Genomic DNA, 56,347 nt, shown 5'->3' with positions numbered 1-56,347 from the left:
CGGCTCCCGGAACACCGCCCGTCCGCCGGCGTACCGCTCGTTGAACCGCCGCGCCACCAGTCGGGTCTGCTCGACGTGCGGCAGCTGGTCGTCGCCGACGGGGACCAGGTTGCCGTGGCAGAACAGGATGTCCGCCGCCTGGTGCACGGGGTACGTCAGCAGCAGCCCGCTGATCGACGCCAGGCCGGACGCCGCCGCCTCCTCCTTCACGGTCGGGTTGCGTTGCAGTTCGGCGACCGTCGTCAGAGACAGGAACGGCAGCAGCAGCTGGTTGAGCGCCGGCACGGTGCTGTGCGCGAACACCGTCGTCCGCTCCGGGTCGATGCCGGCGGCGAGGTTGTCCAGGACCACCTCACGCACGTTCGCGGCGATCTCGCCGGGCGCCAGCCGGTCGGTGATCACCTGGTAGTCGGCGACGACGAGGAAGGTCTCGACGCCCTGGCGCTGCAGCCGGACGCGGTTGAGCAGCGTCCCGAAGTAGTGCCCGAGGTGCAGCGGGCCGGTCGGCCGATCGCCGGTGAGGACGCGGTACCGCGACGGCGCCGCCGCCACCTGGTCCGGATCGGCCAGCAGCGGGCTGTCGAGAGTGGTGGTGAGGGTCATGACGCTCTCCGTCTCGGTGGCAGGGCCACCGCGAGAGCTGTCACCTGATCGGCCGCCGTCGCGGCGGCCGATGAACATGCTGAAGTGGGCCGCCTACGAAGGCAGCCACCACACCAGCACGAGGGACTTCACCCCTCCACCTTACCGCGCCGACGTCAGCCGATCGGCGCGCAGTTCACCCCGAGCTGGGTCATGCCGGCGACGAAGCCGGCCGTCAGTTCCGCGGCCTGGGCAACCTGCTCCGGGGGCGCCTCGGCAGTGCTGTCCGTCAGCGCCGTCCACGCCTGCGCGGCCTGGTCGCCGGCGGCGACGGTGGCGCTCGCCTGCGCCTGCTCGGCCTCCTCAGCCGGCAGCGGCACGTCGTGCACGGCCGCGACCAGCGCGCTCGTGCCCGCTTGGACGGCGCCGAGGTTGGCGACGTCCAGCCGCGCCTCGGGGCCTTCCGCCATGATCGGCTGTTCCGCTGCCACGGTCGTGCACACGTCGGTGATCGCGGTGGTCCAGTCGGCGAGCGTCCCGGACGGACGCGGATCGCGGTCCGCCGCGGTGTCCCCCGCTCCGCCGCTGGACGCGACCAGTACCACGCCCAAAACGGCCGCCACCAGCAGGAACACTGCCGCCACCCCGAGGGTGAGCCTGGTGCGACGCGGCGGTGGGCGGTGGGCGACAGCCGAGGGGACATCCTCGAGCAGTTTCACGACTCTCACCTTTCGAGCCTGACTTGGTTCCGGTCTCCTCTCCGTGCCGGAACCCGTGCCCCCCGTGGACCGGCGCCACTCTAGGCCATGGCACCGGCCGGCATGGCATGTACCCGCTCCCGTGAGGATATCCGTCCGGGACAAACCGGACAGCCTGCGGTTAAACCTTTGCGCACGTGTTCGGCTTGCCTCCACACATGCGCGGGCTCGGCGAACTAGCCTCCGGGGTGTGAGGCATCCGGTACCCCAGCTCCCGATCACGTGAGCGCGATGCGCAGCGACGCCGTCGCCGGCCCCGTTCCGACCCGTGCGGAACTGGTCGCGCACGCCGTCGAACGGTGGAGTGGCGAGCTCGCCGCGCTCGGCGGGCGGGACCCGCTGCTGTCCTATCGCGACCTCAAGGTGGGGACGCTCGACCTCGCGGCGGCCGAGCCGGAGGCGCGCAAGCTGCTGCTCGAGGGCGAGCCGGTCCTCGTCTCCAAGCTGTTCCCGTACGAGCCACTGCGGACGTCCGCGCTGCGGTCGGTGCGGGCCATCCGCGACAAGTCCCGCGAGCTGGCCGAAGAGCGCGGCATCGCCGTCTCCTACCTTGCCGTCGGCATCGCGACCTGGGCGAACCCGTTCGCCGCGCGCCGTCCGACGGCGCCGGTCATGCTCCGCTCGGCGATCGTCGAGGCGCGCGACCCGGCCGAGACCGACTTCACCATCACCATCGCCGACGACCCGTTCGTCAACCCGGTGCTGCTGTGGGCGCTGGACTCCCAGCTCGGGCTGCGGTTCGCCACCGACGACCTGCGCGACCCGGCCGGCCGGCTGCGGTACGCGACGGTGGTCGAGCGGCTGCGCGAGTTCGCTCCGCCGCACGTGGTCGACGGGTTCGCCATCGCCCACCGAGCGGTGCTCGCGACGTTCACGACGGTTCCGCTGGCGCTCAGCCGCGACCTCGCCGCGCTCGGCGTCGACCTGCAGGGCAACGACGTCGTCGCCGCGCTGGCCGGCGACTCCGCCGCACTGTCCGCCGTCGCCCGCACCGGCAGCCCGGCCGAGCTGCGCTATCGGGTCCTCGACGCCGACAGCGAGCAGGACGAGGTCGTCGCTGCCGCCGCCGGCGACGGTCACCTGCGGGTCGCGGCCGCGCCCGGCACGGGCCGCACCCAGACCGTCGCGGCACTGGTGTCGGAGCTGGTCGGACGGGGCCAGCGGGTGCTCGTCGTGGGCGAGAAGCGCATCGTCCTCGACGACCTCGTCGCCCGGCTCGACTCCGTCGGCCTGCGCGACGTCGTCCTCGACGCGGGGCGCACGGCCCCCGCTGCCGCCGCTCAGCAGATCGCCGAGACCGCCCGCCGGCTGCGGCAGGCCCGGCCCGGCGAGTTCGAGCACATCACGCCGGGAACCGCCGCCACGCTGGGGACGGAGCTCGACGGCTACCGCGACGCGATCCACGCGATCCGCCAGCCGTGGGGCTCCACGGCGCACGAGGCGATGGTGCTGGTCGCGACGGCGCAGGAGTTCGCCCGCACGTCCGCGCGGGTGAACCCGGACGTTCTCGCACGGGCCGGCAGCACGGCGCACGTCCGGCTGCAGCTACGCGACTTCGCGAACATCGAGGGCCTGACGCTGACGGAGTCCGGGTCGCCGTGGTTCGGCTCCGACGTCCCCGACATCCGGGCCGCCGACGCGCTGCTCGGCACCGTCACGGAGCTGCGCGAACGGGCACTGCCACGGCTGAAGAACGCCTCCACACGGGCCGCCGTCGAGGTCGGGCTGGCCGGGCCGAGCAGCGTGGCGGAGTGCCTCGAGACCGTCGACCTGCTGGCGTCGGTCGGACGCACCATCGAGACGCTCGGCGCGCAGATCTGGGACGAGCCGCTCGCCGAGCTGGCCGCCGCCACCGGCGACCGCGCCTACCGCACGGCGCAGGGCGCCGAGCCCGGCTTCTTCGCCCGGCGCAAGCTGCGTAAACGGCTCGCCGACCTCACCGGCAAGGGGAGCCGGCAGCACCGTCCGCTGCTGCACGAGGGCCTGATCGCCGCGCAGCAGCAATTGGCGACGTGGCGCGAGCGGTCGCGCGACGGCAAGCCGCCGCGCACCGGTCCGCACCTGGCCAACGCCGTCGACGCCGCCAAGGGCGTCCGGCACGCGCTCGCGACGCTGGCCGACGGCAACCCGCGCACCGCCGACTTCGAGCACCTGTCCTTCGCCGACGTCGCGAAACGCCTCGACGAGCTGATCGCCGACGCCGGTCACCTGCGGTCGCTGCCGCGGCTGTACGAGCTGCAGGCCGAGCTGTCCGCCGCCGGGCTGGACGACCTCATCGCCGAGCTGCGGCGCCGCGGGATGAGCGCCGACCAGGTCGAGGCGGTCTTCGACTACGCGTGGTACTCCTCGCTGCTGGATCTGTGGCGCTCCACCGACCCCGCGCTCGGCCGGTTCGACCGCTACGCGCACGAGCGGCGGCTGGAGGAGTTCCGCGCCGCCGACATGGTCGAGGTGCGCGCCGCCGCCGGCCGCGTGCTGGAGGCGCGGCGGGGCCGGTTCGCCGACGTCGCGTCCGAGCACGAGGGCCAGGCCGCGGTGCTGACGGAATCGCCCGACGGCGCACTACCTGCGACGCCGCGCGCGCTCGTCGAGGAGGCACCGGACCTTGCGCTGGCAACGGTGCCGTGCTGGGTCACGTCGCCGCTGGCGGTCGCCGAGTTGCTGCCCCCGCGGCCGCTGTTCGACGTGGTCGTGGTCGAGGACGCCGGACGGCTCGCCGTCGCCGAGGCCGTCCCGGCGCTGGCCCGTGGCGCCCGCATCGTGCTCGTCGGCGACGACGACGTCGCGCGGCCGCCGTTCACCACCGCCGTCGAGCCCGCGCCGGACCCCGACGAGCAGGAGGGGCCGTGGGCGCAAGACCCGCCCGCCTCCGTCGTCGACCTGCTCCGCGATGCGCTGCCCGAGCGGCTGCTCACCGGGCAGCACCGGGTCCGCGACGACCGCCTCGTCGGCTTCGCCGCCCGAACGACGCATGCCGACCGCCTGACGCCCGTCCCCGGCGTCGGCGGCACCGACCGCGTGACCATGGAGACGGTTGACTCCGACCCGATCGCCGAAGACCCCGTCGACAGCTCGTCCGACGAGGTCAGCCGGGTCGTCGAGCTGGTCCTCGACCACGTCCGCAAGCGCCCGCACGAGAGCCTCGGCGTCGTGACGCTCGGGCCGCGGCACGCCGAGCGGCTGGACGCGGCGCTGCGGCACGCGCTGATCCGGGCGCCCGAGGTCGCGCCGCACCTTCGTGGCGACCGCGCCGAGCCGTTCTTCATCAAGGACGTCGAGCGGGTCTCCGGCGACGTGCGCGACGCGATCATCCTGACGCTCGGGTACGGGCGGTCGGTCGACGGCCGCATCCTGTACCGCTTCGGCGCCCTGGGCCGGCCCGGCGGCGAACGGCGCCTCAGCGCGGCGACGCTGTGCTCGCGCGAGCGGCTCACCGTCGTCGCGACCTTCGGCGCCGAGGACCTCAGCCCGCGGCGGCTGACCACGCCCGGTGCACAGGCGCTCGGGCAGTTCCTGGCGTACGTGCAGCAGGGCCCGCAGCCCGACTGGGTCGAGGGTGCGACGGCGGCGCCCGGCCGCTCCGGCGTGCTCGCCGAGACCGTCGCCGAGCGCCTCCAGGAGGCCGGCGTCGAGGCGGAGATCGTGCTCGGCCACGGCGGGCCCGGCGGTGTCGCCATCGCGGTCCGCCACCCCACGCGGCGGTCGCGGTTCGTGCTGGCGATCGAGACCGACGGCGAGACGTATGCGGCGAGGCGCAGCGCGCGCGAGCGGGAGCGGCTGCGGCAGGAGCAGCTGACACGGCTCGGCTGGGCAGTGCACCGCATCTGGTCGGCGGCCTGGGCGGCCGACCCGGACGCCGAGACCGAGCGGTTGCTGGCGACGTACGAGCAGGCCGTCAAGGATGCCGACGCCTACGACTGGGCGGTCGCGGCGGCCGAGGCGGACATCGTGGCAGGGATGCCGGAGGACGAGCCGGTGCCCGCGCGGGGTGCGGTCGGAGCGCAGCGGCCGCCGATCGGGCAGCGGTCGCTGGCCGGCAACGGGCCGAAGGGTTCGGAGGCGCAGGCCGAAGGGGCGCAGTCCACGGGGGTGGCCGACGCCGAGGGCACGGGTGAGCAGGCCGCGGGCGCACCCGACACGGGTGCGTCGGAGCCTGCCGCATCCTCGGGCGGCGGCTCGTCGGGCGGCGGCTCGCCGGCCGGATCCGCCGCGTCGCCGGCCAAGTCGGGCGGGACTGGCGAGACGGCCGAGAGCGGCAAGCCTGCCAGCGGATCGGCCGCGGCCTCGGCTGCGCCCGCCGCGGCCGCAGCCGAGGCGGAGCCGGAGCCGGTGCGTCAGGGCAACCGTCCGCTCATCGTCAGCGGCCGTTCGGTCAGCGACTACACCGGTCGCGAACTGGCCGCGCTGGCCCGCTGGACCGAGTCCGACGGCCTCGCCCGCCGAGTGGACGACGTGGTCGGGCTGCTCGCTGCCGACCTCACCCTCGACATCGACGACGCTCGCACAGCCGACGTCCTGCGTCACGCGGTGCGGGTCGCTCGGGCCGGGTCGCCAGCCGCATAAGCCCGCTCCCTCGCCCCATGATCACGGGGACGGCCTGCGTTGCCGAAGGCGAATCGCCCAGCCGGCTCCGTCCGCTGTTTGGACGTCGTCCGGTCATACGAGGACGGCGGGGACCCGGGCAGCCGCAGAAGGCGACCGAGCGCTGATCTCACGGATCCGGAAATCCGTCGCCGGTCTCACAGGAACCTGTTCTACGCTGGTGATCTTCCAGCAGATGAGTCGTTCAGGGGGAGCAGAGAACCGTGCGCGTCGACGAGATCATGACCAGTGCCACCATCACCGACTCCACCACGGGGACGCTGCGTAGCGCGGCGGAGCAGATGTGGAAGCAGCAGACCGGGTCGGTGGTCATCGTCGACGGCGAGGCGATCGTGGGCATCGTCACCGAGCGCGACGTCATGCGGGCGGTCGGCCGGGGCGCCGACCCCGACAAGGCGCCCATCGAGGACGTCATGACCCGCGACGTCGTCACCGCCGAGCCCGACACACACGTGCGCGAGGCGGCCCGGCTGATGGCGCAGCACTGGATCCGCCACCTCCCGATCGTCGACGACGGCAAGCTGGCCGGCATCCTGAGCCAGCGCGACGTCATCGGCGTCTTCGCGGCACTCTGGTACGAGACCGGCGTGCCGGAGATCGACGTCGACAACCTGGTCCGGCAGCGCCGGCTGGCCCGCGTCGAGGCGGGCGACCTGGACTGAACCGGCCGATCGAACGGCCGGCAGCGGCGCCGGCTGGGGGCTCGAGCAACGAGAGGAACCACGGGCATGAGCAGCGCATCCGGCTGGGAGGACGACCTCGAGGTCCTGCCCGACACCACCACCGACGAACGTCCCACCGGCTGGGGCGACGACGACGCCTCCAACGACGCGCGACTGCTCGAGGAGCGTCCGCCGCACTGGTGACCCGCCGACGGGCCCAGATCGTGGCGACCGGCCGACTTCGATAGCCGTCGTCGCGTTTCGCGGGCTTTTTTGGATGTGAAGCGGACGTCCCGCTATCGAGGTCGGACGAGCCTCGCCGACATCGTCAGGGGCGCCGCCCGCTCGGGACGGCGACCCCCGGCCGATCGGTGGTCAGACGCGGTCGCGCAGCGAGTCGCGGATCTCGCGGAGCAGCAGGATCTCCTCGGCGGGCACGTCCTCCTCCGACTCCGGGTCGTTGGCCCGCAGCTCGCGCATCTTGTTGATCGGCACGACGATGAAGAAGTAGACGGCCGCCGCGACGCAGAGGAAGTTGAAGACCGCGGCGAGAATCACACCGATCGAGAAGTCGGCGTCGTTGATCGTGAAGTTGCCGACGGCCGCGAGGTTCGGCTGGCCGAAGATTGCCGCGATCAGCGGGTTGATGAAGCCGTCCACCAGTGCGTTGACGATGCCCGTGAACGCGGCGCCGATGACGACCGCGACCGCCAGTTCGACGACGCTGCCCCTGCTGATGAAGTCCCTGAAACCCTTGAGCATCCGCTATCTCCTTCTCCCGTGCGAGGACGCTTGGCCGGGCACACCTTAGCCGCTGAAGGCCCGTGATCAGGGGAGATCACGACACACCGACGGTGAACGAGAGCCGCGAGGTGACGGCCGCGGCGGCGAGGTCGGCGGCCTCGGCGGGCGTGGCCGCGACGAGGACCAGCGCGCCCTCGGCGAGCACTGCGTCGCCCGCCGGGGGAACCGTCAGCACCGGCACGTCCGCTGCGACGACGTCAGTGCGCGCCGCGCCGTCCAGCGCCGTCGCCAGCAGGTCGATGTGGTCGCCGGGACGCAGGTATCCCGCGGCCCCGGCGTCGGCCACCCGCACGGGTGCCGCGACGACGTCCGCACCCCAGCCGTCGAGCAGCCCGGGTCCGAGCAACCGCCGGTCGGTGATCGGCTCGCCGGCCCGGACGGGCGCCGCGAGCAACGCACCCGCCGCCTCGGCCCGCGCAACGACCTCGTCGGGGACGGCATCAGGAGGCAACGCCGCGACGGCCAGATCGCCGTCAGCGAGGACGGCGCCGCCCGGCAGATCGCGGGCGGCGACCACCACGTCGACGGTCGGCGGCGCGGCGGGCGACGCGGCCTGGATGGCGAACGCGACGGCGGCCGCGGCCAGCCCGGCGGCGAGCAACCGGCGATGCCAGCCGGCCGCGCGGCTGAGGCGCTGCAGGGCGGAGCGGGGGTCGTCCATGCCGACGACGCTAGGTGCTGCGGAGATCGCCGAACCGGTTGTCCACAAGCCGAGTTCGGGCGAACCCTGCCTGTGGACGGATCAGGCGGCGGGGGAGGACGCCTTCGAGCCGGAGGAGGAGTCCTTCGAGGTCTTCGTGGACGAGTCGCTGCTGCTCTTGGCGGAGTCGCTCGATGACGACGAGGAGTCTTTGCCGTTGCTGGTGCTGCTGCTCGCCGGCGTGCTGGACGTCGTGGTGGAGCGGCTGTCGTTGCGGTAGAAGCCCGAGCCCTTGAACACGACACCGACGGCGGAGAACACCTTGCGCAGGCGGCCACCGCAGGCCGGGCACTCGGTGAGGGCGTCGTCGCTGAACTTCTGGACGGCCTCCAAGGGCTCGCCGCAGTCAGTGCAGACGTACTGGTAGGTGGGCACGCGTGGATCCTCCCGGGTCACCGTCGAAGGTCGACGGCTCTTAGCACTCTCAACCCTCGACTGCCAAGAATAATGCCCGCTCCGACACGACATTGTCCACGCGGGCACCCACGGCCCGTTCACGCGGGCACCTACTGCTGGTTCGCGCGGGCACCTACTGCTGGTTCGCGCGGGCACCTACTGCTGGTTCGCGCGGGCACCTACTGCCGGTTCGCGCGGCGGACCCGCGGCCCGCTCCCGCGGGAGTTCCATGGCCCGCTCCCGTGCGGATTCACGGCCTCGCTCGCACGGGCGTCCAACGACCGATCCGAGCGCGGACCCACGACGCGCCCAGCGAACTCAGCCAGTGGTAGACCCCTCCCCGCTCGGGTGGGACCCCAACCCTACGGGTGGGTACGGACAGCCGCGCGTCACAGCTGCACCGCGACGACCACTCCGACCGCGGCGACGGCCCAGAGCACGCTGGCCAGCGTGCCGATGATGAACCGCTCCGCCGCCGCCGGCCGGCGCAGCTCCGGGTAGCGGCCGAGCCCTTTGACGCCCAGAACCAGCGCGAGTCCTTCGGGCCAGCCGGCCAGGAGGGTGACGGCGACGGCGACCCGTTCGAGCGCCCCGATGGACGTGCCGCCGCGCAGCGTCTGCGGGTCGGACACGTTCGCTGTCGCGTCGCCACCCGGGCCGTCCTCATCGGAGGCGGCCCTGACGCCGCTGGTACCCCGGTCCGCGACCCGCAGCAGCGCCGTCGCGATCACGCTGCCACCGGTGACGGCGGCGACCACCGCGGCCGCTCGGGCGACCCCCAGAAGTCCGTCGCCGGCCGGGTCGCCACCGAGTCCGAACAACGCCGCCGCGACGACCAGCACGATCGGCACCGCGGCCGCGGCCAGCCAGGTTCCCGTCCCCGCCGTCGGCCGGCGATGCTCGACGGCGTACCAGACGACGGCTCCGGCCACGGCCGCGACGGTGAGCAGGACCACCGCCACCACGGTCATGCGGCCTCCCGGAGCAGCCGCGCCACGACCGGCCGGGCGTCGCGTTCCTGCTGCCAGAGCGCGACCGAGAGCCGCTGTCCGACTGCCTGCCGGCTGACGCCCAGGATGTCGGCGGCCTCGGCGAACGTGTGCCCGGCCTCGACGAGGTCGATGGCGGCCCAGCCTGCGGTGCTGCGCCGCGTGATGACGGCCGCGATGAGGGTGAGGACGGCGTCGGCCTCCTGCGCGCGCCCGGCCTCGGGTCCGGCGACGGCGACGTGCTGCGGGCGCAGCTTGGCGGCGTCGAGCGCCTCGCGCGCGTAGATGAAGGCGGGGCCGCGCGCCGATCGCGTGCTGCCGGGCAGCGGCTCCTCGACCGGCCCCGCGCCGATGCCGATGCTCCACGCGTCGACCCGCATCAGCAGCCGCGCCGCGTCGACGGCCGCCTCGGGCTCGGCCAGCACCCCCTGGAACTCGTCGCCTGCCGTGCGCTCGAACGGCAGCAGCGGCTCGTGGACCAGCTGCTTCACCGTGGACAGGGCGTCCTCGACCAGGTCGCGGCTGCGGCGGCTGCCGCGCTGGTCGACGGTCAGGACGAAAGGCACAGTGCAAGGCTAAGACCTGGCGTCCACCTCCGCAAGGCTGAAACCTTGCTTCTGGCAATGAAAGGCCCAAAGCTTGCCGCCCATCACGGCTGCCGGGACGTCCGGAGGGAACGGGACGACGGCGGTCAGGCGGCTGTGACCGGTCGCCTACTCTGTCCCGGTGACTCGTCGCCGCATCGCCGCCGGGCTCGCCGTCCTGGCGGGTCTGGTCGTGCTGGCGCTCGTCGCCACGGCCTCCGTCGGCGTCTGGTCCGTCCGCCGTGCCTACCCCGAGTACGAGGGCACCGCCGAGATCCCGCGCCTGACGGCCGACGTCGAGGTCATCCGGGACGAGAACGGCATCCCGCACATCTACGCCGACACTCCGGAGGACCTGTTCCGGGCGCAGGCGTACGTGCACTCGCAGGACCGCTTCTGGCAGATGGACTTCCGCCGCCACGTCACGTCGGGCCGGCTCTCGGAGCTGTTCGGCGAGGACCAGGTCGACACCGACGCCTTCGTCCGGACGCTCGGCTGGACGAACGTCGCGCGGGCCGAGCTGCCGCTGCTCAGCCCGGAGAGCCGGCGCTACTTCGACGCGTACGCCGACGGCGTCAACGCCTGGCTCGACCACACCGACGGCGGCGAGCGCGGTCTCGCCTACACGCTGCTCGGCCTGACCGGCGGTGACGACGCGCCGAGCCGCTGGACTCCGGTCGACTCCCTGAGCTGGCTGAAAGCCATGGCGTGGGACCTGCGCGGCAACATGCAGGACGAGCTGAGCCGGTCGCTGGTCGCGGCCGGCGGACTCTCGGCCGACCAGGTCGAGCAGCTCTGGCCCGACTCGCCGAGCGACCTCACACCGCCGATCGTCCCCGACGAGTACGTGTCGCCGCGGCTGCCCGACGCGCTCGTCGGGACGGACGGCGCGGCGGCGCCGCTGCTGCCGGCCGCCGCCGAGGCGATCCAGCGCGCCGCCGACGGCCTCGACGCCGCACCGGTCACGTTCGGCGACGGTGACGGCGTCGGCTCGAACTCGTGGGTGGTCGCCGGCGACCACACCGAGTCCGGCGCGCCGCTGCTGGCCAACGACCCGCACCTGGCGCCGTCGATGCCGTCGATCTGGTACCAGGTCGGCCTGCACTGCCGCGACGTCGGCCCGGCCTGCCCGTTCGACGTCGTCGGCTACTCGTTCGCCGGCCTGCCCGGCGTGATCATCGGCCACAACCAGGACGTCGCGTGGGGGTTCACCAACCTCAGCCCCGACGTCACCGACCTCTACCTCGAGCAGGTCCGCGGCGACTCCTACCGTGTCGGCGACGACTGGGTGCCGATGGAGGTCCGCGAGGAGACCATCCGCGTGGCCGGCGGCGACGACGTCACCATCACGGTCCGCGGCACGCGGCACGGACCGCTGCTGTCCGACCGCGACGACGACATCGAGGACGTCGGCGAGCAGGCCCGGGTCGAGGGGGAGCCGCCGCCGGGTGACGGCTACGAGGTCGCCCTGCGCTGGACGGCGCTCGACCCCGGCCGCACGGCTGACGCGATCTTCGCGCTGAACCGCGCCACCGACTGGGCGTCGTTCCGGGCGGCCGCGTCGCTGTTCGACGTCCCGTCGCAGAACCTCGTCTACGCCGACACCGACGGCAACATCGGCTACCAGGCGCCCGGGCGCATCCCCGTCCGCACCACGTACGACGGCCGCTACCCGGTGCCGGGCTGGACCGGCACCTACGAGTGGGCCGGCTACATCCCGTTCGCCAGCCTGCCCAGCGTCCTCAACCCGGCGCAGGGGTACGTCGTCACGGCGAACCAGCCGGTCACCAGCGACCGCTATCCGTTCCTGCTCACCGGCGACTTCGACCCCGGACACCGGGCCGGCCGCATCAACGAGCTGCTGGGCGAGCGGGTCGACAGCGGCGAGCCGCTCGACGCCGCCGACATGGCCGCGATCCAGGTCGACGCGCACAGCGACGCCGCCGACATCCTGGTGCCGTACCTGCTGGAGCTCGAGGCGCCCGAGGGCTACTACGGCGACGGCCTGCGGCTGCTGCGCGACTGGGACCGGTCGATGACGGCGGACTCCGCGGCGGCCGCCTACTTCAACGCCGTCTGGCGCAACCTGCTCGAGCTGACCTTCCACGACGACCTGCCCGAGGACGAGTGGCCCGACGGCGGCGGCCGCTGGTTCGAGGTCGTGCGCAACCTGCTGGAGGCCCCCGGCGACCCGTTCTGGGACGACGTCGACAGCGAGAACGTCACCGAGACGCGCGACATCATCCTGGTCGAGGCGGCCCGCGACGCGCGCGACGAGATGACCAGGGAGCAGGGCAAGGACTCGTCGACGTGGGAGTGGGGCCGGCTGCACGCGCTGGAGCTCACCGAGCCGACGTTCGGCACGTCGGGCATCGGGCTGGTCGAGTGGATGTTCAACCGCGGGCCGGTCGAGGTCGGCGGCGGCGGATCCATCGTGCTGGCCAACGCGTGGGACGCCGCCGAGGGCTACGAGACGGTGTGGTCGCCGTCCATGCGGATGATCGTCGACCTGGACGACCTCGACGCGTCGCGCTGGATCGACCTCACCGGCATCAGCGGGCACCCGTTCCACGACAACTACTGGGACCAGACCGAGCTCTGGCGCGACGGCGAGACGCTGCCGATGCGCTGGGACGAGGACTCCGTCCGCGACGCCGGCGAGTTCACGTTCACCTTCCAGCCGCCCGAGCCGTCGGCGTCGCCCTGACCCCCGTGCCCATGATCATCAACCTTCTGTGTCGTCAGAGCAGCACAAAAAGTTGATGATCATGCGAGTCAGCGCAGCCGGTGCAGCCTGGACGGGGTCGCGGCGGCGTCGACGGGGACGTCGTGCGGCTCGCGGGGGACCGGCATGTCCAGCACCTCGCCGTCGTGCAGCAGCACGCAGGTGAACGCCGGCGGCGACACCGCGAGCAGCCGGGCCAGGACGCGGTCGTACGAGCCGCCGCCGCGGCCCAGCCGATGACCGCGCCGGTCGACGGCCAGCCCGGGCACCAGCAGCACCGGCGCCGTCGTCACCGCCGCCGGGCCGAGCCGCTCGCCGTCCGGCTCCAGCAGCCCGCGCGCGGCCGGCGCCAGGTGCTGTGGTCCGGTGTACCGGGCCCAGTCGAGGTCGCCGTCGGGCAGCAGCACCGGCAGCAGGACGTCGACGCCGTCGTCGCTGAGCGCCTCGACCAGCGGGCCGGTGCCGGGTTCGCGGCCCACCGACACGTACGCGGCGACGGTGCCCGCGGCGGCCACCTCGGGCAGGCCGCGGACGACGTCGCTCAACCGGCCCGCGGCCCGGGCGAGCGCCGTCGCGTCGAGTTCGCGGCGCCGGGCCAGGACGCGCTCGCGCAGAGCCCGCTTGGCCTCGCGCACCGTCGTCGTCACCCTTTTACCGTAGGCCGACCGCACGTCGCCCTTCTGACTGTCCGGCGGTCTTTGTAGGGTGACGCCCATGACTGCAGCGCGAACGGGACAGCAGGGTTCGGCCGGCGCGGTGACGAAGGTGGTCATTCCGGTCGCGGGTCTCGGAACGAGGTTCCTGCCGGCCACCAAGGCGACGCCGAAGGAGATGCTGCCGGTCGTCGACAAACCGGCCATCCAGTACGTCGTCGAAGAGGCGGTCGCGGCGGGGCTGTCCGACGTGCTGCTGGTCACCGGGCGCAACAAGGACGCCATCGAGAACCACTTCGACCGCGCCTGGGAGCTCGAGAAGGCGCTCGAGGCCAAGGGCGACCAGGAGCGGCTGCGGCGGGTCATGAAGTCGCAGGTCCTCGGCGACATCCACTACGTCCGCCAGGGCGACCCACGCGGCCTCGGCCACGCCGTCCTCTGCGGTGCGCTGCACGTCGGCGACGAGCCGTTCGCCGTCATGCTCGGCGACGACCTCATCGACCCACGCGACCCCCTGCTGCCCCACATGCTCGATGTCCAGAAGCGCTACGGCGGCAGCGTCATCGCGCTCATCGAGGTCCCGCCGGAGCTGGCGCACCTCTACGGCTGCGCGTCCGTCGAGCCGGCCGAGGACGACGTCATGCGGGTCACCGACCTCGTCGAGAAGCCCGAACCCGGCACCGCGCCGAGCAACCTCGCCGTCATCGGCCGCTACGTGCTGAACCCCGCCGTCTTCGACGTGCTGCGCCAGACCGAGCCCGGCCGTGGTGGCGAGATCCAGCTGACCGACGCGCTCAAGACGCTGGCCGGCATGCCCGCCGAGCAGGGCGGCGGCGTGCACGCGGTCGTGTTCCACGGCCGCCGCTACGACACCGGCGACCGTCTCGACTACCTCCGCACCATCGTCAGCCTGGCCAGCGAGCGCAGCGACCTCGGCGGCGACTTCCGGGCCTTCCTGCGCGAGTTCGTTGCGCAGCTTCCGCCCGAGGTTGAGGATGACTGAGTGAAGCGTGTCGCCGATCATCTCTCGGACATCCTCGCGGCGGTCCGGCCGCTGAGCGAGCTGGACTTCCAGCTGCTCGACGCCCACGGCTGCGTTCTCACCGAAGACGTCATCGCGCCGTGGTCGTTGCCACAGTTCGACAACACCGCCATGGACGGCTATGCGGTCCAGGCCGGCGACGTCGTCGCGGCGAGCGCCGACGAGCCGGTCGAGCTCCCCGTCGTCGCCGACATCCCGGCCGGTGACACCCGCGTCAACGCCATCGGCCCGGGCCTGGCCGCGCGCATCATGACCGGCGCGCCCGTGCCGTCCGGTGCCGACGCCATCGTGCCGGTCGAAGACACCGACGCCGGCGCCGTGCGGGTCCGCATCACCGCGCCCGCCAAACCCGGCGCGCACATCCGGCGGGCCGGTGGCGACGTCCAGGAGGGCGACGTCGTGCTGGGCGCCGGGACGTACCTCGGCGCCGCGCAGATCGGGCTGCTGGCCGCCGTCGGGCGCGACCGCGTCGTGGTCCGGCCGCGCCCGCGCGTCGTCGTCATCTCCACCGGCAGTGAGCTGGTCGAGCCCGGGTACCCGCTGACCACCGGGCAGATCTCCGAGTCCAACTCGTTTACGCTGACCGCCGCCGCGCGCGAGGCCGGCGCCGTCGCCTACCGCGTCCCGCCGGTCCCCGACGACAAGGACCGCCTGCTCGGACTCATCGAGGACCAGCTGATCCGCGCCGACATGGTCATCACGACCGGCGGCGTCAGCGCCGGCGCCTACGACATCGTCAAAGAGGTGCTCTCCGGCCTGGGCACCGTGAAGTTCGACAGCGTCGCCATGCAGCCGGGCAAGCCGCAGGGCTTCGGCACCATCGGCGACGACCAGACGCCGATCTTCGCGCTCCCCGGCAACCCGGTCAGCGCGTTCGTCTCGTTCGAGGTGTTCGTGCGGCCGGCCATCCGCAAGATGCTCGGCTCGCCGCGGCTGCACCGTCCCAGCGTCAAGGCCGTGCTGCAGGAGCGGCTGCGCTCGCCCCAGGGCCGGCGGCAGTTCGCCCGCGCCCGCGTGCAGACCGCGCAGGACGGCTCGCACCAGGTGCGGCCCATCGGCGCGCAGCAGTCGCACCTCATGGGCGACCTCGCCTACGCCAACGCGCTGATCGTCGTGCCCGAGCACGTCACCGAGGTCGCGGCCGGCCAGGTCGTCGACACCGTCCTGCTGGAACGGCGACGCGAATGAGCTCGTCCGGCTTCACGCACCTGGACGACCAGGGGGCGGCGCGCATGGTGGACGTCTCCGCCAAGGACGTGACGGTCCGGACGGCGACAGCGTCGGGGCGCGTGCTGGTCTCGTCGGCCGTGGTGGCGGCCTTGCGGTCCGGCGACGTCCCCAAGGGCGACGCCCTCGCCGTCGCGCGGCTGGCCGGCATCATGGGCGCGAAGAAGACGCCCGACCTGATCCCCCTGTGCCATCCGCTCGCCCTGCACGGCGTCGACGTCACACTGACCGTGGCCGACGACGCCGTCGTGGTCTCGGCGACCGTGCGGACGGCCGACCGCACCGGCGTCGAGATGGAGGCGCTCACGGCCGTCGCGACAGCCGCGCTCACCGTCGTCGACATGGTGAAGTCCATCGACAAGGGCGCCGTCATCTCCGACGTCCGGCTCGAGGAGAAGACCGGCGGTAAATCCGGGACCTGGCGGCGAGCATGAGAGCACTGGTCGTGACGGTCTCGACGCGCGCGGCCACAGGTGTGTACGAAGATCGCGGCGGCCCGCTGATCGTGGCCGGGCTGGCCGCGGCCGGCTTCTCGGTGTCCGGGCCGGTGGTCGTGCCCGACGGCGACGAGGTCGAGGCCGCGCTGCGCTCCGGGGTCGCCGACGGCTACGACGTCGTCGTCACCACAGGCGGCACGGGGCTCAGCCCCACCGACCACACGCCTGAGCAGACCCGCCGCGTCCTCGACGCCGAGGTCCCCGGGCTGGCCGAGGCGATCCGCTCCTACGGGGTCGCGCAGGGCGTGCCGACCGCCGCCCTGTCGCGCGGCGTGGCCGGACGGGCTGGCCGCACGCTGATCGTCAACCTCCCGGGCTCGCCGGGCGGCGTGCGCGACGGTCTCGCCGTCCTCGCGCCGGTCCTTCCGCACGCCGTCGACCAGCTCCGCGGCGGTGACCATCGTCCTGGAGGTGCGGGGTGAGGTCGCGGTCGACCCGGCTCGGCTGGCCGGTCGAGTTACACGAGGGCCCGGTCGGGTTGCGGCCGCTTCACGCCCGTGACCTGCGGGTATGGACGGAGATCCGGCAGCGCAGCGAGTCGTGGCTGCGGCCGTGGGAGGCGACGCCCCCGCCGCCGGCCGAGCCGTACATGATGAGCTTCCGGCAGATGGTCCGGCTGCACGCCGCCCAGGGTCGCGCCGACGAGTCGCTGCCCTGGGCCGTCACGTACAACGGGCGGCTGGCGGGGCAGCTCAACGTCTCGAACATCATCTGGGGCTCGGCCCGCATGGGCACCATCGGCTACTGGCTCGACGTCGACCTCGCCGGCCACGGCATCATGCCCACCGCCGTCGCCATGGCCGTCGACTACTGCTTCTTCGTGTGCGGGCTGCACCGGCTCGAGGTGAACATCCGGCCCGAGAACCGCGCGTCGCTGCGCGTCGTCGAGAAGCTCGGCTTCCGCGAGGAGGGGCTGCGGCCGAAGCTGCTGCACATCGACGGCGAGTGGCGCGACCACCGCTCGTTCGCACTGACTGCCGAGGACGTCCCCGAGGGCCTGCTGCGACGGTGGCGTTCGTCGCGTCTCGCTCCCTGAGTCCCTGACCGGGGCCGCCGCTGAGCTGCGGCGATGACGCGGGGTGACCGTTTCGACGGGTTATGTCACTATCTGCGGTCCTTTGACTGTGCGATTATTGCTCGGTACCGCAATGTGGCGATGTCGAATCGATGCTCTCGGGGGATTGCATGAACGACTCTGCTGGCGTGCGGCTCTGGAACGGAGCGATGCTTCCGACTCCCGGGGTCTTCCAGATCGATCCCGCGCACACCACAGCCGGTTTCGTCGCCAGGCATCTCATGGTCACGCAGGTGCGGGGCCGATTCGAGAAGGTCGAGGGCACGGTGCACATCGCCGAGGACCCGCTGGACTCGTCCGCGAACGCCGTCATCGACACGGGGTCGATCACCACCGGCGCCGCCGAGCGTGACGCGCACCTGCGCAGCGCCGACTTCCTGGACGTCGAGGCGTTCCCGAAGATGAGCTTCATCTCCCGCCAGGTGCATGGTGGCGCGACCGGGCCGAAGTGGGCGCTCGTCAACGGCCAGATGGTCCGCCGCCGCCGCGGCGGCTCGGGCAAGTTCGTGTGTGTCGGTGAGCTGACGATCAAGGGCGTGACGCGGCCCATCGAACTGGACGTCTCCATCGACGGCGTGAAGGGTGACCCGTGGGGTGGCGAGCGGCTCGCGCTGTCGGCGACGGGCGAGATCGATCGCGAGGCGTACGGCATGACCTGGAACGTCGCGCTCGAGGCCGGCGGCTGGCTGGTGTCGCAGAAGGTGCAGATCGAGATCCGGGCACAAGCGATCAGAATGACCTGACGCCCCTCTGGTCACATCCGTCACGTGCGTTGCGGACGACACACCGGGGCAGGTCCAACGAGTGAGTTGCCTTGCACCGTAGCGTTTTGTGGCATGGGGTACAGCGGTCTCATCTATGCGGCGATCGTCGCAGCGTGGGCCGCCTTTCTCGTGCCCCGCTGGGTTCGCCGCAACGAAGAGGTCGAGCGGGCGCGTGAAGCAGACGTCGAGCGTGGGGTCCGCGTGTTGTCGCGTCGGGCGGGTCCGCCGCAGGCCCCCCATGGCGCTGTGACGCTGCCGGCTCCGGCTCCGGTCGCCGGGTCGCAGGCCGCGGGTGCGCCTGCTCCTTCTGCGGCCTCGGTGGTTGCGCCGCCCGATGACGTCTTCGCGGTGGCCGCCCGGCGGCGCCGCCGCATGCTGGGGATGCTCCTGGCCCTCCTCGTCGCCTCACTTGTCCTCGTCGTCCTCGGCCGAGTGCCCGCATGGGCGCCGTTCGGGCCCGGCGCGCTCCTGGTCCTCTTCCTTGTCGTCGCCCGCCGCGCCGCTGTCGTGCAGTCCCGCCGGCGCCGCACCCAGGCCCGCCGGGCGGCCGCTCAGCGCCGTTCAGACGCCCGCGAAGCCGCCGTCGTGTGGGCCACGCCCGCTGAGGCCGAAGAGGGCGCCACTCGTCGCCTGGTCCTCCCCGACGAGGTGGTGGCCGAGGTCGCCTCGCCTGGCGAAGGTGAGGAGTGGTCGCCCGTCCCGGTGCCGCTGCCGACCTACCTCACCAAGCCCAAGGCCACCCGCGCGGCCGCCCGCAAGATCGACCTCAGCCAGCCGGGCGCCTGGACCTCCGGCCGCCTCGACCCCGCGTCGTCCATCCAGCTGCCCCACCGTGCCCCCGACGAGCGCCCCGCGGCGTCGTCCGAGCCCTCCGAAGCCGCCGGCTCGGCGGAGGTCATCGAGGAGCGCCGCCGCGCCGTCGGCGACTGACGCCCGATTGGGTCTCGGGCCGGTCCTGATGGTAAAGTCGCGGAGGTTCCAGGGGCTGTGGCGCAGCTGGTAGCGCACCTCGTTCGCAACGAGGGGGTCAGGGGTTCGAGTCCCCTCAGCTCCACAATCTGATGAGTCGGGACATCGGTCTGGGATGTCTCAGATCATCGTTCATATCGGCGGGAGTTCGGCAAGCGGCCGGGCTCCCGTTGTTGGTTTCGCCAGTAGGTGCGGGTCGGGTGGATGGTGTGGGTGGCGAGGATTTCGCCGGTGGCTCGCTCGACGACGGTGACCTGATGTTCGGTGATCAGGATGGTGACGGCCTTGCGGGCGTGGGTGATGCCGAGGTGGTGCATGTGTCCGGCACGGCGTAGGGAGAGCTTGCCGAAGCTATCGACATGGTCGAACCGGACGCGGTAGAACCCGGCGATCGTGGTGTTGTCGGGTCGGGGCCTTCGGTCGTGCGGTGTGAACCGGCCTGGGTCAGGTGGAAGCACGATCTAACCACCGAGAGGGAGCAGTGCCTTCACCGAAGAAGTAGGGTCTGCTGTACGAGTAGGTGACAGCGGTTCTCAGGCGCCGATTGCGGCCTGGGCGGTGTTGATTGTCTCGTATTCGATGGGCGTGAGGCGTCCGAAGCGGGCTTGGCGGCGCCGGCGGTGGTACGTGCGTTCGATCCAGGTGATTATCGCGCGGCACTGGTGCACGAATCGGTGGCAGGCGTGGGGTCATGCGGCCCGATTTCGAACTGGCCGTCCTTCCGTCGCCAGCGTAGGAACGCCCGCCGATTGGCCTGATCCTCGTGACCTGATTGAGTTTCGAAACCAACACTAGATCTACTCGGCTAAGAACATGGGCAGCTCAGCAGCGAAAGCCCGGGCGGCTTCGCCGTTGTTCTTGACCCAGAGCGCGGCCAATGTGGCGAGGGTTTGGCTTCGACCGGAACTGAGACGCCAAGCCGTTGGATCATTCGTGTGCGTCCGATCTTTCTAGTCCGCTAAACGCCCGGTCCACCTCAGCAACATCGCGGCCGAGTGCATCAGCAAGATCCTGTGGTGCGCCACGCGCCTCGCGGAGCATCACATCCGGCCGGTTACACCTGGCAGGAGATGAGCTGGGTGCGCAGCCTCGCCCGCCTGGTCGCGTTGGTCCCCGTCATATACGAGCGCGTGTCGAATTCGCGCTGCCCTGGAGTCCGGTAGGTGCTTGCTAAGTCCGCTCAGGTACCCGCTGCCACCGCCCCAAAGGACTTGGCTCCGCTGAAGCAGCCGAGGATCGTGCTCGCCGAGGATTGCACGGACCAAGTGGTGCGCGGTCTTGTCCTCGCTATAGACGACTGTGTCGACTATAGACGGCGGCATCAAGCCCTTCCAGATCGACCCATTGTCGCGGGAGTGGACGACACGCGTCTCGCCGTCAGACCCCAGTTCTACCCAGGGCGAACAACTTTGCTTCGACGGCCAAGCGAATCAGTTCCTCGGAGTGAGACGCGATGATCCGTCGCCACCTGCGGGGTGGGGCGAGCCGCCCCGGCCTCATAGAGGCTGGTCGCCTTCTCGGTCTCGGTCTGGGTGAGCCTCTGTCTCGCGGAGCCGGACGGCGTGGCGCCGGAGATGTGCCAGCACTAATGCGACTGTGGATCGCGAAGCGCTCGCCCACTCTTTGGTCGTCGCGCCGGCCTCGTGGGCGCAATCCAGCTCGCTCGCCTGCGCTTGGCTCGGAAGGGGCGGTACCTTGCCAACTGCATCCGCGACGGGCTCTCGTGAGTCGCGAATTGAGGGACTGAGGCTCTCAGGGATATTGTAGTGGCCCTTTGGTCAGAAGAAATGAATCGCCTTGCGGGCTTGGTGCAGATCCTCAACGTCTTTGCGGAGGTTCGCCATTGAGATCCAGGCCGGCGCGCCGCCACTTATTCATGCGTGTGGCGAAACGCGTCCAGATCAAGCAGCATTCCTTCGCTCGTTTGGATGAGGTCGACCTTGTACGCAAGGGGTACGACGGCACTGTCGATGATCGACCAGGGGTGCGCGAACCGTACCCGACCTCCCGTGGCGACGGGTTGGTTCCCAGTGCGATCGAGCTCGATGGAATGTACGACAACAAGCGCGTTATCGGGATGCATTCGTTGATGTAGCTCTAGTTCCGCTCGAGTGATCAAGATCGCCTCGCCATGTGACGTCGTGCCCTTAACTTCCACGGAGATCTCCTTACCACCTTCATCAATACAAATGAAGTCGCAGGATTCCGTGGAGTGGACGTCGTGATATTGCCAGCCGCGGCTCCTGAACAATTCCTCGGCTACCGCCATGGCACGCATCTCAATGGCACGTCGGTCAGCAGCAGACTGGTGGAATCCCTGGCCGCGCTGCTGTTGCGTCAACGAGCCCGTGCCGATCGCCACGGCATGAGCGGCGTCTAGCAACTCAGGGGGATCTTCAATGCGCTCGACCGCGCCTTGGTGATCCTCCGCCTCGTACAACGTGTTGAGCAAGTTCAGAAAGATGTCCAGATCGCGCGCCAGAATGGGCTCGTCCGGAACCGCTCCTTGGGAGTATTCGACGGCAAGAACGTTGCCTAGCTCGTATGATCGCCCAAGATCGCGTCCGCGGGAATCCAGGTTGATGTGCCACGTGAAGGGTCGATCGATAGTCGTTGCATGACCGATCGTGCGGTGTGCCCAAGCAACGCGCTCCTTTATTTCCTCATCGGGCCTCGGGTTCAGAGCGCCGGGCAATCGCGTGCCTTGATTGAGAGAAAGGAAGACGCGCCCGCCCCCGGCTGCAAAGAGGTAGACCACGTACCAGCCCTTGGTCGCTCTCGGCGCGAGGGCCGGATCGAAGACCCGAAACCACGGTACTGCGGACTTCGAGCCCGAACCGTCGCTGCCGTTCGCCGCCAGGGCGCGGCCGAACCGACCGACGAGCCTGGACCGGAGCCACGCAGGTGCAGCTTGACGAACCAGCTTACCGCGCCGCTCCATAGCTGGAGTGCTCTTGCTTGACCACTCCCGTTGCAGGAGGAGGACTTCTTCCAGCAATGCACGCATACTGCGAAAGCCTAGCTGTGCGGCATGCAACGGCAAACTATTCTCCACCAAATCATCATGCAAGCAATCGAGTCCGCGAGGTCGTCGTTCTCGCTAGCTGTCGACCGCCCAGCTCCGTGGGACCTGCTATTGCTCGGGGTGACGACGAGCTGTGGGCGGCCGGCGGTGGGCCTGGGTAGTGCCGGCGCCGTTGCCGTGACGACCCACGCGGCTGATGACGCGCAGGTGCATGTGCGATGCGGCGGGGCCACGATCTGGGCACCAGACGCGCCAGAGGGTTCACGCAGAGCACGCTATTCGCGCGATGCAACTCCGGCCAAGATCAAATCTCAGGTGTTGACAGATACGGCACAGTCTGTTGAATCGTCGGCGACATCGCGAGACGATGGCGTGTGCTTTCGCCCAACGCGATGTGGCTGCTGGTTGATGCGGCGTCGTTCGCCATCGCCCGGGGGAGCGTCCCATGACCGCGTATACGACGGACCTCGTCGTGCCGGCGCAGTGGACGACCGCCATGTCCCGGGAGTGGCGAACCGCGGTCCCGCCGCTCGACGCGGCTGCCATGGTCGTCGACCAGTTGTGGTGCGGCGCCCAGGTCCTGCCGATGGCACGGTTCCTCCGCGCTCAAGTGTTTCCCGTAGTCAGCTGGGACATGGCGGCGCTCATGCAACGGACGACATCGTCACCCGCGCCACTTCTGCAGCCGAAGGCCGTGGGTGACGTGTTGGCCGATACCGAGCGATTGGCGCAGACGCCATCCGTGCTGCGGATCATGGGATTCCTCGGCGTTTCCCCATTGCCGGAGGCGACCAAAAGGCAGACGGTGCTGCGATGCCTGGCGAGGACCGTCGTGATGCTGTCGCCGAACGCGAGGCCGCACCGGATAACCCTGGCGCAGTGCGACGTCCAGGGCGTGACGGTCGTGGTGCCGACGGCGGACGGCGTGAACGTCGTGGTGCCTGGCAACCCGGGCCCGCGTGCTGGTCGCGCCATGTCCCCGATCTGGCTGCGGGTGTACGAGGAACACATGCTCGGGTGGGCGTTGTCCAACGGGCAGGTGCCAGCTACACCAGGTGTGATGTCCAAGCCGTGAGAAATCGGGGGCGGCTCCAGCTCTTGCCGGTGGCGTACGCGATCTCGCTGTGAATGTGCTTGGCCTGTTCACACAGCGCCCTCCACGAGGCCAGACTTTGTGCGCGGTCACCACCGTCCATGACGTGGCGCGCGATCTCGGTGATGGCATGAACGTTGTGGGCGAACGCGTCGTCTGGATCGAGGATGTCGTCGAGGCGGCTGTACTGACAATGCGCACAGGGACACCACCAGTAGGTTTCCTCGGGCATCGAATTGATCGTGGCGGCGAGAATGTCCGCACCGTGATGGCTCAGGGTCTGCGGAACGAGGACGGAGAACACACGCGGTCGAGGTCCCCCGGGGCGTGGCGGGAAGATGTGCCGGAGCGCGGAGCTGGTTCCCATCGCGCTCATCGAGGCGCCTGCGGCGAGTGCGCCGATCGCTGACTGGTCCGTGCGCAGGAGGACGCTCGGCACGGGCGACTCGAGCAGGAGGAGGAGACCTTCGACGGCGGCCCTGGTCGCCAGCGGGTCCCTGTCGGCACCCAACATGTACGCCACGGGCAGGCCATGGTCCTCGACCAGGCGGCGGACGTCAGGTGCGTGCTCGCTGACCCAGTGTGTGTCCATCGGCAGCGCAAGCATGAAATCTGCGGCGGCGGGGAGGACCGCGGCGTTCCGGAACAGAGCACGGAGGCCGTCGATCTCGTCGCGGTCGACGTAGCCGCTGTCGGTGAGCGCCCAGCGGATCCCCTGGGCCCACTGCGCCTCGAGCCACGCTGTGCTCAACGGGGCAGTTGCCGGGACACGATTCGTGCCGGCATACCGGCCTGCGTCGGCCATGACGCTCGCCTCGTCGCCCGCGATCGCGCGATGGGTCGCCACCGTGCGAGCGAGCGCCTCGAGGCGCTTGGCGCCGGAAGGCAACGTGTAGACGGCGCCAATCGCGTCCTCGGCGCACAGTTGTGCGACCTTGTCCACGTTGGAGTGCTTCGCGTGGACGAAGAAGGACTCGCGTACACCGCGGAGGGGACGCAGAGACGTCGGGACTGGGTGGCGGAGGGGAGCTGGATCACTCATCTGATGCCCATCAGAGCGGCGCGCAGCGAAAGACGATGGTCAGCTATGTCATGACGCCGGAGGCGTTCGTCAGCATGCCTGTCAGGTCGCAGGCAGGGATTCGTCTTCTCCGCACGCCTTGTGCGGCTATTCGATGATCATCGCGAATTGCACTGCCTGTCAACACCGTGCCGGCGAGCCGGCGATCGGCAGGAGTCTGCGGATGCCCAACGAGGCGGTGACGGAGGCATGCGGCCACGCCGGTCTCGGGCCGTCGATGGCATCAGTGAAGGGCTCACGCATGCGATCGTGTGCGACGCCAAGTCAAGGACGGCTATTCCGGTCCACGCCCGTGACGGCTAAGATCATTCCGCGCCGGCCGAGCCACCGGACCTAGTCTGGCGCTGCTCGGACCAGCATGCGGAGGCTGGCGCCGTTGATCGACCCACGCCGAGAGGCCGTTCTCGTCCGGCCCAAAGACAGTCCGGAATTCAGCGACGACACCTGGAAGATTCTCAGCTACCGCGAAGAGTCGGCCCGTGTGTGGGTCACCTATCGCGGCGGCAGGGAGTACCCGTACTCACGCGACCGTGCGGTCGTCCTGCGCAACCCGAAGCGCCATCCGCTCGCTGACCACGAGCGTGTAGAGGTCGACGGCGAGGTGTGGGCGAACGTGACCGACGTCCTGCGGTTCGACGGGCCGGGCGGGCCATGGTGGCGCATCTTTTATCGCAAGACGTCCGGCGAGGCCAACCGAACCTATCGACGAGTTCGCATCATCGGCGACGCAAGGCGTTCCGACCCGGCGGCAGGCGTCTTCGACTACTGGCGCGGCATCGTCTCGCGGCTCTCGGACGACGATCCGCTGCAGCGGCCGTACGGCGACCTTCGATTCGTCCACCCCGAGAGCGTGCTGGGACGGTATCTCCACGGTGAGCTGCCGGGGTGTACCGGAGATGTCATGCCGCGGATCTTCCCGTTCTCGTCCAACGCCAGTCAGCGCGAGGCCGTCAGGAAAGCGTTGAACCATCCGATCTCGGTCATCGACGGCCCGCCCGGCACCGGAAAGACGCAGACCATCCTCAACCTGATCGCCACCATCCTCCTCGATCCGGGAAAGACCGTCGGCGTCGTCTCGTACAGCAACTCGGCCGTCGACAACGTCCGCGACAAGCTCGTGGCGCTCGGATTCGGCCACATCGTGGCCAGCCTCGGAAACGCGAGCAAGAAGGAGGCCTTCTTCGAGCTGCAGCCGAAGCGCAACGCCGAGGTGACGGCGTTCGTCAGCCAGGAGAGCCCGACGCCATCGGTCACCGAACTCGACGACGTCGGTCGGCAGCTCTACCGCCTGCAAGAGGACGAGCAGCGTCTGGCGCAGTGGCGTGAAGAGCTCGCCGCCTATCGACTGGAACGACGTCACTTCGCCCGGTACTTCGACCGCCAGGAGCTGCCGGAACTCGAGCGGCTGCCGTTGTTGAGGCGATCCGCCGAGACCATTCTCGACTACCTCGCCGACACCGAGTTGTCACGCTACGACGGCCCGGTCGGAAAGCTGGTCCGCCGCATCAAGGGGTACTTCAAGTACGGCCCTACCGGGCAGCTCGACCCGAGCGACACCGACGTCGTCCTGCAACTCCAGCGCGCCTACTACGACCGGAAGATCGTCGAGCTCGAGCGGTTGGTCGAGCAGACCACCCGAGCGCTGGAGCGCGCCGACATCTCCGGCCTGTCCGAGCGGCATCGTCTGCTGTCGGTGCGGGCGCTGAGGGCGGCGCTTCACCAGCGCTATGGGGCCTCGACGCGGGTGGACTACAAGGCCGACGACTACCGGCTGGCGTTCGGCGCGTTCGCCCACGACTACCCGGTGATCCTGAGCACCTGTCATTCGTTGCGGACCAGCATCCCGAGCGGCCACCTGCTCGACTACCTGATCATCGACGAGGCGTCCCAGGTCGATCTGCTCGCGGGCGGCCTCGCCCTGGCCTCGAGCCGCAACGTGGTGATCGTGGGTGACGTCAGGCAGCTGCCGCACATTCCGGCCGAGGAGGCCGGCGGCGCCGAAGCACCACCGTCAGCTGCCTACGACTACGTGCGCCACAACCTGCTGTCGTCGGTGATCGAGCTGTACGGCGACTCCCTGCCCAGGACTCTCCTCCGGGAGCACTACCGAAGCGACCCCGCGATCATCGGCTTCTGCAACCGGAAGTTCTACAGCGACCAGTTGATCCCGTACACCGAAGGCTCGCCGGACGCGCAGCCCCTGGTGCTCTACCGCACCCCCAAGGGCAACCACATGCGTCAGCACCGTGGCGGTGGACGATCGAACCAGCGAGAGGTCGACGTCATCCGCGACGAGGTCATCTCGAAGTACTGCGCGGGAACCCAGGACGCCGACATCGGCGTCACGACGCCGTATCGACACCAGGTCGACAAGATCGCCGACGCGTTGATCAAGAGCATCCAGGCGGACACCGTGCACAAGTTCCAGGGGCGCGAGAAGGACGTGGTCATCATGACCACGGTGCTGGACGAGACCTGGCGCGGGCGCACGGGGACGAGGTTCGTCGACGAGCCGCGCCTGGTGAACGTCGCGGTGTCGAGGGCGAAGAAGCGGTTCGTCCTGGTCACCAACTACGACCTGCTGCCGAAGAGTCGCAACCTGCGCGACCTGATCGATTACATCCGCTACCGCAACCTCGACCACGAGCTTGTCGAGAGCGAGGTCGTCTCGGTCTTCGACCTGTTGTACCGGGACTACTCGGCTCGGCTGCAGCCACTGGCCCGGCGCCTGCGGCGGGAGATGGCGTACAAGTCCGAGGACATCGTCTGGACGGTCGTGCGCGAGATCCTCGACGAGCCGCCCTACGCCGGCCTCGATGCCGTCCCGCAGGTCCTGCTGCGCAATCTGCTGCTCGACCTCACCAGGCTCACTCCTGAGCAGGCCGCTTATGTGAAGCACCGCGCGTCGGTCGACTTCGTCGTCTACAACCGGGTCACCAATCGGCCGCTCCTCGCCATCGAGGTCGACGGATTCCAGTACCACGAGAACAACCCGCGGCAGCTGGCCCGGGATGCGCTCAAGGACCAGATCTGTGCGTCCTACGACATCCCGTTGCTGCGGCTGCCCACGACCGGCAGCGGCGAGGAGGAGCTGATCCGGCGTCGTTTGGACGTACTGCTGAACGGCACGCCGCCTCCGCCACCCGAGGTTGTCGGCACCGGCGGCTAGCGTTCGGGTCATGTGGCCGGGTATCCAAGCGAACGACGAGGCGGGTCTGCTGAAGGTGGTGGACCCGTCCACGTTCGTGCGCGGCCTGATGTACGCCCAGCACGGCGCGGTGGTCGACGTCGAGGGGGCGGTGGGTGAGGGGACCGTCACCGGGCGGGTCATCGGCAGCGCTCGCCACCCGTACACGACACTCGCGATCCTGAAGCCGGCCGGTCGCGGCCGGTACACGTTCGTCGAGGGGCGGTGCACCTGCCCGGTCGGGTTCGACTGCAAGCACGTCGTCGCGCTGGTGATGACGGCGTTGAGCGGCGGCGGGCCGGGGCGAGGCCCGGCCGCGGAGCCCGAGCCCGACTGGCGGCGCTCGCTCGACTCACTCCTCGGTGACGGGCGATCGAGCCGCGACGCGGCGGTCGAGATCGCCGTCGAGCTGACGTTGTCGAGCCGGCCGCGGGCGACGGGGCGATGGGAGGACGCGGCGGGGTCGCGGCCGCGGGTGCTGGCGAGACTGGTGCGGCCCGGGCGCGGCGGCTGGGTCGCCGGCGAGCTCAGCTGGTCGCGGCTGCGGCTGCGCCCCGAGCTCGTCGCCGGCCCGATCGCGCAGCTGCGCTGGCTGCGTCAGTTCTTCCTGCTCTACGAGTCCGGCCGCAGCGACACCACCTACTCGCCGTACGGGCGCGACGAGAAGCACCTCGACCTGACGGCGTTCGAGTCCAGCCAGCTGTGGGCGCTGCTCGACGAGGCCGCACAGCTGGGCATCCGGTTCGTCCACGGCAAGAAGCGGGCCGGTGACGTCGACGGCTATCGCGCGGCGCGGCTGAGCCTGGACGTCATAGCGAGTCGCGACACCGGCGACCTCGTGGTGGTTCCGCTGCTGACCGTCGACGGGGTGAGCGACGGCGTCGCTCCGGTGCGCTTCATCGGCGACGACGGACACGGCGTGGTCTATGCGCCGCGAGCCGACGTCGACGGCACAGCGAACGTGCAGAGCTGGCGCTTCGGCCTCGCCAAGCTCGAACGTCCGGCGAGCCGCGAGCTGCAGGAGCTGGTCCTGGACGACGTCCGGCTCACGGTGCCGAGAGCGGACGCGGGCCGGTTCCGCGACGAGTACGTGCCGCGGCTGCAACGACTCGCGACGGTCGAGTCGTCGGACGGGTCGTTCACGCCGCCGGAGATCTCCGGGCCGACACTCATCGCCAAGGCGGTGTACGACGACGGCCACGGGCTGGAGCTGGACTGGGAGTGGCACTACCAGGTCGGCGACGCGACTCGGCGGGTGCCGGTGGACGATCCGTTCCCCGACGGCGCGGACGGCGGCATCCGCGACGCCGCGGCGGAGCGAGCGTTGCTGGCCAGCCTCGACCCGGGACTGCTCGGATCCGGACGCTTCAGCAACGGAAGTCGAAACAGCCAGCGACCGATCGGCCGCGCACCTGTCGAACGCCGCACGTTCTACGGGTTGGACACCATGCGGTTCAGCACCGAGGCGATGCCCCGGCTGCGCGACCTGGACGACGTCGAGGTCGAGGTGACGGGTGAGCCGGCCGACTACCGCGAAGTCGGCGACTCGCTGGTCATCGGCGTCTCGGCGGACGAGAGCCAGGGCGAGACCGACTGGTTCGACCTCGGCGTCAGTATCACCGCCGACGGGCAGGACGTCCCGTTCACCGACGTCTTCACGGCGCTCGCGCGCGACGAGCCGTACCTCCTGCTTCCCGACGGCGGCTACTTCTCGCTCGAGAAGCCCGAGCTGCGGTCGTTGCGCCGCCTGATGGACGAGGCGCGGGCGCTCGGCGACGCCGCCGGCGACGGCACCAGGATCAGCCGGTTCCAAGCCGGCCTCTGGGAGGAGCTGGCGGCGCTGGGCGTCGTGACGCGCCAGGCCGACACCTGGCAGCGCCAAGTGCAGGGACTCCTGACGCTCGGCGAACTCGACGACACCACCGTGCCGCCCAGCACCCTGCGGGCACAGTTGCGTCCCTACCAGCTCGACGGCTTCCGCTGGCTGAGGTTCCTGTGGGAGAACGGGCTCGGCGGCATCCTCGCCGACGACATGGGGCTGGGCAAGACGCTGCAGGCGTTGGCGCTGATGTGCCACGCCAAGCAGGCCGACCCCGCGATGCCGCCGTTCCTGGTGGTCGCGCCGACCAGCGTGGTGTCGAACTGGGTGTCGGAGGCGGCCCGCTTCGCCCCCGAGCTGAGCGTCGTGCCGGTCACCGACACCCTCAAGCGCCGCGGCCGGCCGATCGAGGACGTCGTGGCCGGCGCGGACGTCGTCGTCACCACGTACACGTTGCTACGCCTCGACGCCGACGCGTACGCCCAGGTCGCATGGTCGGGGCTCATGCTCGACGAGGCGCAGCACGTGAAGAACCACCAGTCCAAGACGTACCAGGCGGCGCGGCGGCTGCCGGCGCCGGTCAAGCTGGCCATCACCGGAACGCCGGTCGAGAACAACCTCATGGAGCTGTGGTCGCAGCTGTCCATCGCTGCGCCCGGCCTGTTCCCGCACCCGGGCCGGTTCGAGGAGTACTACGGCAAACCCATCGAGCGGCAGGGCGACGCCGAGCGGTTGGCGCAGTTCCGGCGGCGCATCAGGCCGTTGGTGCTGCGGCGGACGAAGGAGCAGGTCGTCGCCGACCTCCCCGCCAAGCAGGAGCAGGTGCTCGAGGTCGACCTGCATCCGAAGCACCGCAAGGTCTACGACAAGTACCTGCAGCGCGAGCGGCAGCGGGTGCTCGGTCTGCTCGACGACGTCGACAAGAACCGGTTCACCATTCTGCGCTCGCTCACCCTGCTGCGGCAGCTCAGCCTGCACGCCGGCCTGGTCGACGACGAGCACCGGGGCCTCGCGAGCGCCAAGATCGACCTGCTGATGGAGCAGCTCGGCGACGTCGTCGACGGCGGGCACCGGGCGCTGGTGTTCAGCCAGTTCACCGGCTTCCTCGGGCTGGTGCGCGAACGGCTCGAGGCGGCCGGTATCGAGTACTGCTACCTCGACGGAGCCACACGGAAGCGTGAGCAGGTGATCACCCGGTTCAAGGAGGGATCCGCGCCGGTCTTCCTGATCAGCCTGAAGGCCGGCGGGTTCGGGCTCAACCTGACGGAGGCCGACTACTGCTTCATCCTCGACCCCTGGTGGAACCCGGCGACGGAGGCGCAGGCGGTCGACCGCACGCACCGCATCGGGCAGACCCGCAACGTCATGGTCTACCGGCTGATCGCCGGCGACACCATCGAGCAGAAGGTCATGGCGCTCAAGGACCGCAAGGCCAAGCTGTCCGCGAGCGTCATGGACGACGGCGACGCGTTCGGCGGCCGCCTCGACGTCGACGACATCCGGCATCTGCTGCAGTAAGAGCCCTTCGACATCGCGCTTCACGTGACTTGTGAGCGGCCGAAGATGACGAACCCTGGGGATCGGCCGATGGGCGCCCGGTATCGTCGGACATACCTGTGCAGGAGGTATGGCGTGGCGTTGGCTGGGTCGGGTGACCGCGGCGAGCTACGCGCCGCGATCGAGGGCCTGCTGCGCACCTGCGTCGAGTTGGAGCGGCACGCCGCCGAGATGGCGCAGACCTCACGCGATCAAGCCAACCGGGTCGCGCGCGGACTCGTTGGTTTGCGGGCGCCAGGCGTATCGGGACTGGCCGGCGAGATCGCGGACATCGGAACGGCCATGAGCGTCGACCTGTCCAAGGATTTTCTCGAGGCTCGCGCGCCCTACGTGGCGGAGGTTCATCAGTTGCTGGGGCTCCTCGCGCCGCTACACGGAGTGGCGACGGTACCGGCGTTGAGCCCGCCCGCGACGGTGGACGGCTTGGCAGCGGAGTTCCCGGCCGGGTTCGCCCGTAGCTACATCGGTGACCTACTCGTCGGCGCTGACCGAAGCGTGACCCTCGGGATGAGTGAAGCAGGACAGGCAACCGCGCCGGCACCAGACGCAATCGACCAGTCCAAGACGGTGGCTGGGTCGCAACTTTCCGCCGATTTCCACGATGAAGGGGCCAGCATGCTCGAAGACCCCGCCTGCCATGCCGTCGAGCGACATGGCCCACAGATCTCCGACAAGGCACAACTGGCCAGACTCATCTGGCTCAAGGATCCGTCCGGCGCCGACGCGTGGCTGATCGCACCCGACGGGTCGGTGCAGACGAACCACCGTTGCGGCACGTCGGCGGGTGGCTTCACTTCGCCCGAGGCGCTCGCCAAGCCCATCGAGGCGTTCTTGCGCGTGGCGCATTCGCGCGCCAACGACGTGGCTGATTTCATCACCAGGAACGCGCACGGTGCCAACAACCTCGGCGTCCATATCAGTGCGAGTCAGGCTGGTCTGTCCGCCGGAGACGCCTTCGGCTACCGCGGTGCAGGGACAGGCATGCGCGAGACCCGCCGCGACTGGATTGCGGCTCGTCGGCTCGCCATGCGACGTGGCGAGGGGCCTGTGCACGCTGTGCCGTATGACCCGGTCGTGGAAGGGACGGATCCCGGTGTGACGCTGGTGTTCAAACGGTCGGGCACCACCTGGCGGCTGGTGACCTGCTACCCGGTCGAGAAGCCGGGGACGACGAACAGGCGATTGGAGGATCTCGCGTGATCCCGATGAGCGAGCGGTTCAAAGCGTTCTTCAGCGGCGGCTTGGGGATGGCTGACGCCGAGCCGGACCTCTACATCGAGGCATGCGAGGAGGCTCCTGGGTCGCTCGCCGACGTTGAGAACGCCGACCTTCTGCTGTTTCGAGATGAGTTCGCGGCCCACATCCGCGAGTCGTCCTTTCCTCCAGGGTCGGCGGCTGACTCGCAGTGGATGACGGACGAGTGGCTGCGCGACATCTGGTATGACGCGTTCGGACCGGAAGCCGCACCCGGCGATCCGTATCCCGTGGCGCCCGAGGACTGGGGGCGTCGTCGGCTGACGGACTATATGTTGCACGCGGTCAACCGGACGCCCGAACTCAGCTCGCCGGGTGCGCCGGCCTGGCTGGAGAAGCGCGGGCTGACCTTCGACGACATCGAGGCCGCCGTCGAGTCGTCCGAGACGCGTTCCGTTGGTTTTCGCAACGCGCCGGAAGGGTGGCTCCACCGGCTGCACGACCTCGTCGAGCGCGGACTGCGGGAGGAACAGCCCGGCGAACGCTGACGCGGGCACCGGCCAGCACGTCTCCGTACCTACGACACAGAGACGGCCGGTGGTGCCGTCACGTCACTCAGGCGCGACGGTGATGAGGACCTTGCCGGTGGCGCCGTCCTCGACGGCGCGATGGGCGGCGGCGGTCTGGTCGAGTGCGAACTCGTGCAGCGGCAGGCCGGCGTCGTCGCCGATGCGGAGGGCGCCGGCGGCGATTGCGGCGTTGATGTCGTCGCCGGCGGCGCGGAGCTTGTCCCAGCCGACCGTGTAGAGCAGCACGAACTGCAGCCGCGCGTTCAGGCCCATGTACGCGCGCACATCCACGTCGAACGGCTGGTCGCCGTTGTTGGCGTAGATCGCGATCGTCCCGCGCGGCTTCAGCACGGCCGCGTTCGTCGCGGCGTTGGCGCCCGCCGCCACTTCGACGACGAGGTCGACGCCGTCGGGGGCGATCGCGCGGACGGCCGCCGCGACGTCCGCATCGCCGCCGTACCGCACGACGTGGTGGGCGCCGGCGGACGTGGCCAGCGCACCCTTCGCGTCAGAACTGACCGTCGCGATGACGGTCGCGCCGGCCCAGCGGGCCAGCTGGATCGCCGCATTGCCGACGGCGCCGGCTCCGCCCGCGACCAGGACCACCCGGCCGGCCAGCGCACCGGGACTCAGCCGCGCCGGCCCGTCCTCGGCGACCGTCAGCGCCCGATGCGCCGTCCCCGCCGGGATACCGACCGCGGCGCCCAACGCGAAGCTCCCGCCGTCGGGCAGCACGAACACCCGCTCGACCGGCACGACGGTGTACTCCTGCGCCGTCCCACTGTCGGGACGCTGATAGGCCGCCTGCGTCACCCACACGCGGTCGCCCGCGGCCAGCCCGCCGACACCGTCGCCGACCGCGTCGATGACGCCGGAGCCGTCGTGGTTGGGCACCGCCTCGGTCCCGGGCACCGCGCCGAAGCCCCCGCGGCGCGTCTTCCAGTCGGTCGGATTCACCCCGGACGCGACGACCCGGAGGCGCACCTCGCCCGGGCCGGGCTCGGGGACCGGCCGCTCGGTCAGCCTGAGAACGTCGGCGGCGCCGGACTGGTCGTGCACGATCGCCTTCATCGGGGTGTCGCATCCCTTCATCGGGTGGTGTCGTCCCCAGCGGCAACCGGTCCGGCCGTGCCCGCATTCCGTAGCGGCGGTCAAGGCGCAAGAAGCCCCGGCGCGCAGTGAACCGCAAGGCGGAGGACGTGCCGGGGCCAGCCAGGATCGTCGGTGTTAGAGCACCTCCCCTGGCCGTACACAAAGCTACCCCGTTGACGCCGTGGCTGTCTCCCTGTCATCCCGGTCGGCTAACTACATCGGGAATCCGCCCGGCGTAGTCCAGAAATGGGCTACCGGGCGGGCTGTTAGAGCGGTTCACCGGTGCCCGCGACCGCGACAAGGAGCGGCGCGGACGGAAGGAATCGGCATGTCCCGAGCCCGACGGCGACGGCGCGCCGGTCGCTGCGCTGCAACGCGTTCAGGCAAGCGTTGGTTGCGATGGGGCACAGCGCTCAGCGGTACGGCTCCGGCGGCGGCGCCGGCTCGACACCGGGCGGCATGGCCCGGCGGATGGCGGCGGAGAGGTCGGCTGCGTCGGTGGCGCCGCCGTGCACCACCTCGGACCGGTGCGCCGGCCGGACGCGCCGTGGGTCGAACACGCACCAGCCGGACCGCCACCGCCAGGCCAGCCGCCCCTGCGCGTCGGCCTGCCGGTCGGGCCAGACGACCAGCAGGTAGCGCCACCGGTGCTCGCCCCGTCGCCGCCCCCACGCGACCAGCCGCCCCTGGACCCGCCGGCTGGAGCGGTCGCCCATGACGATGGGCACGGCGGTGTAGAGGCCGGACGGCTCGGTGTAGGCCCGGAGCTTGATCTCCAGCCGCCCCGGATCGATCTCGAGGAGGTCGAGCGGAGGATCTTCCAGCCAGCGAGCAGACGTCATGACGCCAGTATCGAACAAGTGTTCGCATGATCGGTAGTTCGTCGCCCTCCGTGAGCGGCCGAACACTGGTAGCTCGACGATGCGCACCGTGTTCGAGTCGCTGCAGAGGGCTGACCCTCGGCCGTCCAGAGAGATGGCGCCAGGCCGGATCGCGTGGCGGCTGCCGGTGCTGGTCTCGGCGATCAGCGGCCGGTCGAGTGTGCGCACCAGCTCAAGGTCACGGCAGCCATCGACCCGGAGGTCAGCGAGTTGCTTGATCAGGGTTTCGCCGTGGATGTGATGGCGCTCAAGGTGATCTACTACTTGGCCGGCAATCTCCCCCGGCGGGAGATCCCCTGCGAGTCTGAGGCCAGGGCAGCGCTCCATGGGGCAGCGTATGGCGACCATATCGAACAGAGTAGAACGCATGTTCGAGTGATCGCCAGTCGTTGCACTCACCCGGCACGGTCGCTCAGCCTGTCAAGGGCGGCCCGGATCAGGGCGCGCGCCTCGTTGCCGTAGACGGCCAGCTCGGCGAACTGGGTGAAGGTGTCGGTGTAGAGGGCGATCTCGCCCGGCTGGGCGATGGTCAGGTAGCCCGACACGAGTTCGACGTTGACCTGTGCGCTGTCGTAGATCCAGAAGTCCTCGACCGGCCAGACGTCACGGTCGGGTCGCGCGGGGACGATACCGAGGCTCACGTTCGGCAGGGAGGCGACCTCGGTCAGGTGCCGGAGCTGGTCGGCCATGACGTCGGGGCCGCCAACCCCGGTGTTGAGCAGTGACTCCTCCACGAGGAACGCGAACACGCGCCCGCCACGATGAAGGAGGCGCTGCCGCTTCACCCGCGCGGCAAGGGCCTGCTCGACGTCGTCGACAAGGCCACGCCGCCGCTGGATCGAGCCGAGGACGTGCTCGGTGTAGGCCGGTGTCTGGATCATGCCGGGCAGCAGGTGCGAGGAGTAGGCGCGGAAGCGTCGCGTGCGCTCGTACAGCGGCGTGCGAGACTCCTGGGCGCGCCGGAGGCCGTTCCGTTTCATCCGTCGCCACTCGATGAACATGCCCTCGACGGCGCGCAGCGACTCGACGAGGTCAGCGGCCAGATCGTCGGCGCCAGTGGTGCGGCACCAGGTCCGGATGTCGTCGGCGGACGGCGCGGTCTTGCCGTTCTCGATCCTCGACGTCTTGGCCCCATGCCAGCCGCAGGCGTGGGCATGGTCGCGGCCCGTCAGCCCTGCCTGCTCGCGGAGTTCGCGGAGCCGATCGGCGAGGAGCTGACGGGCCTGCTGGACGCTCGACGACGGGGAGACCGCCATCAGTGCCTGTGGGTCACGGGTGGTACTCCTCGTGCGGGGTCGCCCGCTCCCAGACCGCCTCGAACGCCGAACCGCAGAGCTTGGCCACGTCGGGATCGGACGTGACTTCCATGTCGGGGTCGGCGCACTGGCCGTCCCCGGTGAAGTGGTTCACGAGGGCCACGCTGTCGTCGAACAGCCAGAAGTCGTTGCCCGGCAGCGCGAGGTTCGTCGCCTGTCTCCTGGGCAGCCAGCGGACTCGCTCGCCGGCTGCCACGTTGGTGAAGGTGATGTCGTACTCGTAGCGGATGTAGTCGCTGATGGGCTCCGAGACGATCCGAGCCCGGCGCATGACCACACCGCGCGCAATGGTCTCGGTGACGATGTCGAGGAAGGGCCGCCACCAGGATTCGCGGTCGGCGGGATCGAGGCGCTTGCCGTTCTGCCAGGCGATGAACTCGGGATCGTCGAGCATGTAACTGTCGCGCATCTCCAGATGCACGGCCGAGTGCTGTGCCTTGGCCAGGGCGTCGATGAAGGCATTCACGTAGTGGTGTCCTCACTCGGGCCGGGGATGAACTGGAGCATGTTCGCGGGGAGCCTGATCACCGTCTCATGCGGTGGCACGTCGGTGCTGTGGTCGGGTATCGAGCCGACGCGCTGGGCCTCCTTCACTGTCTCCTCATCGGCCTTCCATGACTGGATGATCAGGTCTCCGGGCGTATCGTCGAGCCAGATCGTCGGAGAGCCGTTGTCCGGGGTGTCCGGCCAAATGCCGAGGAACTGTAGCGCCATGACGCCGCCCTTTCGTCGTCGTTTGCACGAGCTTGCGTCGAGCCTGACGGGCGGCCGAGTGCCGGGTCAAGCACATGGGCCGGTTCGTGCAGACTCGTGCAAACACCCTTCCCGGCGCTGTCTACGGTGCGATCCACCGGCCGCCGGACGAAGGGGACGCGATGTTCACGGCACGCGTGCATGGGCACGGTCTTGTCGACTGGTCGCCCGAGCGCGTTGACGCGTACGCGGCCGACCTGCTTTCGACCCACCAACCGGCCGGCGGCTGGATCCCGCGCCGCCGCACGCCTTGTCGAAACTGCAGCCAGGAGTGGCCGTGCGTGTGGGCGCCTGGGCCGAGCAGTGGGGACGCGGCCTCGCCAGGGCACTAGCGCGACGCGGCGGCCGGTCGTGAGCGTGGCCGGCGTGGTTGCCATCGCGAGCCTGCCCGCCCTGTGGATCGGCTGCCTGGCCGTCGCTCGACGGCGCAGGTCCGGCGCCGGCCGGTGACCGCTCAAGAACAGGAAACCGCCGAGCGCCGCTGGGCGCCGGCCTACCGGGCACACGACGAGCGCCCGATCTGGCTCGTCGGCCAGGAGTTGCACATGCGCGATGCCGCCGGGTCCTGGACGATGAACCGCCTCTACGTCGACCAGATCCGCTACGTCCACCTGCGACGGCCGACCCGCCAAGACAGCTTCACGAACCTGCACGGACGCAACGAGTACTTCGTTCCCGTCAGCGAGCCTGGCACGCGACGCGGCCGGCGACCGCACGCCAGCCGCGACCCTGACGCGGCGCGCCCGGCCCGTCAGGCCGGGATGCTGCGAGCGATCACCGCGGCCACGACTTCCGTCATGACGTTCTTGCTGACGCCGAGCACCGCGCCCGCAGCGCGCCGCAGCGCGGACTTCTCCTCGGGGTCCGAGGTGGCCTCGGCAGCCTGCTGGAGCGCCTCGACCAGCGCATCGACGTTCTCGCCGCTGGGCCAGACGCCCACCGCTCGCCGCCCGCGCTCGGTGAGCCCAGTAAGGAGCACGTACTGCCCGTCGTACGAGTCTGCCCTCATGCCCGGTCGGCCCGCCGCCGGCGACGATCACGTCGATCATGAGGCTCCATTCCACGAACAGCCGGTCGGCCCGAGATTCTGCGGCACGCCCGGGGTCTTGCCGCAAGACCCCCAACGGGCTGTACGTTGAAGTGGGAGGACGTCACGTCGTCCAGGGCCGCAGCTTCTCCGGGTTGCGCACCGCCCAGACCCGGGTGATCCGGTCGCCGGCCACGTCGAACGCCAGCACCGTCTCGGTCACGCCGTCCTGCTGGAGCACCAGGCCGGGCTGGCCGTTCACCGTCCGTTCCAGGAACGTCAGATCGGGCACGTTCGCCGCGATCTCGACCAGGACGCGGGCGATCGGCTCGCTGCCCTCGAGCGGCTCGAGGTGAGCGGTGGCGAGGCCGCCGCCGTCGGCCACCGCCGTCGCGTGCGGGTCGAGCAGCCCGACGAGCGCCTGGATGTCCTTGGCTGCCCACGCCTGCTTGAACTCGCGGACGAGGTCGGCGCGGCGCGCGGCCGAGGGGGCCGGGGCCGCGGGCACCTGGGCGGCACGGAGCCGGCGGCGGGCCGACGACGCCAGCTGGCGGCAGGCGGCCGGTGTGCGGCCGACGACCTGGGCGACCTCGGCGAACGAGTACCGGAAGACGTCGTGCAGGACGAACGCGACCCGCTCGGCCGGCGTCATCGACTCGAGGACGACGAGGAAGGCCATGCTGATCGACTCGTCGAGCGTGACGCGGTCGGCCGGGTCCGTCGTGGTGGCGGCCGGCGGCGCGCTGATCCACTCGGTGCGGTCCGGCACCGGCTCCGGGATCCACTCGCCGACGTAGCGCTCGCGCCGGCTCCGCGCCGATCGCAGCAGGTCGAGGCAGATCCGGCCGGCGACCGTGGTCAGCCACGCGGCGGGCGACTCGATCGCCTCGCGCTGCTCCGACGGCATCGCGTACCAGCGCGTGTACGTCTCCTGCACGACGTCCTCGGCGTCGGCCAGCGAGCCGAGCAGCCGGTAGGCGAGATTGATCAGCTGCCGGCGCTCGCTCATGATCGCGGTCAGGCCCGGGTCGGTCATGGTCTGCGGCCTCCTCTCACCCTTCGACGAGACAGCGCACCGAAATGTGCGGCCTGACGTTCCGGCGGGCCGCGTCGTCGTACTGCTGGACAGGCATCGCCACCAGAGTGACAGCAGGAGGATCCGATGACGACGCAAGAGACCACGACCGCGGCGCCGGTGCGGCGACGGGCCGCGCTGGCGGTCGCGGGGGCGACGGTGGCGGCGGCCGTGCCGTGGGCCGTCGCGCGGATCGCCGACGTGGACCTCGAGGTGACCACCGCCGACGTGACGATGGACGTCGGGCTGGCGCTGGTGCTGGCCGCCGCGCTGGCGACGTCGCTGGCCGGCTGGGGCCTGCTGGCGTGGCTGGGGCAGCGCTCCGGCGACGCACGGCGGGTGTGGACGGGCATCGCGCTGGCGGTGCTGGTGCTCTCGCTGAGCGGACCGCTGATCACCGAGGCCGGCACCGACGCCAAGGTCTACCTGGCGCTGATGCACCTCGGGGTCGGCGCGGTGCTGATCCCCGGCCTGCGGGCGGCCGTGCGCGAGTGACGCGTCAGGGACGTCGAGCACGGGGGCGGCGCCCAGCTCGTCGGCGAGGGCGGCGGCGGTTGCGTCATGGCCCGACCAGCGGACCGCTGCGCAGCCAGCCGTCCCAGTCGTGGCGTCCGGTCGATCCGCTCCACTCGCCCACGTGCCCGGACATCCAGCCGACGAAGTCGTCGCACCAGGTCGTGGTGTCGCTCGACGAGGTCTCCGCGAGCCAGCCCCGGCAGGTCGCGAGCAGCCGCTGCGGCTCGCCCCACGACATCCAGGGGCTCCGCCCGGTACGGGTCAACGAGTCGCTCAGCCAGCCCGCCAGCGCCGCGCACCGGTCCTCGTCGTCGTCCAGCCCGGTGTCGTCGGGCTGCGGCTCGGCGACGGCCCACTGTTCACAGGCCTCCGCGACGACGGCGATCTGCTCCGCGGGGTCGCTCACCGCCCACTGGGCACGGTCCTCACGGACGGCCCACACGGCAGACGCCACCCCGGCCGAGGCGACCGCGGTGACGAGCACCAGCGCGACCCCCGGCCACGCCGGTCCGGCCCGCGTGCCCCGCGCCACCTTCCCACTCTCGACCCGCCGGCACCGCTCCAGCAGGGCCGAAAGACCCGCGGGCTCGCGTCGTCGTGGCGGCCGGCGGGCCAGGGGTCACGCGTCGAACGCGGCCGGGTCGATGCCGCCCAACCGGTCCGGGTCGTACAGCACGTCGATGGCGGCGATGCGGCCGTCGGTGACGGTGAAGGCCATCACCGCGAACACCCGCCCGCCGATGACGACCACCGCGCCCGCCGCGCCGTTGACCAGCGCCGGCCGCACGTACCGCGCCAGCTGCAGCGCCATCGACGCCTGGCCGGCCACCGTCCGGGCGCCGCGCAGCAGCACCGTCGGCCGGGTCCGCGACGCGCCGCCGTCGGCGCGCAGCACGACCTCGGGGTCGAGCACCGTCACCAGCGCGTCGAAGTCGCCGTCGCGGGCGGCCGCATAGAACGCGTCGACCGCGGCCCGTTGCCGGGCGAGGTCGGCGTCCGGGGCGGGTGCGGTCTCCTGGACCCGGCGCCGGCCGCGGCTGGCCAGCTGCCGGGTCGCGGCCGGGGTCCGCTCGACCAGCGGCGCGATGTCGTCGAACGGGACGGCGAACAGGTCGTGCAGGACGAACGCCAGCCGCTCGGCCGGGGTCAGGGTGTCCAGGACGACCTGCATCGCCAGCCCGACGGAGTCCGCCAGCAGCGCCTGCTGCTCCGGGTCGGGGCCGCTCGGCGGGCTGACCACCGGGTCGGGCAGGTGCACCGCGGGATCGGCCTCGTCCAGCGGCACCTCGCCGCGCGTCGCGCGCGACCGCAGCAGGTTCAGGCACACCCGGCCGGCGACCGTCGTCAGCCAGCCGGCGAGGTTCTCGACGTCCGAGGTGTCGGCGCGCCGGTAGCGCAGCCACGTCTCCTGGACGACGTCGTCGGCGTCGGCCAGCGAGCCGAGCATGCGGTACGCGACGGCGCGCAGGTGCGGCCGGTGGCGCTCGAAAAGATCTTCGCTCATGCGGTCACATATCGCCGTCGCCGCGGGTCAGCGCAGTAGAACCTCATCGGCACAGAACTGGAGCTGACAGTGACCACACCCCTCCTGGTGACCGGCGGCACCGGCACCCTCGGACGTCTCATCGTGCCACGGCTGGTCGCGGACGGGCGGACCGTCCGGGTGCTCGGCCGCACGCCGCGCGAGCCGGGCGACGGTGTCGAGTACGTCGCGGCCGACCTGCGCTCGGACGACGCCGACCGCGCCGTCGCTGGCGCCGTCGACGGCGTCGACACGATCCTGCACCTGGCCGGTGGGCCCAAGGGCGACGCCGAGGCGACACAGCGGCTGGCCAGGGCGGCGGCGCGGGCCGGCGTGAAGCACCTGGTGCACATCTCGGCGATCGGCGCCGATCGGGTCCCGATCGGCTGGTTCCGGATGAAGCTGGCCGCCGAGGAGGCCGTGACCGACTCGGGCGTGCCGTGGACGATCCTGCGCGCCGCCCAGTTCCACGACCTCGTCCTGAAGACCGCGACCGCGATGGCGAAGCTGCCGGTGATCCCGGTCCCCGGCGGCATGCGCTTCCAGCCCGTCGACGCACGCGACGTGGCCGAGCGGCTGACCGAGCTGACTCTCGGCGAGCCGGCCGGGCTGGTCGCCGACCTCGCCGGTCCGCGGGTCGCGCCGATGGGCGAGCTGCTGCGCGCGTACCTGGCGGCGGCCGGCAGACGGCGGGCGCTGCTGCCGGTGCGGATGCCCGGCAAGGCCGGCCGCGCCTACCGCGGCGGCGCCAACCTCACCCTCGACGGCGCCGACCTCGGCACCCGGACCTGGGCGGCCTTCCTCGCCGAACGGCTCGGTTGAGCGCGGCCGTCAGGCTCACCGCCCCGTCGTCTCCCCACCGCCCTGGCTCCCGTTGGTCTGGGAGGAAACTGCGGAATCAACCGGGCATTTCGCTCCGGAGCTCGGCAACTCTCTCCAAGATCAACTCGATGTGGGGTGGGCGGCGCGCAGGTGTTCGGTCCTCCTGTGACACTGCGCGCCTGACGGAGACCCTCGAGCCGGTCCCGCGCAACGGCCGGCAGCTCGGCCTGCCGGTCCGGTCCATCACCCCGGGCCAGGTGGACGGCTATTTCGGCTGGCTGGGCCGGTTCCTGCGGGTCGACGGGCCGGCGTCCAGCGCGCGCACCCGGGACCGGTTCGGCTGGCAGCCGGTGCAGCCCGGCCTGCTCGCCGATCTCGACGCGGGCCACTACGTCCGCGACCGAGCCGACGTCTCCCGGGCGCCTGTCACACTGCGGACATGACGGACCTCCGGGAGGCGCCGCCGAGCGGCGGTCATCGCTGGCCGGCGTGGGCGTTGCCGGTCTCGATCGTCGCCGGTCTGGGCGCCGCCGGCGTCGGCGCCGGCCTGGCCGTGGCCCGCTACGGCGAGGAACCAGGCGTGGTGGCGTTCGGGCTGGGCGTGCTCCTCGTGACGGTCCTCTTCGGCGCCGGCGTGGTGTCGCGGGCGATGCGGCACGAGCGGCGCCGGCACGCCGTCACCGAGATCGCCGTGATCCTGGGCATCGCCCTGCTGTTCTACGCCGGTAGCCCGCCGGGGCGCATCGTGCTCGCCGGGCTGGCCGGCGGCGGCCTGTTCGCGACCGCGCGGACGATCCGCCGCGACCGTCGTCAGGCCACGAAGATGCAGAACGGGTGGCCGGACGGGTCGGCGTAGACGCGCAACGGCTCGCCGGGGTCGTCGATGCGGTCGAAGATCATCCGGCCGCCCAGCTCGAGCACGCGGTCGTGCTGGACCAGCAGCTCGTCCGTCGACGGCACCGTCATGTCGAGGTGCAACTGCTGGGGGATCGCGCCGTCCGGCCATGTCGAGGGCGTCAACTGGTCGACCTGCTGGAAGGCCAGCCGGCGCCCGCCGTCCTGGTCGAGCAGAACCAGCCAGTCGTCGCCGGCGGGGTCGGTGGTCTCGTGGCCGGGCCGGTACACGTACCCGAGCAGCCGCCGGTAGAACTCCGCCAGGCCACGTGTGTCGGTGGTGTCCAGCACGGTCTGCAACACGCTGGGGTAGGTCGTCATGGCGGCGACCGTACTCGCGGGGTCCGACATTCACCTCGAGTCGGCGCCACTGTCTCCGGCGGGCACTACGGTTCGGCCATGAGCAGGCTCACCGGTCTCCTGGCCGCCGGCGCCGTCGCCGCGGTCCTCGTTCCGACGGCGGCCGCAGCCGCCCCGGCCGTCGCTGCCGCGGACAACCCGTGGCTCGAGCGACGCGTTCTCAACATCGCGCACCAGGGCGGCGAGATCGAGGCGCCGTCCGACACCCTCTACGCGTTCCGGACGGCGCTCGACAAGGGCGCCGACGTGCTCGAGCTCGACGTCCACGCGACGGCCGACGGCGAGCTGGTCGTGCTGCACGACACCACCGTCGACCGCACCACGAACAGCACCGGCCGGGTCGACCAGCTGACGCTCGAACAGATCCGCGCGCTCGACGCCGCGCACTGGTTCGTCCCCGAGTGCGGCACCTGCCACGACGGCGCACCCGGCGACTACGTGTTCCGCGGCGTCGCCACGGGCGAGCGGCCGGCGCCCGGCGGCTACACCGCGGCCGACTTCCGCGTCCCGACGCTGCGCGAGGTGCTCGAGGCGTTCCCGGGCGTGCTGCTCAACGTCGAGATCAAGCGGACCCGCCCCGAGACGTCGCCGTACGAGCGGACCATGGCCGACCTGCTGCGCGAGTTCGGCCGCGGCACCGACACCGTCGTCGCGTCGTTCTCCGACAGCGCCGTCACCCGGTTCAAGCTGTACAACCGCGACGTCAGCACATCGCCGGGCACCGCGCAGGTCACGGCGTTCTGGCTGAACACGCTCGGCCCGCTGACCGGCATCACCCTGCACGGCCAGCACGCGCTGCAGGTGCCGCCGTCGCAGTCGGGCGTCCCGGTCGTCACGGCCGACTTCGTCGCCGACGCGCACCGTCGCGGCCTCGCCGTCCACGTCTGGACCATCAACGACCGCGCCGAGATGGAGCGGCTCATCGACCTCGGCGTCGACGGCATCATGACCGACCGGCCGACGCTGCTGCAGCAGGTGTTGGACAAGCGCGCCGCGAGGACCTGACCAGCGGGCATAGTTCGCGTCCGCGGGCGCTTGTAGGAAGTCAGTCGCGACGAGGCGACTGGACGAGAGGACACCGCGCCGATGACCACGCAGGCCCGCCGCATCCAGGGCGTCTACATCACGTTGATGCTCGGCAACACGCTGGCCGCGTCGTTCATCTGGGGCATCAACACGCTGTTCCTGCTCGATGCCGGCCTGAGCAACCTGGAGGCGTTCGCCGCCAACGCGTTCTTCACGGTCGGCATGGTGCTCTTCGAGGTCCCGACCGGGGTGGTCGCCGACACCGTCGGCCGGCGGGCGTCGTATCTGCTCGGCACCCTGACGCTGGCCGTGACGACCGCGCTCTACTACCTGATGTGGCAGATCAGCGCGCCGTTCTGGGCGTGGGCCGTGGTGTCGGCGCTGCTCGGCCTGGGGTTCACGTTCTTCTCCGGCGCGGTCGAGGCGTGGCTGGTCGACGCGCTGCACTTCGCCGGGTACGAGGGCAGCCTCGAGGCGGTGTTCGGCCGCGGCCAGATGGTGTCCGGCGTCGCCATGCTGGGCGGCTCGGTCGCCGGCGGCGTGATCGCGCAGGCGACGACGCTGGGCGTGCCGATGCTGCTGCGAGCCGGCGTGCTCGTGGCGATGTTCGTCGTCGCGTACGTCCTGATGAAGGATCTCGGCTTCACGCCCGACCGGACGACCAGCCCGCTGCGGGTAATGCGGGGCATCTGGTCGGCGTCCATCGAGCACGGGCTGCGCAACCCGCCGGTGCGGTGGGTCATGCTGGCCGCGCCGTTCGCGTCCGGCGTCAGCTTCTACACGTTCTACGCGCTGCAGCCGTACCTGCTGGAGCTGTACGGCGACCCCGACGCCTACTCGGTGGCCGGGCTGGCGGCCGCGGTGATGGCCGGTGCGCAGGTGGTCGGCGGGTACTCCGCTCCACGCGTCCGGCTGCTGTTCCGCAAGCGGACGACGGCGCTGATCGGCGCGACGGTCATCAGCGCCGGCGTGCTGGGGCTGCTCGGCGTGACCGAGGCGTTCTGGGCGGCGCTCGTGCTGCTGGTGGTCTGGGCGCTGCTCGGTGCGGCGCTGATGCCGATCCGGCAGGCCTACCTCAACGACATGATCCCGTCGAAGCAGCGAGCGACGGTGCTGTCGTTCGACTCGCTGATGGGCAACGCGGGCGGCGTGGTCATCCAGCCGGCGCTGGGCCGGGCCGCCGACGTCTACGGTTACGGCACGTCGCTGGCGCTGGGCGGCCTGATCCAGTTGGTCGCCGCGCCGTTCCTCGTCGGCAGCCGCCGGCAGGGTGCGCCGGCCGACGTCGCCGTCACGGTGCCCGGCTCGTCGGTCGAGCCGGACTCGCCGACCTCGCCGGCGGGGGTCGACGCGCCGCCGGACGAAGAATTGCAGCGTTGACTTATATAAGCGAAGGGCGATAGGTTGCGAGTGTGCATGCCTTCGACGTGCTCGGCGACCCGGTTCGTCGCCGCATCCTGGAGCTGCTCGCCGACGGCGAGCTGACCTCCGGTGCCGTCACGTCCGTCATCCAGCAGGAGTTCGGCATCTCGCAGCCGGCGGTGTCGCAGCATCTCAAGGTGCTGCGCGAGTCCGGGTTCGCCACCGTGCGGCCCGAGGGCGCCCGCCGCCTGTACGCCGTCAGCACCGAGCCGCTTCGCGACGTCGACGCGTGGCTCGACCGCTTCCGGCGATTCTGGACCCCTCCTCTGGAGGCGCTGGCCACCGAACTGGCCAGGGGCAAGCGCCAACGCCGGCTGCAGGAGCAGGCCGGCCAGGACTCGGACCAGGAGAACACCTCATGATCGATGTCGTCGAGCAGGTCAACGCCGTGCGCCGCCAGGTCGGCTCCAGCACCATCGAGGCCGGTGAGGCTCGCACGGTCACCATCAGCCAGGTCTACCCCGCCACCGTCGAGGACGTCTGGGACGCCTGCACCAACCCCGAGCGCATCCCGCGCTGGTTCTCGCCGGTGAGCGGTGAGCTGAAGGTCGGCGGTCGCTACCAGGTCGAGGGCAACGCCGGCGGCACCGTCGAGCACTGCGACCCGCCCAAGAGCTTCGCCGCCACCTGGGAGTTCAACGGCGAGGTCAGCTGGATCGAGGTCCGGTTCACCGCAGAGGACGACGAGCGGACCCGGCTCGAGCTCGAGCACATCGCACTGGTCAACAGCGCTTCGCTGGAGTTCTGGGACCTCTACGGCCCGGGCGCGGTCGGCCTCGGCTGGGACCTCGCGTTCATCGGCATGGCCCTCCACCTCGGCTCCGGCGGCGAGCAGGTCGACCCGAAGGCCGTCGAGGCCTGGACCATCTCCGACGACGGCAAGCGGTTCGTCGGCCTGGCCAGCGAGAAGTGGCGCGACGCCAACGTCGAGAGCGGATTCGCCACTCCCGAGGCCGCACAGGGCGCCGCCGACCGGACCACCGCCTTCTACACCGGCACCGAAGCGCCGCAGGGCTGAGCCCGGCGCCCCCGGATGGGCCGACGGGGTGGGCGCTTGCGGGTGACGTCGCGTCAGATGCCGTGCTCGGCTGGCAGCCGTCCGGACTTCACGGCGACGGCGAGAGCGGCGTAGTCGGCCTCGCACTGGTCGGCGTAGCCGCGCGACCACCGGGCGACGGCCCGGTCGAAGGCGTCGGACTGGCCCAGATAGCCGCGGATCACCGCGCCGCCCGGCGACTGGCTGTGTGCTCGCGCGAGCAGCCCGCCGCACAGCACGCCGTAGTCGGTGAACTGCGACGGCGTGAGCGCGGCGAGGTCGACCGATCCCTTCATGTCGCGGAACTGCCGCCAGTAGTAGTCCACGCGCGGCTTGTTCACCGCCTCGCCGGCCCAGCCGGTGATCCAGCCGAGGAACGGGTCGGACTGCGCCTGCAGGATTCGCTGCGCCGCCACCACCCGGTGCCCCTGCGTGTGCGGCTCGCCGGTCCCGGGCACGCCGTCGGGCAGCGCGTCGGGCATGCCGCCGTACGTCGCCAGTACGGACGGCTGGGCCTCTTTGGCCTGCAGGAACAGCGGCTCGCCGTGCGGGCCGACGAACATCAGCACGTAGCAGCGGGTGCCGACACTGCCCACGCCGACCACTCGGAGCACGTAGTCGACCAGCGCGAACTGCGACAGCAACAGCGCGACGTCCTGGCGCAGCGTGGTGCGGTAGCGCTCGAACAGCATCTGCAACTGCTCGACCGTCGCGTGGTCGACGTGGCGGGTGATGGGCGGCTGGTCGGCGATGCGCCGGCGCCCGTCGGCCTCCGTGGTGACGATCTTCGCGAGCACCTGCTCGGAGGTCCGCGACCGCGCCTTCTTCACCGTCTTGCGGACGACGGCGCGGTTGCCGGCGGCGGTGAGACCGGGCAGCTGCTCGGCGTCGACCTGGTAGTAGTACCGCTCCAGTGCCGACAGCTCGTACAGACCGGCCAGCGACTCCCGATACGCGCGGACCGCGGCCTCGGCGGCGTCCGTGCAGGCCGGCTCGCTCATGCCGATGTCGCGGGCGCCCACGTACACGCTCGCCGCGAGCCGCTTGACGTCCCACTCCCACGGGGCGTTGCCGGCCTCGTCGAAGTCGTTGAGGTCGAACAGCAGCCGGCGCTCAGGCGACGCGAACAGCCCGAAGTTGGACACGTGGGCGTCGCCGCAGGAGACCACCTCGACACCGGTCCGGGGGCCGGTCGACAGATCGTGCGCCATGACCGCCGCGGTGCCGCGGTAGTACGCGAACGGCGACTGCAGCATCCGTCCGATGCGCACCGGGATGAGGCCGGCGAGCCGGCTCGAGTGCTGGTCGATGAGGATCGCGACGGGGTCCCGCTCGGCTGATGCCGCCCGTGTGACCTCGGCGTGGCCGGACCGGGCGAGGGTGGTCCGCAACTGCTTGCCCGCGGCGCGGTTCTCCTGGACGGTGCTGATGGTCATGGATCTCCGTTCGTCGGGGCGTCCCGACAGTCTGCCCTGCCCGCCGAGCCGACGCGCGGACCTTGTCGGACCCTCGAACTAGCGTTCGGCCCCATGGTGATCATCACGGAGACCGGCGAGACCGTGCGCTGGCGTGGCGGATACGGGCGGCTGTGGTCGGCCGCCGTGCTGTCGCGCTTCGGCGACGCCGTGCGCAACGTCGCGTTTCCGCTGGTCGCGGCCGGCCTGACGACGTCTCCGTTCCTGCTGTCGGTGGTGTCGGCGGCCGGCTATCTGCCCTGGCTGGTGTTCGGCCTGCTCGGCGGCGCGCTGGCCGATCGCGTCGACCGGCGGCGGGCCATGTGGACGGTCGATCTCGCGCGCGGGCTGCTGGTCGCGGCGTTCGCGGTGGCGCTGGCGCTCGGACACGCGCACCTCGCCGTGCTGGCGGTGCTCGCGTTCGCGCTCACCACGCTGCAGACGCTGTTCGACAACGCGGCCACGGCCATCCTGCCGACTCTGGTGCCCCGGACGGCCCTGCCCTCGGCCAACGCTCGGCTGATGACCGGCCAGGCGCTGGCCGGGACGTTCCTCGGCGCCCCCGCCGCCGGGCTGCTGGTGACGGCCGGGGTGGCGCTGCCGTTCGCGGTCGACGCGGCGACGTACCTGGTGGCGGCCGCGCTGATCGCGTCGCTGCCACGGTCGGGGGTGGCCGTGGCGAGCCGGCCGGGCGGGTCCACGCTGCGGTCCGAGATCGCGGCCGGCGTGCGGCGGCTCTGGCGCGACCGGCTGCTGCGCGGGGGCTGCCTCGCCAACCTGCTCGGCAACATGGTGATCGGTGGGCTCCAGGCGCTGCTGGTGCTGATCATCACCCGCTGGGCCGGTGCTTCCGACGTCGTGTTCGGGCTGGTGCTGGCGGCCTATGGCGCTGGTGGGGTGGTGGGTGGGCTGGTCGCGACGCGGATCGGGCGGTGGGTGGGTGGCGGCGTGACGGCCATGGTGCTGGCGCTCACGGCGCAGACCGGCTGTCTGCTGGTCATCGGCGGCGTCGCTCATCCGGCGGCGACGGCCGTGGCGCTCGCGGTGTTCGGGCTCGCGGGCATGGTGCTCAACGTCCACTTCGTCACGCTGATGCAGCAGCGGACGCCCGACGAACTGCTCGGCCGGGTGTCGTCGGCCCAGCGCACGATCGGCATCGTCGGCGCGCCGGTCGGTGCGCTGCTGTTCGGCGCACTGGCCGAGGTCACGGAGGTCAACATGCCGGCGCTGGCCGGGGCCGCCATCATGGCGCTCGCCGCGATCGTCGTCCACCGCGCCGCCCGCTCCGACTCCGGCATGAGCGACGCGGACGAAGCTCGCGACGTCGCCGTCCCAGGCGAACGGGAGTGATGGACCAGCGCTGGATTGGCAGCTGGGCGGTCAGCGGGCCGGCGGGCAGCGTGGGGCTCGCCGGGCTGGCGGCCGGGTTGGCTGATCGCCGGATGTCCGGGCGGTGAACCGCGGGGTGTGAGTCTGCGCACGTCGGCTGGATTCCTCATCAGTGATCCCGGTAGGCTGCTCGCAGCGAAGGGGAGTAGCCCCCAATGTCGCGGTCGACATACTGACGCTCCGGCGTCCGGCCGCGCGGCCTCTTTCGAGAGGCGGGCGAGACCTTCGACCCATGGCAGCAATGCCGGGTCGGAGTCTCGCGTCTTCCGGTCCCGGCGTGACCGGAAGGGATCCGATGGCCGACCTTTGGGCCGCGTTCCTCTTGAGCTTCGGCGTCATCTTCGTGGCGGAGCTCGGCGACAAGTCTCAGTTGATGGCGTTGACGTTTGCCACCCGCTTCAAGGCGTGGCACGTCATCCTCGGCATCACGATCGCGACCACCGTCGTGCACCTGGCGTCGGTCGCGATCGGCTTCGGACTGGGCGAGGCGCTCCCGACCGGCTGGATCAACGTCATCGCGGCTGTCGCGTTCTTCGGCTTCGCGGCCTGGACGTGGCGCGGCGACAGCCTGACCGACGAGGAGCAGGGGAAGGCCGAACGGGCGACGCGGGCGGCGGTGATCGCTGTCGGGACGGCGTTCTTCCTGGCCGAGCTGGGCGACAAGACCATGCTCGCCACCATCACGCTGGCCGCCGACAACGACTGGGTCGGTGTCTGGATCGGATCGACGGTCGGCATGGTCGCCGCCGACGCGCTGGCGATCGTCGTCGGGCGCTATCTCGGTCAGCGGCTGCCCGAGCGGCTGATCCAGGTCGGTGCCGCCGCGCTGTTCGTCCTGTTCGGCGTCTGGCTGCTGATCGAGGGCATCGCCGAGCTCATCTGACGGGCTAGATCCAGCTGCTGAACCACATGCGCGACCGCCACGCGTCGTACGAGATCAGCTGGTCGACGTGGATCGGGTAGAACCAGGCGGCGACGGCCACGACGATCAGGATGTAGCCGCCGGCGATCGCCACCCCGACGGCGCGCCGTCGGGGTGAGGCGTCCGGTGGCCCGATGATCAGCCCCAGCGCGAACGTCACGGCCAGCACCAGGAACGGCACGATCGCGACCGCGTAGAAGTAGAAGATGGTGCGGTCGGTGAAGAACAGCCACGGCACCCAGGTCGCGATGAACCCGGCCAGGATCGCCCCGGCCCGCCAGTCGCGGCGGAAGAACCACCACCACAGGCACACCAGCAGCGCCGCGCAGGCGCCCCACCACAGCGGCGGCGTCCCCAGCGCGAGGACCGCCTGACTGCACCGTTCCACCTTGCAGCCGGCCTGGCCGAGGTCGTACCCCTCGTAGTCGAACGACACCGGCCGCCCGAGGTAGAGCCACTCCCACGGCTTGGACTGGTAGTCGTGCGGAGTGTTGAGGTCGCGATGGAACCGCCACATCTCCGCGTGGTAGTGCCACAGGCTGCGCGCCCAGCTCGGGAACAGCGTGCCGAACGCGGACGGTGCGTTGTCCGTCGCCCACTGCCGGCTCCACCCGTTCGACGAGAAGATCCAGCCCCACCACGACACCACGTACACGAACGCCGCCGTGACGACCATCGACAGGAACGCCACCGGACCGTCGCGCAGCAGTGAGTTGAGAACGGGGCTGCGCAGCCCGGCCGCACGCCGCGCGCCGATCTCCCACAACACCGTCATCAGGCCGAACACCGCCACGGCGTACAGCCCGCTCCACTTCGTTCCGCAGGCCAGGCCGAGCATGACGCCGGCCGCCAGCCGCCACGGCCGCCACCAGAACAGCGGACCGTCGCCCGGCGCCGTCAGCCCGCGGGCCAGCCGTGACTCGGCCCAGTCGGCGTATTTGGCTCGCATCTGGTCGCGGTCGACGAGCAGACAGCCGAACGCCGCGACGATGAACATCGCCAGGATGCCGTCGAGCACCGCCGTCCGGCTCATCACGATCGACAGGCCGTCGACGGCCAGCAGCAGACCGGCGACGCACCCGAGCAGGGTCGAGCGGAACAGCCGCCGCCCGATGCGGGCGACCATGATCACCGTCGCCACGCCGCACAGCGCGACGGCGATGCGCCAGCCGAACGGGTCCATGCCGAACACCCGGATGCCCTGGCCGATGAGGAACTTGCCGACCGGCGGGTGCACGACGAACGACGGCTCGTTGAGGAAGACATCGAGGTCGCCGCTCAGGATGCGCTCGTTGGCGTCCTCGGTGAACTTGCGCGAGTAGCCGAACAGCAGTTGCGAGTAGGCGTCCTTGGCGTAGTACGTCTCATCGAAGATGATCTTGTTCGGCCGGCCGAGGTCGACCAGTCGCAGCACCGCCGCGACCACTCCGACCAGCAGCGGGCCGAGCCAGCCCCAGACGCGGTCGGCCGGCATCGGCCGGACGAGGCGGGCGCGGATCGCGCCCGCGGCTCTCGCCGGCATGGAGGCCTCGGGGGCGTCAACCGTCTGGGTCACCGGGTCATCCTACGAGTGCTTGCTGTGAAGCCGAGCCCACCGTTGCGCGAGGATGGGCGGGTGGCGAACTCGACGGGTGACGGTGTCCTGGTGCTGGCCGGCACCCCGATCGGCGACGTCGGCGACGCGCCGCCGCGGCTGGCGGCCGAACTGACGACGGCCGACGTGGTGGCTGCCGAGGACACCCGGCGGCTGCTCCGGCTGGCGTCGTCGCTGGGTGTGACCATCGCCGGGCGGCTGGTGTCGTACTTCGAGGGCAACGAGTCCGCGCGGACGCCGGAGCTGCTGACGGCGCTGACCGACGGCGCGCGTGTGGTGCTGGTGACCGACGCCGGCATGCCTTCGGTGTCCGACCCCGGGTATCGGCTGGTGGCGGCGGCCGTCGAGGCGGGCGTGCGGGTGACGTCGGTGCCCGGGCCGTCGGCGGTGCTGACGGCGCTGGCGGTGAGCGGGCTCCCGGTCGACCGGTTCTGCTTCGAGGGCTTCCCGCCGCGGCGGCCCGGGGAACGGTCGCGGACGTTCACGGCACTGGCCGACGAGCAGCGGACGATGGTCTTCTTCGAGTCGCGGCACCGGCTGGCCGACACGCTGACGGCGATGGCGGCGGCGTTCGGCGCGGACCGCCCGGCGGCCGTGTGCCGTGAGCTGACCAAGACCCACGAGGAGGTCCGGCGCGGGCCACTGGGCGAGCTGTCCTCGTGGGCGGCGGTGGACGGGCCGCTCGGCGAGATCACGCTGGTGGTGCAGGGCGCGCCGCCCCGCTCGGCGACCGTCACACCCGCCGACGCGGTGGAGCTGGTGACCGAACGCGAGGCGGCCGGCATCCGTCGCAAGGAGGCCATCGCGGACGTCGCCCGCGAACTGGGGCTGCCCAAGCGCGAGGTGTACGCCGCGGTGGTGGCGGCCAAGGCTGTCGACGATGCCGACGACGACGCCTGAGGCCTGACCGCGCTGGGGCGGCTTGGCTGCGTACGCGCGCGTCGAGTCGGCGGGTACTCACCGATCGGCAGACGCTGGCGAGGCGGCTGGCCGCCGGGCTCACGAGCTCTGACGCCGCCGTGGAGTCGGCGGAGGTTGGCGCGGTGGGCGGTTGCTCGTCGGCCGGTGGGTGCTGGCGAACGCGGTGCGGCTCGGCGGGTCAGGCCTGGCCGGTCGCGAGGAGGCTGATCTTCCCGTCGGCGACGGTGAAGGACCAGGAGGTGCGCATCTGGCCCCACGTGTCGTTGCGGTAGGCCGCGACCAGCGATCGGCCGTCCGCCGACTGGGACTCGACGTCCAGGTGACCGTTGACGGTGAAGATCTCGCGGTCGATCCAGTCCTCGAGGTCGCGCTCTGAGCCGTCGTCGGTGAGGACGGCGTCGGGGGTGAGCAGGCCGAGGAAGGCGGCGCGGTCGCCGCCGTTGATGGCGTGGACGAGAGAACGGACGGTGGGGTCGGTGAGCTCCGCGGCAGGGATCATCGCAGCTTCCTTCGGTCTCGGTTGACGCCGTCACGACTCAACCTACGCGGCCCGTCCGAGGCGTTCTCCCGGTTCGGCCGGTCTGCCCGAGGCGGCGCCGGGCGGCCGTCAGGGGGTGAGGGCGCGCGACAACGCCGTCAGCCAGGGCGCGGCCACCGCGATCGTCGGCACGACGACCAGCGCGGCGGCGACCGTGTAGGCCACCGACGCGACCAGCCACGCCGGCAGGCCGCGCCCGCCCCGCGCACTCAGCACGCCTCGCACACCACGCGGGCCGGCCGCACCCCAGCCGCCCCGCACGTCCGGCTCGGCGGCCAGGCGGCGGATCCGTACCGCGGGGCTCACGGAACCGGAGCCCAGCGCGCCCGCCGGGACCGGTGCGTCCGCCATGCGGGCCAGCGCCCGCGCCAGCGGTACCGGGCCGCTGCGTCGCCGGGCGGCGTCGTCGGCGAGCATCTCGACGAGGCCGGCGGCCGACTCCAGCGCGACCGAGCTGCGCACCAGGCGGGGGAACGCGTCGTGGAGGACGCCGAAGCCTTCGAGGACGAGGTCGTGCCGGGCCCGGGCGTGCGCCCGCTCGTGCGCCAGCACCGCGGCGGTCTCGTCCGAGCCCAGGGCATCGAGCGCCGGCGCCGACACCACGACCCGCGGCCGTACGCCGGGAATGCAGTACGCCACCGGCCGCGCGACGTCGACGACCAGGGCGCCGGGCGCGCGGCCGTCGGAACGACCGACGAGGTCGACGACGTGACGCTGGCGGCGCCGCCGGGACCGCAGCGCCATGCCGAGCGTGTGTGCCGACCACAGCAACCGTGCCGTCACCACCACCGTCAGCAGCAGCGCCACCACGTGCAGCACCACCAGCCAGGTGGACGGCGACGCATGCGTCATGACCAGCGTCCCCGCCGACGCGCCCGCGCCGAGTGCGGACAGCACGGCCGCCAGCGCGACCGCCTGCCAGAGCACCAGTGCCGCGCGCGGCACCCGCAGCGGCCACGACGCCCGGGCCAGCAGCGCCGGCACCGGACCGGTGAGCAGCAACGCGAGGGCGAGCAGGACAACGGGCGTCGTCTCCGTCACGACGACGACCCCTCGACCGCCTCCAGCGCTTCGCGCAGCGCCCGCGCGTCGTCCTCGGAGACGGAGCCGATGAACCGCAGCAGCGCCGCCGTGCGGTCGGTGCCGTCGACGGTGTCGAGCGCCTCGTGCATGAGCTCGGCGGTCAGTTCGTCGCGGGTGACGGCGGGGCGGTAGCGGTAGGCGCGGCCGTCGCGGATCTGCTCGGCGGACCCCTTGCGGGCCAGCCGGTCGAGCACCGTCATGACCGTTGTGTACGCGATGTCGCGCGACCCGGCCAGCGCCTCGTGCACCTGGCGGACGGTGGCCGGCGCGCCGAGCGCCCACAACTGCTCCATGACGGCGCGTTCGAGTTCACCGAGTCGGGCACGTCCTGGCACATCTCCCAGTCTACCGACCGCTCGTAGTACTACAGTATGTCGTAGCATCTACGACGGAACGTAGTACGCACCGAAGGGCGCATGACGATGGACGTGCTGGATCTCGCGCGCTGGCAGTTCGGCATCACGACGGTGGTGCACTTCTTCTTCGTCCCGTTCACCATCTCCATGACGTTCCTCGTCGCGATCATGCAGTCGGTGTGGATGCGCACGAAGAGCGAGCGCTGGCTGCGGCTGACCAAGTTCTTCGGGAAGCTGCTGCTCATCAACCTGGCCGTCGGCGTGGTCACGGGCCTGGTGCAGGAGTTCCAGTTCGGCATGAACTGGAGCGACTTCAGCCGCTTCGTCGGCGACGTGTTCGGCGCGCCGCTGGCGATGGAAGCGCTGCTCGCGTTCTACCTGGAGTCCGTCTTCGTCGGCGTCTGGATCTTCGGCTGGGGCCGCATCCCGCCGAAGATCCACCTGGCGACGATCTGGATCACGGCCTGCGGGACGCTGCTGTCGGCGTACTTCATCCTGGCCGCGAACTCGTTCATGCAGCATCCGGTCGGCTATGAGATCAACGAGGCGGCGGGACGCGCCGAACTGACCGACATCTGGGCGGTGCTGACGAACAAGGTGCTGCTCGTCACGTTCCCGCACACGATCTTCGCCGCGTTCATGGTCGGTGGTGGCGTGATCGCGGCGGTCGCGATGTGGCACCTGGTCAAGGGTGCGCGCGACCCGGAGATCGCCGAGCCCGGCCAGCCGTCCGACGCCGGCGCGTTCCGCACGGCGCTGCGGATCGGCGCCGTCACCGTCCTCATCGGCGGCATCGGCGTCGCGGTCTCCGGCGACTTCCAAGGCAAGGTCATGACCGAGGTGCAGCCGATGAAGATGGCCGCCGCCGAGGCCCTGTACGAGACCCAGCAACCGGCTCCGTTCTCGCTGTTCACCATCGGCACGCTCGACGGCAGCGAGGCGATCTACAGCATCGAGGTGCCGCGGCTGCTGTCGTTCCTGGCGACCGGGTCGTTCGACGGCGAGGTCGAGGGCATCAACGACCTGCAGGCGCAGTACGAGGAGGAGTTCGGCCCGGGCGACTACAGCCCGAACATCCCGGTCACGTACTGGACGTTCCGCATGATGATCACCATGGGCGGGCTGGCCGCGCTGATCGCGCTCTGGCAGCTGTGGGCGACCAGACGCGGACGGGTCCCGACGTCGCGCTGGGCGCTGCGCGCGGCCGCCGTCCTGCCGGTGCTGCCGCTGGCCGGCAACTCGCTCGGCTGGATCTTCACCGAGATGGGCCGGCAGCCGTGGCTGGTGTTCGGCCTGATGCCCACGGCGTCGGGGGTCAGTCCGAGCACGACGGCCCGGACGGTGTTCATCTCGCTGGCCGCGTTCACCATCCTGTACGCGGGCCTGACCTGGCTCTGGGTGCACCTGCTGGTCAAGCACGCCCGGCCCGGCCTGCCCGACGTCGCGCCACCGGGTGAGGAGGGCGGCGCGCCGCCCGGCGCCGGCCGCGAGGCCGAGGACGAGGACGCCGACAAGCCGTTGAGCTTCGCGTACTGAGGGGAGTGGAGATCATGGAGTTGAGCACCCTGTGGTTCCTGCTCATCGCGGTCCTCTGGATCGGCTACCTCGCGCTCGAGGGCTTCGACTTCGGCGTCGGCATCCTCACCCGCCGGTTCGCCCGCGACGACACCGAACGCCGCGTCCTCATCAACACCATCGGCCCGGTCTGGGACGGCAACGAGGTCTGGGTCATCACGGCGGTCGGCGCGACATTCGCCGCGTTCCCCGAGTGGTACGCCACGGCGTGGTCGGCGT

Annotated in this window: 55 protein-coding genes, 1 tRNA gene and 1 pseudogene (2 of these 57 running past the window's edge); 30 read left to right on the top strand and 27 right to left on the bottom strand. The window is 71.0% G+C overall.

Features of this window, described 5'->3' with window-relative positions; translation table 11 throughout:
- A protein-coding gene (trpS, locus tag DZA62_RS24925; protein WP_116951649.1) for a tryptophan--tRNA ligase crosses the window boundary here: on the bottom strand, positions 1 to 603 show its 5' portion. It extends 453 nt beyond the left edge of the window; only the first 603 of its 1,056 coding nucleotides appear in the window; its start codon is at positions 601 to 603; its stop codon lies beyond the left edge, outside the window.
- 155 nt (positions 604 to 758) lie between these two features.
- Entirely contained in the window at positions 759 to 1,301 is a 543-nt protein-coding gene (locus DZA62_RS24920; protein ID WP_157987890.1) for a hypothetical protein, read from the bottom strand.
- 270 nt (positions 1,302 to 1,571) lie between these two features.
- Between DZA62_RS24920 and DZA62_RS24915 the strand changes: the two genes are divergently transcribed.
- From DZA62_RS24915 to DZA62_RS36515, 3 genes are all read left to right on the top strand, one after another.
- On the top strand, positions 1,572 to 5,903 hold the full coding sequence (locus tag DZA62_RS24915; RefSeq protein WP_116951647.1) for a DUF4011 domain-containing protein: 4,332 nt from the start codon (positions 1,572 to 1,574) through the stop codon (positions 5,901 to 5,903).
- Between the two features lie 242 nt (positions 5,904 to 6,145).
- Positions 6,146 to 6,604, top strand: coding sequence for a CBS domain-containing protein (locus tag DZA62_RS24910; protein WP_116951646.1), 459 nt, complete (start codon positions 6,146 to 6,148; stop codon positions 6,602 to 6,604).
- 66 nt (positions 6,605 to 6,670) lie between these two features.
- Positions 6,671 to 6,808, top strand: coding sequence for a hypothetical protein (locus tag DZA62_RS36515; RefSeq protein WP_172885702.1), 138 nt, complete (start codon positions 6,671 to 6,673; stop codon positions 6,806 to 6,808).
- A gap of 171 nt (positions 6,809 to 6,979) precedes the next feature.
- Here DZA62_RS36515 and mscL read toward each other — a convergent pair whose 3' ends face one another.
- The 5 genes from mscL to DZA62_RS24885 form a co-directional block, all read right to left on the bottom strand.
- Positions 6,980 to 7,366, bottom strand: coding sequence for a large conductance mechanosensitive channel protein MscL (gene mscL, locus DZA62_RS24905; RefSeq protein ID WP_116951645.1), 387 nt, complete (start codon positions 7,364 to 7,366; stop codon positions 6,980 to 6,982).
- A 76-nt stretch (positions 7,367 to 7,442) separates the two neighbouring features.
- Positions 7,443 to 8,069: an SAF domain-containing protein gene (locus DZA62_RS24900; protein WP_116951644.1), complete on the bottom strand. Its 627-nt coding sequence runs from the start codon at positions 8,067 to 8,069 to the stop codon at positions 7,443 to 7,445.
- Between the two features lie 81 nt (positions 8,070 to 8,150).
- On the bottom strand, positions 8,151 to 8,483 hold the full coding sequence (locus tag DZA62_RS24895; RefSeq protein WP_116951643.1) for an FmdB family zinc ribbon protein: 333 nt from the start codon (positions 8,481 to 8,483) through the stop codon (positions 8,151 to 8,153).
- A gap of 410 nt (positions 8,484 to 8,893) precedes the next feature.
- The gene (locus DZA62_RS24890; RefSeq protein ID WP_116951642.1) at positions 8,894 to 9,475 is read right to left on the bottom strand and encodes a hypothetical protein; all 582 of its coding nucleotides are present in this window, start codon (positions 9,473 to 9,475) and stop codon (positions 8,894 to 8,896) included.
- The gene (locus DZA62_RS24885) at positions 9,472 to 10,059 is read right to left on the bottom strand and encodes a hypothetical protein (protein WP_116951641.1); all 588 of its coding nucleotides are present in this window, start codon (positions 10,057 to 10,059) and stop codon (positions 9,472 to 9,474) included. The genes DZA62_RS24890 and DZA62_RS24885 overlap by 4 nt, the downstream gene beginning before the upstream one ends.
- 196 nt (positions 10,060 to 10,255) lie before the next feature.
- Here DZA62_RS24885 and DZA62_RS24880 point away from each other — a divergent pair, with 196 nt between their 5' ends.
- Positions 10,256 to 12,784, top strand: coding sequence for a penicillin acylase family protein (locus DZA62_RS24880; RefSeq protein ID WP_116951744.1), 2,529 nt, complete (start codon positions 10,256 to 10,258; stop codon positions 12,782 to 12,784).
- Positions 12,785 to 12,852: 68 nt separating this feature from the next.
- Here the strand turns inward: DZA62_RS24880 and DZA62_RS24875 are convergent, their stop codons facing one another.
- Positions 12,853 to 13,449 (bottom strand): 5-formyltetrahydrofolate cyclo-ligase, encoded by a 597-nt coding sequence (locus tag DZA62_RS24875; protein ID WP_232827598.1) that lies wholly within the window; start codon positions 13,447 to 13,449, stop codon positions 12,853 to 12,855.
- Between the two features lie 67 nt (positions 13,450 to 13,516).
- On the opposite strand from DZA62_RS24875, the gene galU reads away from it, so the two are divergent.
- From galU to DZA62_RS24835, 8 genes are all read left to right on the top strand, one after another.
- Positions 13,517 to 14,458 (top strand): UTP--glucose-1-phosphate uridylyltransferase GalU, encoded by a 942-nt coding sequence (galU, locus tag DZA62_RS24870; protein ID WP_116951639.1) that lies wholly within the window; start codon positions 13,517 to 13,519, stop codon positions 14,456 to 14,458.
- Complete coding sequence (glp, locus tag DZA62_RS24865) at positions 14,459 to 15,685, top strand: molybdotransferase-like divisome protein Glp (RefSeq protein WP_116951638.1); 1,227 nt, start codon at positions 14,459 to 14,461, stop codon at positions 15,683 to 15,685.
- Positions 15,682 to 16,158 (top strand): cyclic pyranopterin monophosphate synthase MoaC, encoded by a 477-nt coding sequence (gene moaC / locus DZA62_RS24860; protein ID WP_116951637.1) that lies wholly within the window; start codon positions 15,682 to 15,684, stop codon positions 16,156 to 16,158. The genes glp and moaC overlap by 4 nt, the downstream gene beginning before the upstream one ends.
- Positions 16,155 to 16,643 (top strand): MogA/MoaB family molybdenum cofactor biosynthesis protein, encoded by a 489-nt coding sequence (locus DZA62_RS24855; protein ID WP_116951636.1) that lies wholly within the window; start codon positions 16,155 to 16,157, stop codon positions 16,641 to 16,643. The genes moaC and DZA62_RS24855 overlap by 4 nt, the downstream gene beginning before the upstream one ends.
- The gene (locus tag DZA62_RS24850) at positions 16,640 to 17,257 is read left to right on the top strand and encodes a GNAT family N-acetyltransferase (protein WP_116951635.1); all 618 of its coding nucleotides are present in this window, start codon (positions 16,640 to 16,642) and stop codon (positions 17,255 to 17,257) included. The genes DZA62_RS24855 and DZA62_RS24850 overlap by 4 nt, the downstream gene beginning before the upstream one ends.
- Before the next feature lie 149 nt (positions 17,258 to 17,406).
- Entirely contained in the window at positions 17,407 to 18,039 is a 633-nt protein-coding gene (locus tag DZA62_RS24845) for a YceI family protein (RefSeq protein WP_116951634.1), read from the top strand.
- A 93-nt stretch (positions 18,040 to 18,132) separates the two neighbouring features.
- Positions 18,133 to 18,990, top strand: coding sequence for a divisome protein SepX/GlpR (gene sepX, locus DZA62_RS24840; protein ID WP_116951633.1), 858 nt, complete (start codon positions 18,133 to 18,135; stop codon positions 18,988 to 18,990).
- A gap of 51 nt (positions 18,991 to 19,041) precedes the next feature.
- Positions 19,042 to 19,114, top strand: a tRNA-Ala gene (locus tag DZA62_RS24835).
- Between the two features lie 40 nt (positions 19,115 to 19,154).
- On the opposite strand, the gene DZA62_RS35935 is transcribed toward DZA62_RS24835, so the two are convergent.
- From DZA62_RS35935 to DZA62_RS24830, 3 genes and pseudogenes are all read right to left on the bottom strand, one after another.
- Positions 19,155 to 19,487 carry a hypothetical protein gene (locus tag DZA62_RS35935; RefSeq protein WP_157987888.1) on the bottom strand — a complete coding sequence of 111 codons (333 nt, stop codon included), beginning with the start codon at positions 19,485 to 19,487 and terminating at the stop codon, positions 19,155 to 19,157.
- A gap of 75 nt (positions 19,488 to 19,562) precedes the next feature.
- Positions 19,563 to 19,682: pseudogene (locus DZA62_RS36510) on the bottom strand (IS3-like element ISAar45 family transposase); the annotation flags it as partial.
- Positions 19,683 to 20,899: 1,217 nt separating this feature from the next.
- Entirely contained in the window at positions 20,900 to 22,036 is a 1,137-nt protein-coding gene (locus DZA62_RS24830; RefSeq protein WP_116951632.1) for an MrcB family domain-containing protein, read from the bottom strand.
- Between the two features lie 463 nt (positions 22,037 to 22,499).
- Here DZA62_RS24830 and DZA62_RS24825 point away from each other — a divergent pair, with 463 nt between their 5' ends.
- Positions 22,500 to 23,129, top strand: a complete 630-nt coding sequence (locus DZA62_RS24825) for a hypothetical protein (protein ID WP_116951631.1) — start codon at positions 22,500 to 22,502, stop codon at positions 23,127 to 23,129.
- On the opposite strand, the gene DZA62_RS24820 is transcribed toward DZA62_RS24825, so the two are convergent.
- Positions 23,101 to 24,090 (bottom strand): hypothetical protein, encoded by a 990-nt coding sequence (locus tag DZA62_RS24820; RefSeq protein WP_116951630.1) that lies wholly within the window; start codon positions 24,088 to 24,090, stop codon positions 23,101 to 23,103. The two genes, DZA62_RS24825 and DZA62_RS24820, sit on opposite strands and share 29 nt — an antisense overlap.
- A 514-nt stretch (positions 24,091 to 24,604) precedes the next feature.
- On the opposite strand from DZA62_RS24820, the gene DZA62_RS24815 reads away from it, so the two are divergent.
- The 4 genes from DZA62_RS24815 (at position 24,605) to DZA62_RS24800 (ending at position 32,533) form a co-directional block, all read left to right on the top strand.
- A complete protein-coding gene (locus tag DZA62_RS24815) occupies positions 24,605 to 27,397 on the top strand; it encodes an AAA domain-containing protein (RefSeq protein WP_116951743.1) in 2,793 nt (930 codons plus the stop codon).
- Positions 27,398 to 27,407: 10 nt separating this feature from the next.
- Entirely contained in the window at positions 27,408 to 30,752 is a 3,345-nt protein-coding gene (locus DZA62_RS24810; RefSeq protein ID WP_116951629.1) for a DEAD/DEAH box helicase, read from the top strand.
- 114 nt (positions 30,753 to 30,866) lie between these two features.
- Positions 30,867 to 31,991, top strand: a complete 1,125-nt coding sequence (locus DZA62_RS24805; RefSeq protein WP_157987887.1) for a hypothetical protein — start codon at positions 30,867 to 30,869, stop codon at positions 31,989 to 31,991.
- A 5-nt stretch (positions 31,992 to 31,996) separates the two neighbouring features.
- Positions 31,997 to 32,533 (top strand): hypothetical protein, encoded by a 537-nt coding sequence (locus DZA62_RS24800; RefSeq protein ID WP_157987886.1) that lies wholly within the window; start codon positions 31,997 to 31,999, stop codon positions 32,531 to 32,533.
- Between the two features lie 63 nt (positions 32,534 to 32,596).
- On the opposite strand, the gene DZA62_RS24795 is transcribed toward DZA62_RS24800, so the two are convergent.
- The 7 genes from DZA62_RS24795 to sigJ all read right to left on the bottom strand — a co-directional run bounded on the left by DZA62_RS24795 (position 32,597) and on the right by sigJ (position 38,659).
- Positions 32,597 to 33,625, bottom strand: coding sequence for an NADPH:quinone reductase (locus DZA62_RS24795; RefSeq protein ID WP_116951626.1), 1,029 nt, complete (start codon positions 33,623 to 33,625; stop codon positions 32,597 to 32,599).
- A gap of 434 nt (positions 33,626 to 34,059) precedes the next feature.
- On the bottom strand, positions 34,060 to 34,488 hold the full coding sequence (locus DZA62_RS24790) for a hypothetical protein (RefSeq protein WP_157987885.1): 429 nt from the start codon (positions 34,486 to 34,488) through the stop codon (positions 34,060 to 34,062).
- 434 nt (positions 34,489 to 34,922) lie between these two features.
- Positions 34,923 to 35,783, bottom strand: coding sequence for a helix-turn-helix domain-containing protein (locus DZA62_RS24785; protein ID WP_116951624.1), 861 nt, complete (start codon positions 35,781 to 35,783; stop codon positions 34,923 to 34,925).
- 13 nt (positions 35,784 to 35,796) lie between these two features.
- Positions 35,797 to 36,309, bottom strand: coding sequence for a DUF6879 family protein (locus tag DZA62_RS24780; RefSeq protein WP_198664151.1), 513 nt, complete (start codon positions 36,307 to 36,309; stop codon positions 35,797 to 35,799).
- The gene (locus DZA62_RS24775) at positions 36,306 to 36,557 is read right to left on the bottom strand and encodes a hypothetical protein (RefSeq protein WP_116951623.1); all 252 of its coding nucleotides are present in this window, start codon (positions 36,555 to 36,557) and stop codon (positions 36,306 to 36,308) included. The genes DZA62_RS24780 and DZA62_RS24775 overlap by 4 nt, the downstream gene beginning before the upstream one ends.
- 790 nt (positions 36,558 to 37,347) lie before the next feature.
- Entirely contained in the window at positions 37,348 to 37,605 is a 258-nt protein-coding gene (locus DZA62_RS24770) for a hypothetical protein (RefSeq protein ID WP_116951622.1), read from the bottom strand.
- Between the two features lie 142 nt (positions 37,606 to 37,747).
- Positions 37,748 to 38,659 (bottom strand): RNA polymerase sigma factor SigJ, encoded by a 912-nt coding sequence (gene sigJ / locus DZA62_RS24765; RefSeq protein WP_116951621.1) that lies wholly within the window; start codon positions 38,657 to 38,659, stop codon positions 37,748 to 37,750.
- Positions 38,660 to 38,785: 126 nt separating this feature from the next.
- On the opposite strand from sigJ, the gene DZA62_RS24760 reads away from it, so the two are divergent.
- Positions 38,786 to 39,193, top strand: a complete 408-nt coding sequence (locus tag DZA62_RS24760; RefSeq protein WP_116951620.1) for a DUF6069 family protein — start codon at positions 38,786 to 38,788, stop codon at positions 39,191 to 39,193.
- Positions 39,194 to 39,257: 64 nt separating this feature from the next.
- On the opposite strand, the gene DZA62_RS24755 is transcribed toward DZA62_RS24760, so the two are convergent.
- Both DZA62_RS24755 and DZA62_RS24750 read right to left on the bottom strand, forming a co-directional pair.
- Complete coding sequence (locus DZA62_RS24755; protein WP_116951619.1) at positions 39,258 to 39,746, bottom strand: hypothetical protein; 489 nt, start codon at positions 39,744 to 39,746, stop codon at positions 39,258 to 39,260.
- Positions 39,747 to 39,833: 87 nt separating this feature from the next.
- A complete protein-coding gene (locus tag DZA62_RS24750; RefSeq protein ID WP_116951618.1) occupies positions 39,834 to 40,718 on the bottom strand; it encodes a sigma-70 family RNA polymerase sigma factor in 885 nt (294 codons plus the stop codon).
- A gap of 69 nt (positions 40,719 to 40,787) precedes the next feature.
- On the opposite strand from DZA62_RS24750, the gene DZA62_RS24745 reads away from it, so the two are divergent.
- The 3 genes from DZA62_RS24745 (at position 40,788) to DZA62_RS24735 (ending at position 42,414) form a co-directional block, all read left to right on the top strand.
- A complete protein-coding gene (locus DZA62_RS24745; protein ID WP_116951617.1) occupies positions 40,788 to 41,558 on the top strand; it encodes an SDR family oxidoreductase in 771 nt (256 codons plus the stop codon).
- Between the two features lie 257 nt (positions 41,559 to 41,815).
- The gene (locus tag DZA62_RS35930; RefSeq protein ID WP_157987884.1) at positions 41,816 to 42,001 is read left to right on the top strand and encodes a hypothetical protein; all 186 of its coding nucleotides are present in this window, start codon (positions 41,816 to 41,818) and stop codon (positions 41,999 to 42,001) included.
- Positions 41,998 to 42,414, top strand: coding sequence for a hypothetical protein (locus tag DZA62_RS24735; RefSeq protein WP_116951615.1), 417 nt, complete (start codon positions 41,998 to 42,000; stop codon positions 42,412 to 42,414). Before DZA62_RS35930 ends, DZA62_RS24735 begins: the two co-directional genes overlap by 4 nt.
- On the opposite strand, the gene DZA62_RS24730 is transcribed toward DZA62_RS24735, so the two are convergent.
- A complete protein-coding gene (locus DZA62_RS24730; protein ID WP_116951614.1) occupies positions 42,369 to 42,773 on the bottom strand; it encodes a VOC family protein in 405 nt (134 codons plus the stop codon). The two genes, DZA62_RS24735 and DZA62_RS24730, sit on opposite strands and share 46 nt — an antisense overlap.
- A 78-nt stretch (positions 42,774 to 42,851) precedes the next feature.
- Here DZA62_RS24730 and DZA62_RS24725 point away from each other — a divergent pair, with 78 nt between their 5' ends.
- From DZA62_RS24725 to DZA62_RS24710, 4 genes are all read left to right on the top strand, one after another.
- Complete coding sequence (locus DZA62_RS24725; RefSeq protein WP_116951613.1) at positions 42,852 to 43,817, top strand: glycerophosphodiester phosphodiesterase; 966 nt, start codon at positions 42,852 to 42,854, stop codon at positions 43,815 to 43,817.
- Between the two features lie 81 nt (positions 43,818 to 43,898).
- A complete protein-coding gene (locus DZA62_RS24720) occupies positions 43,899 to 45,218 on the top strand; it encodes an MFS transporter (RefSeq protein ID WP_116951612.1) in 1,320 nt (439 codons plus the stop codon).
- Between the two features lie 32 nt (positions 45,219 to 45,250).
- The gene (locus tag DZA62_RS24715) at positions 45,251 to 45,622 is read left to right on the top strand and encodes an ArsR/SmtB family transcription factor (RefSeq protein ID WP_116951611.1); all 372 of its coding nucleotides are present in this window, start codon (positions 45,251 to 45,253) and stop codon (positions 45,620 to 45,622) included.
- A complete protein-coding gene (locus DZA62_RS24710; protein ID WP_116951610.1) occupies positions 45,619 to 46,278 on the top strand; it encodes an SRPBCC family protein in 660 nt (219 codons plus the stop codon). Before DZA62_RS24715 ends, DZA62_RS24710 begins: the two co-directional genes overlap by 4 nt.
- Before the next feature lie 53 nt (positions 46,279 to 46,331).
- On the opposite strand, the gene DZA62_RS24705 is transcribed toward DZA62_RS24710, so the two are convergent.
- Positions 46,332 to 47,732 carry a DUF2252 domain-containing protein gene (locus DZA62_RS24705; RefSeq protein ID WP_116951609.1) on the bottom strand — a complete coding sequence of 467 codons (1,401 nt, stop codon included), beginning with the start codon at positions 47,730 to 47,732 and terminating at the stop codon, positions 46,332 to 46,334.
- Between the two features lie 93 nt (positions 47,733 to 47,825).
- On the opposite strand from DZA62_RS24705, the gene DZA62_RS24700 reads away from it, so the two are divergent.
- Positions 47,826 to 49,100, top strand: a complete 1,275-nt coding sequence (locus tag DZA62_RS24700; protein WP_116951608.1) for an MFS transporter — start codon at positions 47,826 to 47,828, stop codon at positions 49,098 to 49,100.
- Positions 49,101 to 49,434: 334 nt separating this feature from the next.
- Positions 49,435 to 50,022, top strand: coding sequence for a TMEM165/GDT1 family protein (locus DZA62_RS24695; RefSeq protein ID WP_116951607.1), 588 nt, complete (start codon positions 49,435 to 49,437; stop codon positions 50,020 to 50,022).
- Positions 50,023 to 50,026: 4 nt separating this feature from the next.
- On the opposite strand, the gene DZA62_RS24690 is transcribed toward DZA62_RS24695, so the two are convergent.
- On the bottom strand, positions 50,027 to 51,616 hold the full coding sequence (locus tag DZA62_RS24690; RefSeq protein ID WP_198664149.1) for a dolichyl-phosphate-mannose--protein mannosyltransferase: 1,590 nt from the start codon (positions 51,614 to 51,616) through the stop codon (positions 50,027 to 50,029).
- A gap of 60 nt (positions 51,617 to 51,676) precedes the next feature.
- Between DZA62_RS24690 and rsmI the strand changes: the two genes are divergently transcribed.
- Complete coding sequence (gene rsmI / locus DZA62_RS24685) at positions 51,677 to 52,555, top strand: 16S rRNA (cytidine(1402)-2'-O)-methyltransferase (RefSeq protein ID WP_116951606.1); 879 nt, start codon at positions 51,677 to 51,679, stop codon at positions 52,553 to 52,555.
- 199 nt (positions 52,556 to 52,754) lie between these two features.
- Here rsmI and DZA62_RS24680 read toward each other — a convergent pair whose 3' ends face one another.
- The 3 genes from DZA62_RS24680 to DZA62_RS24670 all read right to left on the bottom strand — a co-directional run bounded on the left by DZA62_RS24680 (position 52,755) and on the right by DZA62_RS24670 (position 54,490).
- Positions 52,755 to 53,075, bottom strand: coding sequence for a nuclear transport factor 2-like protein (locus DZA62_RS24680; protein ID WP_116951605.1), 321 nt, complete (start codon positions 53,073 to 53,075; stop codon positions 52,755 to 52,757).
- A gap of 108 nt (positions 53,076 to 53,183) precedes the next feature.
- Positions 53,184 to 54,155: a M56 family metallopeptidase gene (locus DZA62_RS24675; protein WP_116951604.1), complete on the bottom strand. Its 972-nt coding sequence runs from the start codon at positions 54,153 to 54,155 to the stop codon at positions 53,184 to 53,186.
- Positions 54,152 to 54,490, bottom strand: coding sequence for a BlaI/MecI/CopY family transcriptional regulator (locus tag DZA62_RS24670; RefSeq protein ID WP_232827601.1), 339 nt, complete (start codon positions 54,488 to 54,490; stop codon positions 54,152 to 54,154). Before DZA62_RS24670 ends, DZA62_RS24675 begins: the two co-directional genes overlap by 4 nt.
- A gap of 129 nt (positions 54,491 to 54,619) precedes the next feature.
- Between DZA62_RS24670 and DZA62_RS24665 the strand changes: the two genes are divergently transcribed.
- Together DZA62_RS24665 and cydB are read left to right on the top strand one after the other, a co-directional pair.
- Entirely contained in the window at positions 54,620 to 56,089 is a 1,470-nt protein-coding gene (locus DZA62_RS24665; RefSeq protein ID WP_116951740.1) for a cytochrome ubiquinol oxidase subunit I, read from the top strand.
- Between the two features lie 14 nt (positions 56,090 to 56,103).
- Positions 56,104 to 56,347 carry the beginning of a cytochrome d ubiquinol oxidase subunit II gene (gene cydB / locus DZA62_RS24660; RefSeq protein WP_116951739.1) on the top strand. It continues 755 nt past the right edge of the window, so the window shows 244 of its 999 coding nt (coding positions 1–244); the start codon lies at positions 56,104 to 56,106; its stop codon lies off the right edge, out of view.

The organism is Jiangella endophytica, from assembly GCF_003427025.1.
In the GTDB taxonomy this organism is placed as follows: Bacteria; Actinomycetota; Actinomycetes; order Jiangellales; family Jiangellaceae; genus Jiangella; species Jiangella endophytica.
This window is presented reverse-complemented; position numbering and strand designations above follow the sequence as displayed.

Bases quoted from the DNA above. Each gene is read 5' to 3' on its own strand.
- DZA62_RS24725 (WP_116951613.1), top strand. From the start codon at position 42,852: ATGAGCAGGCTCACCGGTCTCCTGGCCGCCGGCGCCGTCGCCGCGGTC.
- DZA62_RS24665 (WP_116951740.1), top strand. From the start codon at position 54,620: ATGGACGTGCTGGATCTCGCGCGCTGGCAGTTCGGCATCACGACGGTG.
- DZA62_RS24900 (WP_116951644.1), bottom strand. From the start codon at position 8,069: ATGGACGACCCCCGCTCCGCCCTGCAGCGCCTCAGCCGCGCGGCCGGC.
- DZA62_RS24730 (WP_116951614.1), bottom strand. From the start codon at position 42,773: ATGACGACCTACCCCAGCGTGTTGCAGACCGTGCTGGACACCACCGAC.
- DZA62_RS24830 (WP_116951632.1), bottom strand. From the start codon at position 22,036: ATGCGTGCATTGCTGGAAGAAGTCCTCCTCCTGCAACGGGAGTGGTCA.
- DZA62_RS24890 (WP_116951642.1), bottom strand. From the start codon at position 9,475: ATGACCGTGGTGGCGGTGGTCCTGCTCACCGTCGCGGCCGTGGCCGGA.
- galU (WP_116951639.1), top strand. From the start codon at position 13,517: ATGACTGCAGCGCGAACGGGACAGCAGGGTTCGGCCGGCGCGGTGACG.
- DZA62_RS24800 (WP_157987886.1), top strand. From the start codon at position 31,997: ATGAGCGAGCGGTTCAAAGCGTTCTTCAGCGGCGGCTTGGGGATGGCT.
- mscL (WP_116951645.1), bottom strand. From the start codon at position 7,366: ATGCTCAAGGGTTTCAGGGACTTCATCAGCAGGGGCAGCGTCGTCGAA.
- DZA62_RS24790 (WP_157987885.1), bottom strand. From the start codon at position 34,488: ATGACGTCTGCTCGCTGGCTGGAAGATCCTCCGCTCGACCTCCTCGAG.
- moaC (WP_116951637.1), top strand. From the start codon at position 15,682: ATGAGCTCGTCCGGCTTCACGCACCTGGACGACCAGGGGGCGGCGCGC.
- DZA62_RS24700 (WP_116951608.1), top strand. From the start codon at position 47,826: ATGGTGATCATCACGGAGACCGGCGAGACCGTGCGCTGGCGTGGCGGA.
- DZA62_RS24680 (WP_116951605.1), bottom strand. From the start codon at position 53,075: ATGATCCCTGCCGCGGAGCTCACCGACCCCACCGTCCGTTCTCTCGTC.
- DZA62_RS24810 (WP_116951629.1), top strand. From the start codon at position 27,408: ATGTGGCCGGGTATCCAAGCGAACGACGAGGCGGGTCTGCTGAAGGTG.
- DZA62_RS24825 (WP_116951631.1), top strand. From the start codon at position 22,500: ATGACCGCGTATACGACGGACCTCGTCGTGCCGGCGCAGTGGACGACC.
- sepX (WP_116951633.1), top strand. From the start codon at position 18,133: ATGGGGTACAGCGGTCTCATCTATGCGGCGATCGTCGCAGCGTGGGCC.
- DZA62_RS24915 (WP_116951647.1), top strand. From the start codon at position 1,572: ATGCGCAGCGACGCCGTCGCCGGCCCCGTTCCGACCCGTGCGGAACTG.
- DZA62_RS24720 (WP_116951612.1), top strand. From the start codon at position 43,899: ATGACCACGCAGGCCCGCCGCATCCAGGGCGTCTACATCACGTTGATG.
- DZA62_RS24785 (WP_116951624.1), bottom strand. From the start codon at position 35,783: ATGGCGGTCTCCCCGTCGTCGAGCGTCCAGCAGGCCCGTCAGCTCCTC.
- DZA62_RS24705 (WP_116951609.1), bottom strand. From the start codon at position 47,732: ATGACCATCAGCACCGTCCAGGAGAACCGCGCCGCGGGCAAGCAGTTG.
- DZA62_RS24695 (WP_116951607.1), top strand. From the start codon at position 49,435: ATGGCCGACCTTTGGGCCGCGTTCCTCTTGAGCTTCGGCGTCATCTTC.
- DZA62_RS24855 (WP_116951636.1), top strand. From the start codon at position 16,155: ATGAGAGCACTGGTCGTGACGGTCTCGACGCGCGCGGCCACAGGTGTG.
- DZA62_RS24845 (WP_116951634.1), top strand. From the start codon at position 17,407: ATGAACGACTCTGCTGGCGTGCGGCTCTGGAACGGAGCGATGCTTCCG.
- DZA62_RS24795 (WP_116951626.1), bottom strand. From the start codon at position 33,625: ATGAAGGCGATCGTGCACGACCAGTCCGGCGCCGCCGACGTTCTCAGG.
- sigJ (WP_116951621.1), bottom strand. From the start codon at position 38,659: ATGACCGACCCGGGCCTGACCGCGATCATGAGCGAGCGCCGGCAGCTG.
- DZA62_RS24670 (WP_232827601.1), bottom strand. From the start codon at position 54,490: ATGGAGCAGTTGTGGGCGCTCGGCGCGCCGGCCACCGTCCGCCAGGTG.
- DZA62_RS36515 (WP_172885702.1), top strand. From the start codon at position 6,671: ATGAGCAGCGCATCCGGCTGGGAGGACGACCTCGAGGTCCTGCCCGAC.
- DZA62_RS24775 (WP_116951623.1), bottom strand. From the start codon at position 36,557: ATGGCGCTACAGTTCCTCGGCATTTGGCCGGACACCCCGGACAACGGC.
- DZA62_RS24770 (WP_116951622.1), bottom strand. From the start codon at position 37,605: ATGAGGGCAGACTCGTACGACGGGCAGTACGTGCTCCTTACTGGGCTC.
- DZA62_RS24760 (WP_116951620.1), top strand. From the start codon at position 38,786: ATGACGACGCAAGAGACCACGACCGCGGCGCCGGTGCGGCGACGGGCC.
- DZA62_RS24735 (WP_116951615.1), top strand. From the start codon at position 41,998: ATGACGGACCTCCGGGAGGCGCCGCCGAGCGGCGGTCATCGCTGGCCG.
- DZA62_RS24750 (WP_116951618.1), bottom strand. From the start codon at position 40,718: ATGAGCGAAGATCTTTTCGAGCGCCACCGGCCGCACCTGCGCGCCGTC.
- DZA62_RS24710 (WP_116951610.1), top strand. From the start codon at position 45,619: ATGATCGATGTCGTCGAGCAGGTCAACGCCGTGCGCCGCCAGGTCGGC.